Source organism: Psychrobacter sp. AOP22-C1-C5 (genome assembly GCF_052378885.1).
Classification (GTDB): Bacteria; Pseudomonadota; Gammaproteobacteria; order Pseudomonadales; family Moraxellaceae; genus Psychrobacter.
Genome location: NZ_JBQSYC010000001.1, coordinates 1 through 57,671, shown reverse-complemented (window position 1 = coordinate 57,671; position 57,671 = coordinate 1). Strand labels below are relative to the sequence as shown.

Genomic DNA, 57,671 nt, shown 5'->3' with positions numbered 1-57,671 from the left:
AGCGGATGACGCCTTGGCCTGACTTACCGAATGCTTCACCGCCATTAAGGGACTTGATGGTCAGTACGCCTTTGCCGCCTTGCTTTGATGCGTATACCACGCGCTTACCGTTTGGCGAAAAGCTTGGCGCTTCATCAATACCTGTGTTACCTAAGTTTGCCGTCACAGCGCCGTTGCTATTCATGATGGCAGCTGAGCGTCCGTTTAAAAAGGCAATTTGTGAACCATCGCTACTGTATCGCGGGCTAGTAGCATAACCACTATTGGATACCTTGGTTGTACGTCCTGAGCCAAACTCATAACGATAAATCTGCGGTTTGTTAAATCCTGCTCGATCACTGACGAAGACAAAGGACTTGCCATCAGGGGCATAGCTCGGTTGTACTTCGCTGCTCGGCCAGTTGGTGAGTCTTCTAGGCTGACCACCACTGGCGCTTATTTCATAAATATGCGCGCTACCTTCAAAGCTGCTCGAAAATAACACTTTGCTGCCATCAGGTGAAAACGAAGGACTCAAGTTACTGCCAGAAAAAGGCGTTAATGGCGTGGCACCACCACCGCTGACATTTTGTACATAAATAATAGGATAGGACTTATCGCGTTGTACCGAATAAGCAATACGGTTACCATCGGGTGACCATGTTGGCGCAAATATAGAGCCTGCGACTTCAGTAATGGTTTTGGCATTTTCACCGTCTGCATCCATGACTTTCAAGCGTGATACTTTTTCTTTTCCAGCGCCAATTTCTTCAATATAAGCGATACGCCCTGAAAAATCGCCTGGAATACCCGTAATAAGCTCATACACTTTATCAGAGATAACGTGACCGGCGTAACGCATGCTGTCTTTATTATTGTCAGCCGTTAAGCTTTGTTTGCCTTGAATCACCCGGCCAGATTTGACATCGATAACCTCATAGTCAGTCACAACTTTACCACGATTGGTACGGGTACTGCCAACCACAAGGTAAGGAATCCCCATACTTTGCCAAACGGGTAGTGTACCTGCCAGCTCGCTACTACTATGCGGCTGCTGAGGCAGGTTTTGGCTGGTGACTTTGAGCTCTGATTTACTCAAGTTGTTTAAGATGATAGGCGATAAAACAGAATCACCTGCAAACGGTACAAATGCAACTTGGTTTTGTTGAACAGGAATTTCATAATCCAGCTCTAAAACAACAGGTGCGGCAAGCACGCTTGGAGAAATAAGGAAAGTGGAAACGCTGGCGAGCAAAGAGGCTAATAGTTTCTTATGAGTACGCATGAGTCAGTTGAGCTCCTAAAATAGTATGGTTATCTTTTTTATAAGTAATAGACCTGTCATCATGATAAGGCCGTAGATTCTGCGGTAGTAGCCGATTAACGTCACGTTATCAATAATTTACGTTATCAATAATATAAAACATGAGCAACTGATTAATTACTGCCTTTAAATTGTATGGTAAAAGTAGGGTATTTTGGGTCGTCGGCATCAATCGGTAATGTACCTGTTGCTAATACCGCTTGCTTGGCAGCTTCATTGACGGCGCTATCAGGTCCTGAAGCAGAGACATTGACGATGCTTCCGCTGGCATTGACAGTGATAGTCAAAGTAGCGCTTTGAGTTGAGCCTCTCGCTGCGGTAGGCGGATTATAATTACGTTTGATTAAGCCAACAATTTCGCTGTTGCTTGCGCCGCCGCGACTACCGCTTGAAGCGGATCGACTACTGCCCTTGGAGAGGCTAGACGTGGCCGTATCGCCAGAAATGCTAGATTGACCATCTGACAGACTAAATGTTTTCCCTGAGCTGCCAGCACTGATGTCTATATTGCGGTCACTGGCAGTGGGGCGGGTAATCTTTGGAGGATTGTTTTGTTTACTACGTAGGTCTCCAAGTCGCTCTCGTTCTTCTATACGCTGTTCTCTTTTATTCTGGTCAATTTGATCGTGCTCTTCGGTCACCGATTCATCTAGTTGCGCGGCCCACTCAGCCATACGTCGCTCATAGTCTTGATTCTGATCAAGTATGCGCTGACGCTGATCTTCACTCATTAGCATTGGCTGGCTGGCATCATCGGAGCGTGTAAAAACAGGGACAGACTGAGAGTTTGGTTGGTCGAAGCTTTGCGTGCCAGCGCTACTATCAAAACTTTCGGTTTGCATTGTACCCGTTGCACCGCTTTCAGCCTGCATGGCACTGGTTGCTGCTGCACGATTGGCCAAGATTTGTCCTTGCATCTCAGCCAACTGTTCAGGTGAAACCATGACCGTCTCAATACTGCTAGCAGTTTCTACTTCAGTGTGTTGATAGGTATAAATGAGAACGCCAATCACAAGACCATGTGCTAGCAAACTGAGTAGCGTCGGCAAGGTTAGACCGTTGCCTTCAGGTTGGGTCGGCACATAAACGATCGGAGCATTATGCATGATTGGGATACTCAAGGGCGAGGTTCATCAAATTATCTGCTTAAAATTATCTTTTTTATTATAACAAGTTAGGCTAAAAATAGGCGTCATTGTAATGAGGGCGTCGGTAAGGGCGCGCCCGTCAATAGACCAACTTTTTGAATGCCTGCTTGTTGTAAAGTTGCCATCAATGTCATGATGGCACCATATTGATTGTTTTGGTCAGCATTAATCATGACTTGTAAGGGTTGAGCGCCAGCTTCACTGCTTTGACTTTGTAAGGTGGATAAGGTATCAATCAGTTCTGGTTCACTCATGGGCAAATCGATGTTGTTTTCGTAACTGATAAAAATCTCACCGCTATCCGTTAAAGACACAATGACGGGTAGCTGGCTTTGGCTCATAGTATTGGTTTGCTCTTTTGGCAAATCAACATCGACGCCAGTAATCAGCATTGGTGCTGTGACCATAAATATCACTAGTAGTACCAACATCACGTCGATATAAGGAACAACGTTCATCTCCGCATTTAGCGCTTTTTTTTCACGGCGATAGGGACTTTGTTTCATAACCCTGTCACCTGATGGTTATCAGCTGCGGTGTCTCTACCTGTGATAATTTCTGCGCTGGTCTCACGCTGAAGCATGCCCGTCATCTCATCGCAGAATAACGCACGTGAGTCATATAGACGACTCGACTTGGCTGTAAAGTGATTGTAGGCGAGAACCGCAGGGATAGCAGCAAATAAGCCCATGGCAGTGGCGATTAACGCTTCTGCAATACCAGGTGCGACAGAAGCTAGCGTCGCTTGCTCAGTTTGAGACAATCCTAAAAACGCATTCATGATGCCCCAAACAGTACCAAATAGACCAATATAAGGGGCTACCGAGCCAATACTTGCAAGCGTCGTCAATCCTGACTCTAGCAATTGCTGCTGACGACCTAAGCCAACGCGCAGTTTACGTTCAACCCCGTCAATGATGTCGTCTTTGGGTTGGCGCTTCTTATGCATTCTTAAATATTCAGAAAATCCCACATAAAATATTTGCTCAAGTCCTTGGCGTTCAGGCGAGCCTTGCACGCCTTGATACAGTTTGGCCAAATCTTCACCTGACCAAAACCAAGTTTCAAACTGTTGATCGAAGCTTTTGGCTGTACCGAGTCGCGCACTCATGCGAAAGATAATCACCCAACTTAGTAAGGAAGCCAACAATAGTAATGCCATCACAATCTGCACCAAAAGACTGGCTTGGGTAATAAGGTCGATAATATTTAATGATTCAGGCATGTATGGGACTCATGGATAATGGATAATAATTGGCATGGTGCGACACGCAGACCAAATAGGACCTACTAATTAAAAAATGTTATGACCAGCAGTATATGTACTGATTGTGGATACTGCTATTAGCCGCCTAGTGTACTGCTAAATGCAGAAAAGGTCATTTATTAAAGTGTTAAACACCCAATAATACCATTTATATTTCTACTATTATATTTACAGAATATGTATATCATACATAGATCATCCAAAATCAAAAAAACCATCCTAATAGCACTGCATATTTTTCAAAACAGGCCCACTATTATAGGTATATCTAAAACCTTGTTTGGCCGCAGCAAGCGATGAGCCAGAAAAACAGATTTATACCCATTAGGCATTGGTAATGATTGAATTTGTAGCGTAATTTCTCTAAAATGTTGCACTTTGTTACCGCTGTCTTTTTATCATGACGTCGCAATTTTTGCTGACGTCATATTTATTTTAGGCACCAATAAATTTGTTCTTTCACTAGCAAGCTGGGCGCGACACTATGAATGCAATTGAACGCTATTTTGGGATTAACGGTGAAAACACCACAGTCAAAACGGAAATCCTTGCCGGTATAACCACTTTTTTGACCATGGCTTACATCATTTTTGTGAACCCCAACGTATTGGCTGAGGCTGGTATGGACAAAGGGGCAGTGTTTGTTGCCACCTGTTTAGCAGCCGCAGTCGGCTGTTTTATTATGGGTATCTATGCTCGATTGCCTGTGGCGCTAGCACCAGGTATGGGTCTCAATGCTTTTTTTACCTATGGTGTCGTACTGGGTATGGGCTATGCATGGCAAACGGCGTTAGGCGCAGTTTTCCTATCGGGTTGTTTGTTTATTATTTTAAGTTTATTCAAGATTCGCGAGTGGATCATTAATGCTATTCCAACAAGCCTTAAGCAAGGTATTGTGGCAGGTATTGGTGCTTTCTTAGCGTTCATCGCGCTCCAAAGCTCAGGTATCATTGTTGGCCGCGAATCAACCTTGTTGATGCTCGGTGACATGAGCTCATTTGCGCCTATGATGGCAGCGTTAGGCTTCTTTATCATTATTGGTTTGGTCTACAAAAAAGTGCCAGGCGCTGTCACGATTGGTATTTTAGTCATTACATTGATTAGCTTGTTGACAGGGCATACGCATTTTACTGGCATTATGTCAGCGCCACCATCCATCGCACCAACGCTTATGCAGCTTGATATTGCGGGTGCATTCGACGTTGGTATGATCAGCGTTATCTTCGCCTTTTTATTCGTCGATTTATTTGATACAACGGGTAGCTTAGTTGGTATCGCCAGTAAAGCAGGCCTCATTGATAAAGACGGCAATATTCCTAATATGGACAAAGCCTTATTGGCCGATTCAACGGCGACTGTGACAGGTGCTATGCTTGGTACGTCATCGACGACCAGTTATATTGAAAGTGCGTCTGGCGTGGCGTCTGGTGGACGTACAGGTCTGATGGCAGTGACCGTCGGCGTCTTATTTGTCCTGAGTATTTTCTTTGCGCCATTGGCTGGTATGATTCCCGCGTATGCCACAGCGGGTGCGATTTTTTATGTGTCGGTCTTGATGTTATTTACACTAAAAGATATCAACTGGGAAGACTTAACGGAAGCCGCGCCAGTCGCTGTGGTATTGCTGTTGACACCGCTTACGTACTCCATTGCTGATGGTATTGCGCTTGGTTTTATTACTTTTACAGCGGTAAAACTCATGACAGGTAAATTTTCTGAAATTACAATTCCAGTTTGGGTATTGACGATTATTTTGTTGGCTAAGTTGGTACTACTTTAAGCGTTTATTAGCGCGTTTCTCGCTATTATATTTGTAATTAAGCCCTTTTTACTCTAAAAAAGTGAAAAGGGCTTTTTTTGGTGTAAGGAGTAGTCGAGTTATCTTTGATTTTGCAAGTATTTGATTTAAAAATAATTAATTTAAAATAGTAAATAGGAAAATATAACTAAAGCGTCATGTTGGGTAAACTGCTGATAATTGGTCATTTTTTAGTATGATACAAATTTATAAAAATGATAAATAGTGTTAGTTTGAAAATTTTTTTCATGCTAACATGCCCAAGTTAAGCGCATCACCTCAATCAACGCCGTAGAGGTTTTTCTTACAGTGAATTAGCGTCAAATAAGATGACAGATTTAGACCTAGTCAAAACGATACTTAGTCTTCGTTGTTTTGATCAAGCGCTCGACATATCTGACCATCACACTCCTTTCACTACTAACAAGAAGAAGGCACTAATGCCGCTTAACTGTTTGTTGCCTTTGTATTGTTAACGTAGCCCGTTTAACACGCGAACGACCTACTTAACCACTTCCAGCCTATGCTGGATTTTCCCGTTTTGTGATGGCGCCGTTTGGTCTTTTGATTATTGCTATGAGTATCAGTCAATGACCACTATTCTATTTAATAGCGGACACAGGCATTTATGCATCATGGTCAGACTTCCTAAAGCACCATTTATAATGGTTTTTAAACGATAGTTATGGAGTTGTTATGAACCCAGTAGATCAGTTTACCCCGCAAAAGCCAATTTTATTTAACCCTGTCAATTTGCTGTCGCCAGAGTATATCGCTCAATCATCACAAGAGCTGCATGCGCGTATTTCGCCATTATATAGCGTCGATGAAACCAGCTGGCTGTCTAAATTATTGCCATTAGCCAAACCTAGCGATGAAGAACGCAATGCGGCAGCTGAGCAAACGCGCCAGTTGGTTGAGCATGTGCGTAATGATGGCAAGGCTGTCAAAATGGTTGATTCGTTGTTGCTTGAATACAGTCTTGATACTCAAGAAGGTATCTTGCTGATGAGCTTGGCAGAAGCCTTGATTCGAGTGCCAGACAACTACACAGCTGACGCCCTTATTCATGACAAAATGAGTGTGGCCGACTGGAAAAAACACATAAAAGACGACAATGGTTTTATGGTCAATGCCTCATCGTGGGGCATGATGATGACGGGCCGTGTGGTGAGTATTGATAGTAACACCACAGCGTCAGGGTTCTTGGACCGTATGACCAAAAAAATGGGTGAACCAGTGATTCGCAGTGCAATGCAAAAAGCCATGCGTATCATGGGGCATCAGTTTGTGTTGGGTGAGACCATTGAAAACGCAAACAAAAACAGTCAGCCGTATCGCAATAAAGGGTATACCTATTCGTTTGATATGCTTGGCGAAGCGGCCATCACGCATAGAGATGCCGAAAAATACTTCAACGACTATCTGCATGCGATTAGAGCTACTGCTAACATCAAAGTTAAAGAAGGCATGCCAAAGCCATCAGTCTCTATCAAACTATCTGCATTGCATCCTCGCTATGAAGCCACTCAAGAAGCCCAAGTACTAGGATTGTTGCGTCAACGCTGTTTGCTGCTTATTGAAGCGGCACGCGAAGTCAATGTGGACATCAGTATCGATGCAGAAGAAGCCGACCGTCTTGAGATTTCTCTAAAACTGTTTGAATCTTTGTACCGTGACAACTTAACTGCCAATTGGGACGGTCTAGGTTTGGTTGTGCAAGGGTATTCTAAGCGCGCTATCGCTGTTCTTGCTTGGCTTGCTCGCTTGTCAACTGAGGTCGGGGACCGTATTCCAGTACGTTTGGTCAAAGGTGCATATTGGGATACTGAGATCAAACTTGCCCAGCAAAAAGGGCTATCTGGTTATCCTGTTTGGACGCGTAAAGAAGGAACGGATACCGCTTATCTTGCGTGCGCGCGCTTCTTATTATCAGACCATCTACGTGGACTGATTTGGCCGCAGTTTGCCACTCATAACGCGCATACACTCGCGTCAATTATGACCATGAGTCAGCACAAAGAGTTTGAGTTCCAGCGTCTACATGGTATGGGTGATGCGCTCTATGATCATATCCTACAAGCTTATAAAATCCCTGTTCGTATTTATGCGCCCGTTGGTGCCCATAAAGATTTGCTACCTTATTTGGTACGTCGTTTGCTAGAAAATGGTGCCAACAGCTCGTTTGTTCACCAGTTATTAGACAAATCTTATCCAATTAATAAGCTAACAGTACACCCTTACGATAAGCTGCTTACCAATGCCACATTGCACAATCCAGATATCCCATTACCAGCACAAATTTATGGTGCAAGGCGCGCAAGCTTTGGTCCTAATATATTTGTAGAGTCGCAGTGGCTTCCGTTTAAATCAGCTATCGACAGTCATTTGCACAAAACCTGGTCAGCGACTTCTATCGTTAACGGTGAAGCAATTGATGAATATGAAGTGGATGGCGCTATCCAAAAACTGGATGTTCAGCAAGTGCGAGCCCCATGGAATCATGAAGTAATCGCAGGTGAAGTCACATACGCTAATGCAGCACTTGCACGTCATGCTATTGATGTGGCGGTCGCTGGACAAAGCGTATGGCAAACCGTGCCAGCTGCTAAGCGTGCTGCTATATTACGCAAGACAGCTGACCTGTTTGAAGAAAACTACGCTGAATTGATGGCATTGTGTCAAGTTGAAGCTGGCAAGACCATGCAAGACAGTATTGATGAGATTAAAGAAGCCGTTGATTTCTGCCGCTTCTATGCTGATGAAGCGGAGCGTCTGAACGCCAAGGTGCATGAGTTTACAGACCTGAGTGGTAAGCTGTCGCGTCAAGTTTATAAAGCGCGTGGTACTTTTGTTTGTATCAGTCCTTGGAACTTCCCGTTGGCCATTTATACTGGTCAAATCGTGGCAGCTCTAGCAGCGGGTAATACGGTAGTAGCAAAACCTGCCGAACAAACCAGCTTGATTGCTCATTTTGGTGCACAGTTGATGTATCAAGCGGGCGTACCAGCAGAAGCGTTGCAATTGGTGATTGGTGCAGGGGACGTTGGTGGTGCATTGACAGGAGCTGATAATATTTCAGGTGTTATTTTTACTGGTTCAACACAAACGGCACAACGCATTAATCAAAGCTTAAATAACCATGCTCAATCTAGTGGTGAGTTGCCTGTATTTATCGCTGAGACTGGTGGTCAGAATGCCATGATTGTCGATTCAACCGCGTTGCCAGAGCAAGTGGTTAGAGATGCTGTACTATCAGCCTTTGGTTCAGCAGGTCAACGTTGTTCAGCGTGCCGCATATTGTGTGTGCAAGAAGAGATGGCGGACGATTTGATCGAGCTATTGCAAGGAAATATGGCGGAGCTGGTCGTGGGGAACCCGCTATATGCGGCCACAGACGTAGGTCCAGTGATTGATAATGATGCTAAGCAAGGTCTTGAAGATCATATTGAGCGCATGAAGGCTGAACCAACTGCCAGTATCATAGCTCAGACACCAGTGAGTGCCAGCTCAGTCGTCAGCCAAGAACGCTCTACCTTTGTCTTGCCAACAGCGATTGAAGTAAAAAGTATCGATGTGATTGGTGGCGAACACTTCGGCCCAATCTTGCACGTACTGCGTTATCAAGCGCGTGACTTAAACAAACTGATCGATGCCATTAATAGTACAGGATTTGGTTTGACCTTAGGTATCCATAGCCGTATTGAAAACACGGCTGAACATATCGAGCGTCGTGCTTTTGTAGGAAACACCTATATCAATCGTAACCAAATTGGGGCAGTGGTAAACGTGCAACCATTTGGTGGCTGTGGTCTGTCTGGTACTGGTCCAAAAGCTGGCGGCCCGCACTATGTCGCACGTCTGATGCAGCTAAGTACTGAATCATCAGCAACTGAGCAAGCAGTGATTGAAAGCAATACAACCTCAACCATTCAAACAGAACTCGCATAAGGAGTAGCAACATGGCGACTGAATTCAAAAAAAATCATGCCCAGGTTTGTGAATCTTGGCGTTTGCTTGGCGCAGTGAATCGCGCAGCTTATCTACAAGCGGCCGTGCCAAAGCTGGCTTTGCTGACAGGTGATGCCAATAAAGCAAAGCGTCTGTTCAATCACTTGTTGAGCGCAGCACCCAGCTTGGATGAGATGCATCGTATGACTGGTGCAACTGGCGAATCCAATGATCTGTACGTTACCGCTCGTGGCAAGACCATGGTGATAGGTGGTGAATCTGCTAAAGCTATGGCAGTGCTCGGGCAACTCGTCGCAGCACTATTGACAGGCAATGAAGTGATTCTACATTGTCCAAGCCAAGATGAGATGTGTCATGAAGCGGCAAAAATACTTTATGAGACAGGTATCAGCGATGACGTGTTGAGTGTGGCTAACGATTCGCAAACAATCACGCTCTTATATATCGATCGTCTTGCACAAGTTGCTGTCTCTGGCAATCGAAGTGAAGTGCAAGCCATCAGTCAAGAACTTGCTAAAACAGATGGTATCTTGACTCAGGTCATCAGTGTCACTGATATGGAAGGCTTATCAGAGATGCTAACACCAGACTATCTTCACCGCTTCGTCACGGAGCGCGTCAAAACAATCAATACCACTGCTATCGGTGGTAATGCTAGCCTGCTTGAGCTTGGTACCGAGTAAGTATTTTAGTCGTAGTTTCGCTTAGTTTTAATAAAGGCTAAGCGTTACTACTATCATATAGTTGATGCATTCTAAAAAGGATATAAAGGGCTACTGGGATAAATTTTACGAAGCCTCTGGAAAGTGAAGCTCACAGCAAGCGAGCAAAGTTTATACCAGCAGAACGCTATTTTAAACACAATTCTTTTATAGTAAATTGACTGTATGAAAACTTAGAAAACAAAAAACCGATATCTGAGTAGTATTCAGACATCGGTTTTTTTATGTTGATATAAAATCGGTTGGTTTAAACGAATATAAACTTACTCAGCAAAATCAACCCATACCCAGCCGTTTTCTAACCACTCGCTTAGATCGTCTGGATCAATGCCTGTCACATCACTGTGTGTCAAATGTTCGCCGTTAGCCAAACGGATAAGAACAGACATAGTAGCGTCGTCAAGACCATCAACGCGCTGACCATTTGCGTAGAGCGTCATACCATCGTTAGTCTGGCTATAAATCAGACGATTGCTATAGTCCGCTTGCAGTATTGCGCCTTCAGTCAAAGCTTGCATTAGCTCATCAGTATCTAACGTCTCCTCTGGCATAAGCGCATCATATTGACGTTTGCTTACCACTTCAGACACCGCTTGACGAATAATATGATCACCACGCTCAGATTGCAGGAGCTGTAATAATTGGCTCTTAATCGCTTCAATACTATTGGCTTGCAACTCACCTGATGATTGCATGGCTTGCGGTAGCAGCATTGGAACAAACAAATCGCTATCATTGGTGGCGATATCAGCCATACTATCAATGATTTGCATTAAGTTCGGGCGGCGACAACCAAAGGAGAAGGTTAGGCAATCATCTTGCGCAACGCCAAAGTGAGACAATTTTGGCGGTACATAAAGCACGTCACCCGCTTCTAATATCTCATCAAAAACAATCTCGCCCATATCATCAAACAGTCGAATCGGCTCATCAGCGACGAACTCTGTGTCTTTATCGCAGAACTTGCCCAACTGCCAACGGCGCTGTCCATAACCTTGAGCCAAAAATACATCATAGTCATCATAATGTTTGCCAACTGAGCCACCTTTAGGCGCATAAGAGACCATAATGTCATCACGTTGCCACTGTGGAATGAAATCAAACGCTTGCCACAGTTGCCCAAGCTCAGGCGACCATTGTTCAAGGTTTTGTACCAGTACCGTCCACTGTTCTGGTAGATTGTCAAAATCTATTTCAGTCAATGGGCTTTTTTTAAGTTGCCATTGTGGTTGACCGTTTTGCTTGGTTGCGGCTTGAGTCAACAGACGTGCCGAAGCATCTTCTTCAATAGCCAGACCCAGTATGTCTTCTGGCTCAAACATATCAGCGAGTTGCGGTAAACCTCGTTTGATCAAAAGAGGTTTCTTTTGCCAATATTCTGATAAAAATTGCTCAGGCGTGATGGATTCTGGTAAACAAAGGAATATAGAGCTCATGGATAAATCCGTATTTTTGAATGAAGATGAGATGAGTAATGAATGCTTTATAGGAGAGTTTTAATAGTTTATGATGATCCTCTATCTGATGACTCTTAGCTGAGCATCTAATCAACCATAGGTAATTTATGAAAAATTTACATTTTATCGTAATCATCGCTAGCATGTTTTTATTACAAGCCTGTGTGCACAAGATAGTGACAGTGCCTGCTAAAGTCGCTTATAAAACCACCAAAGGCGTGGTCAAAGGCACAGTTGCGGTGGGCAAAGCCATTATCCCTGGCGACAGTAGCGATAAAGATTAGAGTAGAAAGGATAAAAACTCTACTATCTAGCTATTATTTGGTTCTACTCGCTTGAAACAGCACAAAACTCGCCGCAATCAGCCCACCAAGCAATGCTATAGCCATATCTTTGTGGGCGTCCCAAACATCACCTTGCTGACCATTATAAGCTTCTGCCGCTTCTGGTGACAAAGTCATCGCAATGCTCCATTCGATTAGCTCGTAGAGTAGGCTCGATGACATATTCATCATAAGGGCTAAAACGATTAACCGTTTTGTTGAGTGAATGGCAAAACTAGATTTTGCGCTTTCAAACATCGCACTAAACAGCAGAAGTCCGTAGCTAAAATGTACAAGGCGATCATACATATTGCGCTGCCAACCAAATAGCTCACCTAAACGTACACCAACTAGCTGCTCTATCCAATCATCATAAGGCACATACGAATATAAATAACGTGCACCTATGATATGAATGATTAAAAACAATGAAGCGAACGTATAAGAGCGCGAACTAATATAACGATAGTGGTAAGCAAGCAGCATCAATGCTAAAAACAGCAAGGTACCGAGCTGATGTAGCAGGTAGCTTGACCACTCCAGCGGCTCAATGCTTGCCAACATCATAACGATGAATACCGCTATAGTGCTGACAATTATTGGTTTATATTGACTATACATGGTCATGCATATCATAGTAATGCATTGTGAGCGCCTACTTATTTCTTATTAAAGCTTGGTTATCCATTCTTTAATAGTGCGTGCTTGTTCAGCCGCATTGCCTGTATAGGTGGCAGGTGTCAATGCGCGCAGGCGTGCTTTATCGGTATCGCTAACGGCAGACAACTCGTCACTTTCAACAAAGGTTAGCATGGCTTCACGAGTCATGGCATTACCACGGGTCAAAGCTTTTAGTTTTTCGTACGGATTTTCCACGCGATAGCGACGCATGACGGTTTGAATCGGTTCTGCCAATACTTCTTGTGCTTGATCCAAATCATCATTTAAACGCTGGGCATTTAATTCAAGCTTACCAACGCCTTTTAGACACGCATCAAAAGCAATCATGCTCTGTGCCAAACCAACACCGATATTACGCAAAACGGTTGAATCTGACAGATCACGCTGCATACGTGAAATTGGCAGCTTTTCACCCAAATGTGCGAGCATGGCATTAGCAACACCTAGATTGCCTTCTGAGTTTTCAAAATCAATCGGGTTGACTTTATGTGGCATGGTAGAAGAACCCACTTCACCGTCTTTCAGGCGCTGTTTAAAATAGCCTAAGCTAATATACTGCCAAATATCACGGTTAAAATCGATCAAAATAGTATTGAAGCGCTTGACTGCATCAAACAATTCAGCGATATAGTCGTGTGGCTCAATTTGCGTGGTGTAAGGGTTAAAGGTCAATTCTAAACGCTCATCAATAAACTGCGCTGCGTGCGTCTGCCAATCCACATCAGGATACGCTGAAAAATGAGCGTTGTAGTTACCAACCGCGCCATTGATTTTACCCAGCAGCTCTACTTGACCGATTTGCTTAATTTGACGGGCTAAGCGATAAGCCACGTTTGCCATCTCTTTACCAAGGGTCGTTGGACTCGCCGTTTGACCATGCGTACGTGACAACATAGGTTGGTCAGCGTGCGCAATGGCCAAATCTACAATACTATCAGTCACTTGCTGCATTTTAGCCACTACGATATCACGGCTGTCTTTGAGCATTAGCGCGTATGACAGATTGTTAATGTCTTCGCTGGTACAAGCAAAATGGATAAATTCTAAAGAATCAATCAGTGCATCCTGACCACGGAATTTGTCTTTGATGAAGTATTCGACCGCTTTAACATCGTGATTGGTCGTCGCTTCGATGTCCTTAATCGCTTGAGCATCCGCTTCGCTAAAATCATCAACAATGCTATTTAAAAACGCATTGGTGTCTGCATCAAACGCTGCCAACTCACCGATCGCCTCATTATCCGCTAATGACTGTAACCAGCGAATTTCAACTGTAACACGGGCTTTAATCAGACCGAATTCAGATAGATAAGGGCGCAAGCTGTCAGCTTTGGACGCATAGCGACCGTCGATGGGGGATAGCGCGGTAAGTGGAGTCATAGCAATACCTCAAACGTTATAGGAAAGGAACATTATCAAAAAAATATTAAAATACAAATAAAAAAGTGGGACTAAAACCCACAAGGCGCATCTATAGAGGCGATCACTCCGCCGCCTAAACACACCTCATCTATATAGAAAACTGCTGATTGGCCGGGTGTCACGGCGCGTTGTGGCGCGTCGAATACTACGCGAACTTCACTGCCATCGGCATTTGTCGCTAAAACTTGACAGGCTTGGTCTGGCTGACGATAGCGAGATTTTGCCATACAGCGTAAACCTTTGTCACTAAAGATATCAGTAGGCGGCAGATCTTCAATCCAGTCAAGTTTATAGGCGCGCAGCTCATTGCTCATCAGCATAGGATGTTCGTGCCCTTGACCGACGATCAAACGGTTTTTATCTAAGTCTTTTGCCAATACAAACCATGGCTCCTCAGGACGATCTTTGACACCGCCAATACCAATGCCGCCGCGTTGACCCAGCGTATAGTACATAAGTCCATCATGAGTACCGATGACTTTGTTGTCATCCGTCATGATGTCGCCTTTTTGCGCAGGCAAGTATTGTTGCAAGAAGTCTTTAAAACGGCGCTCACCAATGAAGCAAATACCCGTAGAATCTTTCTTTTTTGCGGTAATCAAATCGTGTTCTTCGGCAATTTGACGCACAAAAGGTTTTTCAAGCTCGCCAACGGGAAATAGCGTTTTGGCAATTTTGTCACCGCCCACAGCATGTAAGAAGTAGCTTTGGTCTTTGTTATTATCAAGGCCACGTAACAGCTGGGCGACTGTTTCGTCATTAGCATTAATATAATTCACACTACGACGAGTATAGTGACCCGTCGCAATATAATCAGCACCAAGTGTCAGTGCGTAGTCTAAAAACGCTTTAAATTTGATTTCTTTATTGCATAAAATGTCAGGATTGGGCGTGCGACCCGCTTTATATTCTGCCAAGAAGTGCTCAAAGACGCGATCCCAATATTCCATAGCAAAATTGGCAGTATGTAATTTGATACCAATCTTGTCACACACTGCTTGCGCGTCTGCTAAGTCATCCATTGCTGTACAATATTCAGTACCGTCATCTTCTTCCCAGTTCTTCATAAACAAACCTTCCACCTTAAAGCCTGCTTGCTGAAGCAAGACGGCTGATACAGAAGAATCGACACCACCTGACATACCAACGATGACATGTTTGGTATTAGGTGCATCAATATCTGCAAGGGTTAATGGGCGATGGGCATGAAAACTGTCTGAGTTTGGGGCAATGGCTGACATAGAGCGGCTCAACTATTTATACTTTGTCCAAAATCTATAGTGGTTCTGAAAATCAATACATGGGCTATGATCGATAGCCTTAGCATTTTGACAGTTCCGGTTAGTCTTTTGAATTTGGTATTATGATAAAATAAGCGTCATATTATACCAGTTAATTGAAACTGGTGGCGACCTATGGCATTTTAGTGTGAGCAAAACCGCTTCGAAAATTCAGATAGCGGTTTTGAATTATTTTAATCACATACAATCAATTTGGAATAATAATGATAAAAATCGGTCAAGGCATTGACGTTCACGCTTTTCACAATAATGGACAGCAGCAGCAATATGTCATCTTAGCAGGCGTGCCTATCGAACACACCCATAGTTTGCTGGCACATTCTGATGGTGATGTGGTGCTCCATGCGCTGGCAGATGCGTTGCTAGGAGCTCTGGCGTTTGGTGATATCGGTCAGCATTTTCCAGATACCGATGCGGCGCACGCTGGTTTGGATTCTCGGGTACTGCTACGTTATGTCTATAGCAAAGTACAAGAGGCAGGATATAAACTGGGCAATGCAGACATTACCGTCATGTGTGAACGCCCAAAGTTGGCACCTCACAATCAAGCAATGCGTGATAATATCGCAAGTGACTTGCAAACGGCGGTTAGTAATATCAGCGTTAAAGCCACCACTACTGAAAAACTCGGTTTTACGGGACGCCAAGAAGGCATCATGGCCAACGCCGTGGTATTATTGGTTCCTAACGTAACCGATGTTTAATGGCTGTTCATTAAGCCAATATGTCAATCATGCTTGTAATACTGGAGCTATTGCCCCATGTATCAGCCATATTGTTACCCAATTATTTAATGTACTGACTTATCAATAGGAGTTTTTATGAGTGAGCAAACCCCAAATACTGCTACAAACGATGTCGAGCAGTTGATCCGCGATCAAATCAAAGACAATAAAGTCATTCTTTATATGAAAGGCACGCCGCAATTTCCACAATGTGGTTTTTCTGCTCGTTCTATTGAAGTATTGACTCAAATCGGTCGTCCATTTGCGTTTGTAAACATCCTAGAAAACCCAGAAATCCGTGCGACGTTGCCAAAGATTGCCAATTGGCCAACTTTCCCGCAATTGTGGATCGATGGTGAATTGATGGGCGGATCAGATATTATTTTGCAGATGTATCAATCAGGTGAGCTAAAGCCGTTGGTTGAAGCCAACAGTCCTGCTGCTTAATGTTTAAGACTGTTTATGCGACTACTGCTTATATGATTATTTTAAATTTTCTCTAAATAAGTAGTACCTAAACCAGTTATATTATTGAAGTAAATTACAACGAACCCAAATGGTCTTATCACGGCTGTTTGGGTTTTTTGTGGGTTTACATTTTATTGCTTTTGCAAAAAATGGCCCTATATAGTATTCAATACAAACAGAATGATAAGTACAATTATCAAAAAGAGAGACTTATGAATACTCAAGTATCTGAACAACAAGACGCGCAAAGAGAAGCGGCCGAGCAAGCGGCTATTGAAAAACGTCGCGAGCGTTTGAAAAGCGAATCTTTACGAATCATTGAGATTGCAAATAACGAATCAAACTCTGCCCTTAAATGTATCCATCAACTGAGTGTAGCAGGAGGTGCGACAGAAGCGACTTATATTGCTATTGAGCAGCGTATAGTTGCAGATCAAGATCCGGCGGGCGCTTATCATTTGGCACTATTGGCACAAAGCACGCCTGATTTACCAGTTGATGCACGTCAGCTTATCGAACTGGTAGTCAATAAAGGCGACAACCAGCAACGTTTGGCATTGCTCAAAAACTTACCGCTACCACCAGTAGATATCATTAAAGATCAGATTTTGGTCAGTGATGATAGTGAGGCTATTGGTCAGATGAATGCGTATCTGCAAATCAATCCAGAAGGCTATGGTAGTCATCATATGCTGACTAGTGGTCAATCAGATCAGGTCGTCCCTCTGAGTCGAGGTAATGGTAATAATTTGAATTAATCAAAACTATTCAATCTTAGCCAAACCATTCTTATAGTTTGGCTTTTTTTAGCAGTTAATTTCAACAGTTTTTGTTCTAACGTTTTTTAAGCGACAAAAAATTGTTATAATTGCCGGTTATCTATTTAAGTTTTAACAACTTATATCATCCGTTTTTAAAATACGATTGGCGCTCATCGTTTATGCGACAAGTTTATTCTAAACAATAACTTGTTGCCGAAAGTATCGTCATTCAAGTGAGGCATGCATGCAATATCCAAAAAATTACGACGTGGTAGTGATCGGTGGTGGTCATGCTGGCACAGAAGCTGCTTTGGCAGCCGCACGGATGGGCGCGCAGACCTTGCTATTAACACATAATATTGAAACGCTTGGACAGATGAGCTGTAATCCGGCAATTGGTGGTATCGGTAAATCACACCTAGTGCGTGAAATTGACGCGTTGGGTGGAGCAATGGCGCTCGCGACAGACAAAGCAGGTATTCAATTTCGAGTATTGAACAGTCGCAAGGGGGCGGCAGTGCGAGCGACTCGTGCCCAAGCGGATCGTATTCTTTACAAAGCGGCGATTCGTCATACGCTTGAAAACCAGTCAAATCTTGATATATTTCAGCAAGCCGCTGATGACATCTTGGTAGAGAATGGTCGAGCTACCGCAGTTGTGACCTCGACTGGGATTATCTTTAAGACCGAAACGGTTGTACTGACCTCAGGAACTTTCTTAGGTGGCGTAATTCATATCGGTCTTGAGAATTCAAATGGCGGACGCGCAGGAGATCAGCCTTCTATTAAGCTTGCTGACCGTTTGCGTGAGCTAAAGCTGCCAGTTGGGCGCCTAAAGACAGGTACACCAGCTCGTATCGATGCACGAAGCGTTGACTTTAGCGTCATGACGGTACAGCCAGGTGACACGCCGCTACCAGTGATGAGCTATATGGGAGATGTTTCTATGCATCCTGAGCAGGTCAACTGCTATATCACTCATACCAATGCACGCACGCATGATATTATTCGTGAAAACCTTGATCGTTCACCGATGTTCTCGGGCAAGATAGAAGGGATTGGCCCACGTTATTGCCCGTCTATCGAAGATAAGATCCACCGTTTTGCTGATAAAGACAGCCATCAGATATTTATCGAGCCAGAAGGCTTAACCACGCATGAGCTGTATCCAAATGGTATTTCAACCAGTTTGCCGTTTGATGTGCAGTTGGAGTTCATCCATAGTATGAAAGGGTTGGAGAATGCACATATTACTCGTCCAGGGTATGCGATTGAGTATGATTATTTTGATCCACAGAACCTAAAGCCTACGCTTGAGACCAAATCTATCGATCGCTTATACTTTGCTGGTCAAATTAATGGTACGACAGGCTATGAAGAAGCTGGCGTACAAGGATTGCTAGCAGGTACAAATGCGGCACTAGTCACACGTGAGAATAGTGAGTTTGAAACATGGACACCGCGCCGCGATGAGGCTTATCTTGGCGTTCTTGTTGATGACCTGATTACTCACGGTACCAATGAGCCGTATCGTATGTTTACCAGTCGCGCAGAATATCGTCTATTGCTACGCGAAGACAATGCGGATCAACGCTTAACTGAGACTGGCCGTAAGCTTGGTTTGGTGGATGATGTGCGCTGGCAAGCCTATCAAGAAAAAATGGAAGCCATCGCCACAGAATCTTCACGTCTAAAAGACCTATGGGCAACGCCGACCAATGCATTGGGTCAGCAAGTAGCTGAACAAACAGGTGAGGTGCTGTCAAAAGAATCGACTGCTTATGATTTGTTAAAACGTCCGCAAATTCACTTTGCCGACATCGCTGCTATCACTGAATCAAAAGTTGATACATTGGTAGGTGAACAGATAGAAATCTCTGTTAAGTACGCAGGTTATATCGATCGTCAGCAAGAAGAGATCGATCAGATGAAACGTTTAGAAAATACGGCGTTGCCAATAGACTTTGATTATAGTGCAGTATCTGGATTATCAAATGAGATTGTGCAAAAGCTGACACAAGTACGTCCTGCGACTCTTGCTCAAGCTGGACGCGTGAGTGGCGTGACGCCTGCCGCTATACAGTTGCTAGCGATGACTGTTAAAAAACAGAAAAAAGTAGCAGCGGCATTGAATTTGTCATAAGAATGGTTAGAAAATATATTATAAGAGCTCGTAGCGATGTTTCGTTATGAGCTTTTTTTATGTCTGGGTTCTTAACAATTTAGAGACAACTTAAGTAGGCTTCATTCTGTTTTGCTGGAAGATAGTAGGTAGAATAAGGAAGCTAGAGATAATAATGCCAACTTATTACAGATGAGGAGCACTTTTATGCCTTATGAAAAGTTATCAGATCTACCCGACGCTGTAAAAGATAATTTGCCAAAACACGCACAAGAGATATTTCAAGCAGCTTTTAACAGTGCCAGTAAGCAGTATGAGGAGGAGTCGCGCTGGTTTGCAACCGCTTGGACAGCCGTTGAAAACGTTTATGAGAAAAATTCTGACGATAAATGGGTAAAAAAGCCAGATCATAAGTAGTGAGGTGTTATCATCCTTGTTCTGAGCTAAAAACGATCCGTCCTAATTATTAAAATTGACCTAAAACAAGCAGGTTGTCACGGCTTAAAGCATGAGGCTGTGAGAACACTGCTGATCCGAGTTTATCTATGATTGAAGCCATTATTTTTGCCATTACGATTGTACTACCCAACCTTGCTTTGATGGGGTTGGGTTTTTTTATGCAACGACGCGGTCAAGCCAGTCAGAGTTTTATTGACCAGTCATCAAATTTTGTCTTCAATTATTGCTTGCCTTGTTTGCTATTTTTCAGTGTGGCCGACAGTAACGTTGATTATGCTAAGCAAATCACGCTGATAGGTGTTGGTATCCTTGTCACCTTTACTCTATTTATTGGTGCAGAAATTTACGCTAAATACTTTATTAGCAAACCTGCTGATCAAGGAGTGTTCGTACAAGGTATTTTTCGTAGCAACATGGCTATTATAGGTTTGGCCACTGTTTATAATGCTTACGGAGATGCAGGTTTAAGTATTGGCGCGGTTTATATGGGTGTAGTCACCATATTGTTTAATATTTTGGCCGTGATTACTCTGAGCCGTGTGTCTAAAAAAGTAGGCGATACGTGGAGCAGTCGCATCATCATGGTATTCAAAAAACTGAGTACCAATCCTCTCATCTTGGCATTGTTGGCGGCATTTGCCTACAAGGCGCTTGGATTACCACCAATCACAGGCGTTATTCACGTCACAGGTGATTTGCTGGCAGCAGTCGCCCTACCATTAGCACTGATTTGTGCAGGCGCTAGTATTGATTTGAAATCCATGCTGCGTCTGTCAGGGTTGTCCATGCAAGCCAGTATCGGGCGTATCATTGTTGCGCCATTGGTGGCCATTGCTATTGGATTGGCGTTTGGTTTATCAGGTGTACACATGGGTGTGCTATTTTTGATGGTAGCCTCGCCAGCCGCCGCCGCCAGTTATGTAATGGCAAAAGCCATGGGTGGCAACGATGTGCTTGCGGCAAATATCTTAGCTTTTACCACGGTAGTAGGTATGTTCGGAATGGCATTTGGCGCTGCGATACTACGAGCTTTAGGGCTTATGTAGTACCCTATACGCTCTAATAAAAAGTAGGACAAATAAAAAGCCCTTTTCCAATTGGATAAAAGGGCTTTTTATTGTTTAAATTGACTACTTCAGATTGTCTTGATTGCGTCTGTTTTCTCGGCGTTGTTTGCGTTTAGGGCTAGTACGATACGTGAGGTATGCAAAAACAGCCATGACAATAATAAACGCGACAATGTACAAAAATATTGATGAACCAATGAAGCTTGAGGTTTCCATGACCTTTTTCTCGTTATAGTTTATCAATAATTATGCAATTGCTAGTCATGCTTGTAAAGTAAACAAGTTTAGCTCAGATGTAAGTTCAAGTGAACGCAAACGTGCGGCCTGATCGTATATATTTGCCGTAACAATTAACTCGTCAGGCTCATATGTTGCCATAAATGCTTCAAGTTTGGGTTTAACCGTTTCAACAGAACCGATAAATGATACTGACAATGCATTATCTACCATCATTTTTTCTGCTTGACTCCAGATACTGTCCATATCATGAGTAGGCTTTGGCATTTGGCCTGTTTCACCACGGCGCAAGCGTACAAAGCTTTGCTGAGCTGAGGTAAAGTGATAATGGGCAGTGGCATCGTCATCAGCAAGTAATAGGTTAGCAGCCAGCATCACATAAGGCTTGTCTAAATAGGCTGACGGTCTGAACTGCTCACGATAAGCGGTAATTGCTTGAGCAAGCATTTGCGGAGCAAAGTGAGAGGCAAACACATACGGCAATCCTAAGTGTGCCGCTAAAGTAGCGCCAAACAGCGAAGAGCCTAAGATCCAAACAGGAATGTTTGATTTTGCTCCAGGAAATGCCTGTACAGGGCTATTGTCTGTAGTATTACCTAAAAAGTACATCAACTCTTGTACATCTTGAGGGAAACGCTCCGCATCTTTCATTTGTCGACGGAGTGCCTGAAACGTGGCACCGTCTGTACCAGGAGCGCGGCCCAAACCCAAATCTACACGGTCGCCATACAGCGCATGTAACGTACCGAATTGCTCAGCAATAACGAGTGGCGCGTGGTTTGGCAGCATAACGCCACCTGCACCGATACGTATGCGCTTGGTTTGGCTACCAATATGCGATAAAAGCACTGAGGTTGCTGCACTGGCAATACCTGGCATATTATGATGCTCCGCCATCCAATATCGGTTTAAACCGACTTTTTCTGCTTGTTGTGCTGTCTCAACGGTTTGAGCAATGCCTTCAGAGATTGTTTTGCCTTCAGGAACGGGGGCTAAATCTAGAAAAGATAATGGGATTGTGTGATTCATAAAATATCCAATAAAGTCATTAATTATTTTCTCTTGATATGCTTATAGTCGGCATCGATTTCAAGCCGCGTTACTGAGTGGTAATAAATCATAACAAACAAGCGTGAGTTACTTTTGGATACTCTAATAGATAGATAAGACCGATACTAATTGTTGCCATTATAAAAAAAGCAGGTGACATTGGTCACCTGCTTTTTTTATAAAAATATTTTGTTTTATAAAGCACCCCGTCTTAGAAAAATAATATATTTAAGACGGGGTAAGGTTAATAAAACAAAAGATCAGTCTATAAGTTGCTTTTATTTACTTAGCAAGTTTATAAGCCACGACATAATCACCGATCTTCGTACCTACTGAACCATGTCCACCAGCTACTAACACTACCATTTGCTCGCCTTTAGAGTTTAGGTATGTCATAGGAGTGGCTTGACCACCTGCTGGGATACGAACATTCCATAACACATCGCCATTTTTCAAATCATAAGCGCGGAAGTTGTTCTCAGTAGCGGCAGACAAGAACGCTAAGCCGCCTTTGGTGATGATAGGTCCGCCGATGCCAGGAACACCCAGCTCAAATTTAACTGGAATAGGAGATAGATCTTGAACCGTACCATTTTTACGTTGATAGGCAATCTCACCTGTCGCTAGGTCGGCACCTGCTATCGTGCCCCATGGTGGCTGCTGACACGGTATGCCTAAAGGTGATAAAAAGGGTCCAAGTTCTACAGCGTAATCTGCGCCTTCATTAGCGTTCACACCCTGTTCACCTTTATTGGTTTCGGCCTCACCAAGATTGTCCCTAGGAATAAGTTTTGATTTAAATGCCAAATAAGTAGGCATACCAAACATCACGCCATTCTCAGGATCGACGGCAATGCCTCCCCAGTTAAAGGTACCAAAGTTGCCAGGATAGACCAAACTGCCGTTAGTTGATGGTGGTGTGTAACGGCCATCATAGTTAAGTTTGTTAAAATCAATACGGCACATCATTTGATCAATAAGGCTTCCACCCCACATGTCTTTTTCAGTCAAAGGTGCAGGCTCAAAGCTTAAACCAGAGTAAGGCTGAGTGGGTGCTGCATGTTCGCCCTCTATCAAATAACCTTGCGGTGCTGGGCGTTCTTTAATTGGGACAATAGGTTCGCCTGTTGCCCGATTTAACACATACACATCGCCCTGCTTAGTAGGAACAACAAGGGCAGGCTGGACGCCACTAGCGGTATTTAAATCAATCAAACTTGGTTGGGCTGGTGTGTCCATGTCCCAAAGGTCATGGTGAACAAACTGTTGAACCCAGCGCGCTTCACCTGTATTAATGTCTAAAGCAACAACGGACGTCGCATATTTTTCTTCAGCTGCGTTTCGATAGCTACCTAGCTGATCGGGCGTACGATTGCCCATAGGGAAGTACACCAAACCAAGTTCTTCATCAGCACTGGCGATCGCCCATGAATTTGGAGAGCTGGTTTTGTAGGTTTGAGTTGGATCATTGACATCAAAAGGCGCTGTGTTATCAGGATCGCCTGAATCCCAGTTCCACAAGAGCTCACCAGTATTAACGTTATAAGCACGGATGACGCCTGATGGAGAGTTGACATCGTAGTTGTCATTGACGGCACCAGCCACAACAATAGTGTCACCTACTACAATAGGTGGCGACGTCGAGTAATAGTAGCCATCTTGTTTGAATGGCATATTGTGCATCAAATCTAATGCACCATCTTCACCAAAATTCTGACAGCGTTGTCCTGTGTTTGGATCGAGTGCATACAGTTTGGCATCAGAAGTCGGAATGAATATCTTGGCATCACACTGAGTCGACGCATTTTCAAATGTATTTCCAGCGATTTTCTGGACAATTGATGTATTGCTTGGTGCAGTGCTAGCTACTGTTGTTTCACTAGAGGTATTATTGCTAGTCGTCGCTTGACCAGCGTAGTAAGACACGCCTCGGCAAGTTTGATGCTGACGTTGTAGATTTTTTCCTACTTTAGGATCAAATTTCCACAAAGTCTCACCAGAGTCTGCATCCAATGCCAACGCCCAGTTGTGCGGCGTACACATATATAACGCATTGCCAATCTTTAAAGGAGTGGCCTGATAAGTGGTTTCACCAACATCATTAGGGCCTTTCATATCGCCCGTTTGAATTTGCCATGCCAATTCTAAGTCTTTGACATTACTGGTGTTAATTTGACTAAGAGGAGAATAGCGTTGGCCATAATCTGTACGACCATACGCGCTCCACTCACCTTCAGGTGTTGATGATCCATTTGATAGTGGGTCACCAAGATTGGCAGAGGTGCCAGCTGATGTTGCATCTTGATCAGCATCATCTTTGGCAGCTAAATTGAGTTCGCCTAGCTTATCGGTGGCATTATTGGCCAAGCTGCCAAAAGAAAGCAGAGCACCAACACCAACGGTTGCAAGCAAACCCCAATAGTAAATTGGGTTTCTTGTATTTTTTTCAGAGGTTTCGATAGTAGTAGTCTGAGAGGTAGCACCTGTCAGTACTCGGGTTTTTTGGCCTAGCATCTTATTAGATACCCACGGCAATAGCATCAACAGACCAAATATGAGAGGGAAGCCAACACGAGGTGCTAGAGCCCACCAATAAAATCCAGATTCCCAAAGCGCCCAAATGACAGTAATAACGATAAAAATCGCGTAAAGCCCATAAGCGCTCCAATGCCTTTTAAAAAGCAAAAATGCAGTGGCAAGCATCGCAATGCCAGCAAAGAGATAATAAGGACTACCGCCTAGAGAGAGCAGATAAGCGCCGCCGAGAAGCAAAGGGGCGGCAAAAATAGCCATAATGATCGCTACGAATTTTTCCATGAGCGGTACCGCCTGTTCATATAAAAACAAATGGACATGCAGTGATCGACACCCAGCAAAAATGAGGCGCCCATCAATACATGCATAAATAACAAATAAATCAAACGTCGAATGATGTTTGAGACTTTATTTTATCATTTATACATAAGCTCGGTAAAGGTAGCGAAAGTTAGAATCAGTATCAATGGCTCAGTAATTAGAGTCTAATTAGCAAATTGCTTTTGGCAAAGTTCCATAAAGGCGCGACCGTACTGACGGATTTCTGCATCATCACGTACTGCCATCCAACTGGTAAAGCGCCCAAAATGATCGACAGGAATGGCTGTTAAGTTTTGATAATGGCTCGGCTCAAAAGCCATTTCGGCAATGATACCGATGCCCAAGCCAAGACCAACGTAGGTACTAATCACGTCAGCATCGAGTGCTGCTAATACGATGTCAGGCTCTAAACCTGCGTCTTCAAACGTTTTGTCAATCGCGCCGCGTCCCGTAAAACCACCATGATAGGTCACGATGGGATAGCTGGCAAGTGTAGGTAAGTCAACAGACTCTTGATTGGCAAGTTCATGGTCGCTTGGCACAATAACGCGATGCGTCCAGTCATAATAACGGTAGCATCTGAGATAGTTATTGTGGAGTAAGGACTCAGTTGCAATGCCAATGTCCGCTTGTCCACGAATCACCATCTGCGCGATAGTCTCAGGATCTGCCTGTTGTAGGATCAAATTGACCTTGGGAAAACGTGCCTTAAACTCTTTTACGACTTGTGGCAACACATAGCGTGCCTGCGTGTGAGTGGTGGCAATGGTGAGCGTACCGATGTTTGGATTGTTAAAATCAAGGCTCAAGTTTTCAATGGTACGAATCTCTGCAAAGATAGATTCGATGTGCGGCATGAGCGCTGTGCCCATGGTCGTAAGGCCAGTCAGTCTTTTGCCCTGACGAATGAATACTTCTGTTTTGAGTTGATTTTCGAGCGCAGCAATGTGCTTCGATAGGCTTGATTGACTGGTATGCAATACCGTCGCTGCCTGACTTAAGTTATAGCCATTAATCACCGTATGCCATACCGTCTCCAACTGCTTAAGTTGAATCTGTAAATGCCGCTGATTGACCACTACGTCGATTGCCATAACTTAATCCTATTGGGTAAATATACAAACCCTGTCTGTATACATAAAACAAAAACGTACAAAAATGCCGTGATAGCGTAGTGTAAAACAAAGCTATTATTCTTGTATATAATAAATAGCTATCAATTTATGATTATTAGGAATATAGGTATTTTAATCTAGGAAAAAATTCATTCTAAGCTAAAGTAAACTTTTAGCATTAAACAAAAAAACAGCTATCTTTTAAAAGACAGCTGTTTGTTAAATCGTTGATTCAAACACTATTGGTTAGCTTAACCACAAAGGCTATTAAATAGCATCGAAACGATCGGCATTCATTACCTTGTTCCAAGCACGGACGAAATCATGAACGAATTTTTCTAGATTATCATCCTGTGCGTATAGCTCAGCATAAGCACGTAAAATAGAGTTAGAACCAAACACCAAGTCCACACGGCTTGCTTGCCACTTCGTTTTGCCTGTACCGCGTTCGCGTACTTCATAAGTGGTAGCGGTATTACGTGCGTCATCGCTGGTCTTTAGCGGATGCCAAGTATAGCTCATGTCCGTTAAATTCACGAAAAAGTCATTGGTAAGCACGCCTGCGCGTTCAGTAAAGACACCATGTTGGCTTTGACCATAGTTGGTATCTAAAACACGCATACCACCGATGAGTACGACCATCTCAGGTGCCGTCAGTCCCATTAACTGGCTACGATCAAGAAGCATTTCTTCAGGAGATACCGCGTAATCGTGTTTAACCCAATTACGGTAACCATCATGTAAAGGCTCCAAATCTGAGAATGAGACATCATCCGTCATGTCCTCAGCAGCATCACCGCGTCCTGCTTTGAATGGTACGGTGACCTCTACGCCTGCATCGATGGCTGCTTGCTCAATAGCGGCATTACCAGCCAATACAATAAGATCAGCTAAACTAACGTCTTTATCAAACTCAGCCTGAATACGTGTCAAGGTTTCAAGCACGCGTTGTAGCTGTTCTGGTTCGTTGGCAACCCAGTCTTTTTGCGGTGACAAACGAATGCGAGCGCCGTTGGCACCGCCGCGATAGTCAGAGGCGCGGAACGTACGAGCGCTGTCCCATGCAGTAATGATCAATTCACGGCGGCTAAGTTCACTGTTCAGTATCTGTGATTTTAGCGTTGAAATATCGTCAGCCGTCAAGTCAGCGTTGCCTGTTGGAATAGGGTCTTGCCATACAAAGTCCTCGCTTGGTACGTCTGCACCCAAATAGCGAGACTTAGGCCCTAAATCACGGTGCGTCAATTTGAACCAAGCTTTGGCAAATACTTCATCGAAGTACTCTGGCTCACGATGGAATCGCTCTGAAATCTTACGATAAATAGGGTCTTTGATCAATGCCATATCGGCATCCGTCATAATTGGGTTACGGCGGACACTTGGGTCGTGTGCGTCCAACGGGCGATCTTCTTCTTTAATATCAGTCGGCTCCCACTGCCAAGCACCGGCTGGACTTTTGGTTAATGCCCAGTTATGACCTAAAAGTAGCTCAAAGTAACCATGATCCCACTGAGTTGGGTTGGTGGTCCATGCGCCTTCAATACCACTGGTGACAGTATCACCTGCGTTGCCGTTGCCCTTTGGATTGCGCCAGCCTAAGCCTTGCTCTTTTACGTCAGCGGCTTCTGGCTCATCTTCTAATATCGTGGCATCACCATTACCATGACATTTACCCACCGTATGACCGCCTGCCGTCAATGCCACGGTTTCTTCATCATTCATAGACATACGGCCAAAAGTAGTACGCATATCTTGAGCAGTTCTTACAGGATCAGGATTACCATCGACACCTTCAGGATTGACATAGATCAAGCCCATCTGTACCGCTGCTAGTGGGTTTTCGAGTGACGCGCGGTCTTCATCGCTTTCATAACGGTTTTCGGTAGGAGCAAGCCATTCGCGCTCAGAACCCCAGTAGATGTCTTTTTCTGGATGCCAGATATCTGCACGGCCACCTGCGAATCCCAAGGTTTTAAAGCCCATCGACTCGTAAGCCATGTTACCTGCCAAAATCATCAAATCTGCCCAAGAGAGCTTATTACCATATTTTTTCTTAATAGGCCAAAGTAGACGGCGAGCCTTGTCTAAGTTGACGTTATCAGGCCAGCTATTAAGCGGAGCAAAGCGTTGGTTGCCAGTGTTAGAGCCGCCGCGACCATCAGCGTTACGGTAAGTACCTGCTGAGTGCCACGCCATACGAATCATGAGACCACCGTAATGACCCCAATCTGCTGGCCACCACTCTTGAGATTCGGTCATTAGGTTTTTTAGATCTTGTTTTACGGCTTCTAAATCTAACTGCTTGAACGCTTCAGCATAGTCAAAATCTTCACCCATTGGGTTTGTTTTTTGATCGTGCTGATGCAAGATATCTAGGTTTAGGCTGTTTGGCCACCAGTCGGTTGCCGCTGAAGCATGAGTGGTATGTGCTTGGTGCACAACAGGGCAGCCGCCCATACTAGGACGCTTTGGTGCGTGTGTGTTATCGATGTTTTCACTATGAATCGTTGGACCTTGATCGTCACCTTGGTCATAGGTGGTGTTGGTTGGCGCGTCAGGTTTATTGCCTGCGTGATTCACAGGACAGCCAGCATTTTGCGCTGCATTCTTATCAGTTGATGTATTGTTTGAGTCGGACATGGTATGGCTCCTAGGCTACGTAGTTTAAAGGTCACTGATTATTTATAGACAAAGCATAACCAAACTCTATGCATTTATAAAACCAATTTATAAAAACAATAAGTTTTAAATAACAAATCATAGGCAGGCTTCATTCATGAAAATCTGCATGTATTACTCCGGTTGCTACAAACGATAAGTTAATGCAAAAATATCTAGTCAAGGTAGAGGTTCTCAAGTACCATAACTGAATTTTGTGTTAATGCGCATGTTGGTGCAACGTTGAGCAATTTTTATCGATCCTTGTGAACGATAAATACTTATAATGATTGATAAAAATTGTGCACAGTTGTGTTCTCCGTTTCAAGTGTTGGTGAGTTACTATGTCTGCTGTTAAATCTGCGCCGCCTAATGAGCCAGTTGTCAAAAAATCGTGGGGAGAGGCTGCGAAGGCTTACTTAGATCCACGTGTGATCGTCATGTTGTTTTTGGGCTTTGCAGCGGGTATTCCCATACTGCTCATTTTTTCAAGCTTATCATTGTGGCTGCGTGAAGCTGGGATTGATCGTAGTGTCGTAACCACGTTCAGCTGGGCAGCTCTTGGTTATTCATTCAAATTTATTTGGGCGCCATTGATTGACGCGTTGCCTGTGCCTTTTTTGACCAAATGGTTGGGGCGCCGTCGCAGTTGGATGGTAGTGTCGCAGTTGCTTATTGTGCTGGCTATTTTTTTGATGGCGAGTGTCAATCCGGTGCGTGAAGATGTATTAGTCTACATGGCAGGCGCCGCAGTGCTGCTTGGCTTTTCATCAGCCACACAAGATATTGTAATCGATGCCTACCGCATTGAGCTTGCACCACCTTCTATGCAGTCGATATTGTCTTCTATTTATGTGTCAGGCTATCGCATCGGTATGATTGTTGCGGGGGCAGGGGCATTATATTTAGCAGATTTCTTTGGCTCAAATGAGACGTTTTATAGCTATGAAGCATGGCGAAACACTTATTACATCATGGCAGGTGTCATGACGCTGGGCGTGTTAACCACATTTGCAAGCTATGAGCCCACAGCTGAGACGTTACAAAACACGAAGCAAGAGCGAAATCTAAAAGTATTTCTTATTTATTCGGCTTTATTGCTAATACCAGGGTTGCTCTTGAGTGCCATTTATTTAATCAATATTTTGGTGAACAAGGTATTTGATAGCACGTTAGCATTCATACCCCTAATGGCTATGCCAAGTATCAAGTTTTACTTTTTAGCATTGGTGGCTTGTGCGCCTTTGCTGCTCATTTATTTCATGATCAATCAACCTAAGATTATCAACAAAGCGCCATTGGTTGCTGAAACGCGCGAAGACTATGTCAGATTGGTATTGCTATTTGTGTTTTCAGTCTTCGCTTTTATCGCTGCTTATATAATTATGGGGCAGTTTTTACCAGTGGTTGAAGGTGCTTTTACCGCCTTCTTTATAGAAGCTTTCCATTTACTCAGCTGCCTAGGGGTTGCGCTGTTAACAGGATATGCGTTGGTGCAAGTAGGATTGGTCAAAAAAGAGGTGGCCATGGCAACGTGGATCGAGCCTATTTTGGACTTTTTTAGACGCTATGGTAAAAAAGCATTGCTATTACTGGCACTAATCGGCTTGTACCGTATTTCAGACATCGTGGCAGGCGTGATTTCCAATGTCTTTTATCAAGACATGGGTTTTAGTAAAACAGACATTGCCAATGCTGTGAAGCTCGTAGGTGTGATCATGGCGATTGCAGGCGGGTTTTTAGGTGGACTGTTGGCCCAGCGCTTCCGCATTATGCATGCCATGATGATCGGCGCAATTCTTGCTTGTGCGACCAATTTATTGTTTGTGATTTTGACCTACAATCCAGGTAGTTTGCCAATTATGTACATGGCAGTTATCTTTGATAACCTAGCGGCAGGACTCGCTAGTGCTGTATTTATTGCCTTTTTATCTGCTTTGACCTCCATTCGCTTTACCGCTGTACAGTACGCTATTTTTTCTTCATTAATGACGTTAATTCCTAAAGTAATGGGTGGATATTCTGGTGCCGTCGTAGATAATATGGGTTATCCATTCTTCTTTATTTTTACTTTTGCAATCGGTCTTCCAATTTTGGTACTCATCTATTATGTTGATAAATACATCGTCATTGGCGATAACGATGATATTTATGGCGACGATGATGGTGATATTGGTAATAAGTTGACCAAAGCCAATCCAAATTTGGGCGATACCAAAGAGCCACCACGTGCATCAGAGTAGCGTGCATTAATTATGTGACATTTTTTATTCCATATCGTATTTTAAGAGTTATCTATGACAGCATTGACCATTCGTCAAATTAAGACTCAGATTCAGCAAATGACGAATGAGGAGGCAATCAGTCCGCTGCCATCGTTTTGGATAACGGATTGGTTGCTACATGTCATCAATAAGTCGGCACTATTTTTAATTACCGATGAAAGCTATGAACTGACAGAAGATGAGCAAAAGCAGTTCAATGCTGGTGTGGTTAAGATGAAGCAAGGTACGCCATTAGCCTATTTAACAGGTCAGCAAGCCTTTTGGTCGCTGAACTTTATGGTCAATGAGCATACTTTGATTCCCAGACCGGACACTGAGATTTTAATTGAGCAAGTGTTGAACTGGATAAGTGATCAGCCAACGCAGACACATGGTAAGCGTCTGCTTGATTTGGGCACAGGCTCTGGCTGTATTGCCATCAGTCTTGCGTATGAACTCAAAAAAGACAATTGGCAAGTGGTTGCCGTTGATTTGTCGTCAGAGGCGCTGAACGTAGCGCAGCATAATGCAGTGCTCAATGAAGTGACCAATATCGAGTTTGTACAAAGCAGTTGGTATGACAAGCTCTCCACTCAAGACACACCCTTATTTGATATCATCGTATCCAACCCCCCTTATATAGATGAAGCCGACGAACATTTGACGCGCTTGGTAGCAGAACCAATCAGTGCATTAAGTGCGCCCAATCATGGTTTGGCCGATATCGAACACATTGTCCAGCAAGCAACGCACTATTTATGCAAAGGTGGGCTTTTGGCTATTGAACACGGTTACGATCAAGGTCGCGCTGTCCGCCAACTGTTTTTGGATAATGGCTTTGGGTCAGTAAGTACGGTACAGGATTATGGCGGCAATGATCGCGTGACGCTTGGTCAAGGTTGCTAGTCAGATTGCTTTTATAATCGATACTCAAGTTGTTTACAATCGAATTGTTTAATAACGAGCTTCTTTAATCATAGGTTTTGAATGAATATGGCGCACTCATCGGAGACAGAGCAACTATTAGACACTGAGCTGCTGCGTTACGCACGGCAAATATTGCTTGATGGTTGGGATATCGATGCTCAGCTACGACTAAAGTCGTCTCGCGTGGTCATGATAGGGGCAGGTGGTCTTGGTTGCCCAGCTTCTGAGACATTGGTACGTGCAGGGCTTGGTCATATTCATCTGATTGATGATGATGTGATTGAAGCCAGCAATCTACAGCGACAAACGCTGTTTTTGCCTGAAGATATCGATAAAGCCAAGGCGCTGACAGCGGCGAAAATGTTAGAGCGAATCAATCCCTTGGTAACGGCGTGCGGTACAGTGGCTCGACTAAGTGAAGACAATGCTTACGAATTGCTGGACATGGCGGCTGGGAAGCCAGATCTTCTCTTAGATTGTACCGATAATTTTGCTACGCGCGATATTATCAATCGCATTAGTGTGCGCTACCAGATTCCGTTATTGTCCGCCTCCGCGATTGCGATGCAAGGTCAATTGGCATTGTTTGAACCGCATTTAAATACGGGTTGCTATCATTGCTTATTTGGTTCAGTAGTCGCTGACGCAGCAGCAGATGAACGCACTTGTGCCAATTCAGGTGTGCTTGCCAGTACCACAGCCATCATGGGTAATCTGCAAGCCAATGCTGCTTTACAGTATTTGGGATTAACCAAAAATCCACTGACAAACAAGCTATTACTATGGGATGGTAGCCGAATGGAGCAACGGCTAATGGGCTATCGCAAAGATCCAGAATGTCCTGTCTGTAGTAGTTACTAATGAATGGTTAACGACTGTTTCGCGTATTTCTATTTATTGTTTTTATCATTGTTATAATATCCGTTCTCACACATTCTTTTTATCACCATAGTTGTTTTTTATGAAAATTCATCGCCCGCATTTATTAAAGCATACGTTTAATGTTGTCAATCGTGTTCGCCAAACGGCGAGCGTTGCTGGTCTTTCTGCGCTTAGAGTCGTGAAAGGTGAAAAGCCTGACGCTATGCTATTAAAAGAGACCTTTGAGCAATTGGGAACGACTTATATCAAGATTGGTCAGTTTATTGCCAGTACGCCGTCGCTGTTTCCTCGCGATTATGTCACAGCGTTTCAAAGCTGCTTGGATCAAACCACGCCTTTATCTTATGCTTATATTGAACAAGTATTAAAAGAAGAGTTGGCAATTGAGGGTATGACGCTTGATGATAAGTTTGCTCATATCGATGTCGAGCCATTGGCGTCAGCGTCTATCGCTCAAGTTCATGCAGCACGTTTGCATAACGGCGATGAAGTCGTGCTAAAGGTACAAAAACCTGGCGTCGAAACTATCATGCAGACGGATTTGGGTGTTTTGCATGGTGTCACCAAATTGCTTGAATTACTGATGCCGTCAATGAGATTTGCAAGTATTGCACCGATTATTGATGAGATTCGTCTGCGTATGCTTGCTGAGACGGACTTTATTGCTGAAGCACAAAACATTCGTGATTTTCAGCAGTTTTTGGCTGTATCAGGCAATACTCGTGTGGTGGCGCCAGAAGTATATGAGACCCTAACCACCAAGCGCGTCCTGACAATGAGTCGCTTATATGGCGTCTCAATGGTAGATGAATCGCTGATGCGTCAGTACTGTACCGATCCTGCGCAAGTGATGGCTGATACGTTAAACACGTGGTTTGCAAGCCTCATGCTATGCAATAGCTTCCATGCCGATTTGCATGCTGGTAATCTAATGCTATTGACCGATGGACGTATTGGGTTTTTAGATTTTGGTATCGTTGGTAAGTTAAAAGCGGAGAGCTGGCGTGCGTGTATGGGTATGATGCAAGCGATGCAGGATAGCGATTATCAAGCGATGGCGCGTCATATGATTGATATGGAGATGACTCATGGTGGCAATCAGGTAGACGTGGTGGCATTGGGCAATGATCTACAGCGTATGATGAAAACCATCATGGCAGAAGACAAAGCTTTTACCAGCGGAGTGCCTTTTAATAGTAAAGAGCAGGCCGATGAGCTAAATACCATGATGCTTGAGATTGTCGAAGTTGGTAAGCGCCATGGCATTCACTTTCCTCGTGACTTTGCGTTGTTGACGAAGCAGATGCTATATTTTGATCGGTTCATGCGTACGCTTGCCCCTGACATGGATATGTTTAGCGATCAGCGGGTGCAAATGCTAGGACAAACAGAGACTGAATCGGCGCAAACTTTGGATGTTTCTTAACCAATAGTAATATCTCAAACGATCTAGGCGTCATGGTTTTTGATTGTTTTTAACACAATGAATTGTGTGCTAATTGCCACAAAATGGCTCTGTCATGACTACTGCTTTCAAAGGCCGTGCTTTTCCTACCATAACGAATGAGACTGCCATTGCTTGTATAGGTCTTTACTGCATGGCAGTAGTCATGGGTTATGGACGCTTTTTGTTTACCGCTACCTTGCCTGACATTATGGTGCAGTTATCATTATCGACGACAATTGCAGGCTGGCTGGCGTCGATCAACTATATCGGTTATTTTATTGGCGCACTCATTGCTATGTTTGTGCCCCAGCGTTCTACATGGCAAGCAATGATGACTTGGACCATTGTAAGTGTCATCACAACAATGCTGCTGGTCATACCCGATATGTCATTGAATATATGGTATGTCATTCGGCTAGTAGCAGGGATCGCAAGTGGGGTGGCTATGATTTTAAGCTCCTCTTTTGTCATTCAAAGCTTAAGTCCCGCACGCCGATCTGTGCTTTCGGCATTACACTATTCGGGCATTGGAGTTGGCATCAGTGCCTCTGCCATACTGACTTGGTGGCTATTGACGCTAGGCTATCATTTCGATGTGATCTGGCTGGTAGCAGGGCTGAGTAGTTTACCGCTCTTATGGTTACTTTGGGCGATAAAGCCCATACACTCTGACCTGAGCCATTCTAGGCCGCCCTTATCTCTACATCAGACCTATTTGAGCTTTAAGCAAGCATTATATGAGGCAATTTCAGGTCATCATAAAGCCATTGCTGTATTGTCAGCAAGCTATGTGCTGGCGGGTTTCGGGTACATTACTTCTGCAACTTTTTTGCCCGTTATGGCCACACAGCGGCTAACGACGCAGACGTATGCTGGGTTATTGATTTGGTTGGTCGTTGGTATCTTTGCAATGTTATCTAATCCCTTATGGGGCGCACTCGCCAAACGCATTGGTGAAATAAAAACCCTAATTGGCTTGACCGTATTGCAGGCATTTGGCATGTGCTTGCCCATATGGTTTGATGGGGCTATGGGTTTGTACGGTAATGCTGCCATCTTAGGTTTGACCTTCGTTGGTATGGTATCAATGACGCTGACGTTGATTAAAAACATCAATCCTGCTTACTCAAATTTGCTGATAGGACTGGCAACATTGGCCTATGCGTTAGGGCAGTTCTTAGGTCCATTGGTCACGGTAGCGTTGGCAGGGCAAGACGGCAACTTTAATGCAGGCTTACTTGTTGCCGCTATCGGTCTGGGAATTGGGTTGATACTACTTTTATTGTTTCGTCGTCAGTCACCGTCTGCTGCCTAATCTAATATGCCTCAAATCACACTGCGACTAAACACTTCTCGTAATTCAAAACTGGTATGTACTTGAGCGACGCCCTCGATACGATTCAGTCTATGTAATAAAAACTCTTCATAATGCGCCATATCGCGCACCCGTACTTTAATAAGATAATCTTCGCTACGACCAGTGACAATGCTACAGCTCACGACCTCATCAAAGCTTTGAATTTTAGCTTCAAATTGTTCAAAACGCTCGGCAGTATGACGATCCATACTAATAGCAATAAAGACTGCTAGTGGATAGCCTATTTTTTGTGCGTCCGTTTTGGTGTGATAACCCGTAATAATGCCTGCATCTTCTAAACGTTTAATACGGCGCGCGCAAGGGGTAGCAGAAAGATTGACGCGTTCGGCAAGCTCGGTAATACTCATACGTGCTTGCATTTGTAATAAGCGTAATAACTGTTTGTCGATCTCATCGACATCCGCTATCGGTGTGTTATCAAAACGAGAGTTTGACATGATATTTAGTTTCATTAGTTAATTTGACTAATTATAGACATAAATATGATGATTTTCACTAAAATGGTGTCAAATAGAATGAAAAAAAGCGGATTTATATTCTATGAACTTTGATATTATAATGCTGTACATATGAGTTATCTTATATGGCAAACTATGATTTAATAATAAACCATCCATCCCACTACTTAAATTCCCATATCATCTAAGGATTGATTATGTCTGACCAAGCCACAAGCCCTGGCGTCGCAACCCCTAATAAGATGACGCCGAAAAGTACCACCTTTGATTTTCGTAAATATCGTCCATTTGCTTTCGCACCATCGCTGCCAGATCGTACTTGGCCGAGCAAAACGATTGAGAAATCACCGATATGGGCAAGTGTGGACCTGCGTGATGGTAATCAGGCTCTGATTGATCCCATGACAATCGAACAAAAAATGCGTTTTTTCAAAACCTTAGTAGAAGTGGGTTTTAAAGAGATTGAGATTGGTTTTCCCTCAGCGGCGCAGGTTGAATTTGACTTTGCTCGTAAACTCATTGAAGAAAACCATGTGCCTGACGATGTCACGCTTCAGGTATTGGTACAGGCTCGTGAGCATTTGATCGCTCGTACCTTTGAATCTTTAAAAGGCGCAAAGCGTGCTGTTGTCCATGTTTATAACTCCACCAGCCGTGTACAACGCGAAAAGGTATACGGTAAAGACAAAGATGAAATCAAAGAGATTGCCATCACTGGTGCCAAGTTATTGCAGCAGTATGCCGCAAAATATCCTGAAACCGATTGGGTATTTCAGTATTCACCTGAAAGCTTTAGCCAAACAGAGACTGACTATGCAGTAGAAGTCTGTGATGCGGTTTGTGAAGTGTGGCAGCCACAGCAAGGACAAGAGGTTATTCTTAATTTACCAGCGACCGTTGAGGCTTCTATGCCCAATGTGTTTGCTGATCAGGTTGAATATTTTTGCCGAAACCTTGCTCATCGTGAGCATGTAATTATCAGTTTGCATACGCATAACGATCGTGGCTGTGCCGTTGCTGCTGCTGAACTGGGTGTACTTGCTGGTGCTGATCGTATCGAAGGTACGTTATTAGGTAATGGCGAGCGAACAGGCAACATGGATATTATGGTCATGGCCATGAACTTATTTAGCCAAGGTATCGATCCTGAGCTTGATTTTAGTAATATGAGTGAAATTGTACAGGTCGTCAGTGAGTGCAATAATTTACCTCTGCATCCGCGTCATCCTTACGTGGGCGAGCTGGTCTTCACTGCCTTTAGCGGCTCGCATCAAGATGCTATCAAAAAGTCGCTCGACTATAATGAGAAGCACCAAGATGAGACCGACAATGTTTGGGATGTGGCTTACTTACCGATTGATCCCGCTCACATTGGTCGTAGCTACCAAGATGTGGTACGTATCAATAGCCAATCGGGTAAAGGCGGCGTTGCTTATATTTTACAGCGCAATTATGGTTTTAACTTGCCACGCTGGATGCAGATTGACTTTAGCGGTGTGGTACAAAAGCAAGCGGAGACGGCGGCACGTGAATTACAGAACGATGAAATCTTGCAGACTTTTGAGGACACGTATTTACAACAAGGCAAGTTTGAGCTATTAGACTATAGTGTCAATAACAAAGGCGGGGACGTTTACTTTAAAGGTCAGGTGCAAATGAATAGCGATGTCATTGATATCGATGGCACAGGTAATGGGCCGTTATCATCGTTTATTGACGGCCTTGCACAACATACAGGTAAGTCTCTACATATCATTAACTATGCTGAGCATGCTATCAATCCTCATCACAATAGTAGTAATGGCATTGATGATGACACTAATAAGGATAATAAAACCAACGCCAATGCAGCAGCTTATATTCAGCTAAATGTCGACGGAGAGGTTTATTCGGGTATCGGTACCTGTAGCAGTACAGTATCGGCCATGCTAAAAGGAGCGTTATCTGCTTTTGCTCAAGCAGCAGACACAACAGCCGCTTAAATTTAAGATGGTTTATAAGTTTTAATAATCTTAATAGCTTCTATTTATAACGCCATCACCTGTTGCTTCTCATGAGCAAAACGATGGCGTTATTTTTTTGACTAAAGGAATCTGGCTCATTGTAGAATGCGAGTTTAGGCATCACTGTCTATCTTGCAGTAGTAAGGCAGCAGGACTGATAGCATAATGTTACTTGTGTTTTTGGTGTCTAAGACTTACGCTAATGTATATAACGCATATTATTACAATCAAAAGGTTAATTATGGAACCTATATCATTTGCTTCATTTTCATTGGCAGCGCTTCTGGCCTCATTGCCAGCGAATGGTGAAGTTATTAGTAAGCCGACCATTACTACCCATATTAGTCCGGCCATTGCTGGACAGTGGGAGATAGATTTAGATAGCGGCATTACGATGACAAAAGAAGCCGAAGCTAGGCAAGCTGCATCACAAGATGGACAAGAGATAGAAAGTAATGAGCCAGAAGTAGTTGCTGGTACTGAGGGCGGTGTTCTCACTCAAAATGAAAATCGGGCTATTAACATCCAGCCGAATACCAATAAAAACTTGGTTGCTTCTGCCAAAAAATCAAATCAATGTCGTGAGTTGTACAATTTCGCTGCTGATAACGAAGTGTGGACGGTAAGTGGTAAAGAGTTGACGTACGGTCGCTATTTAATTACCCACCGTGAAGAAGGGCTGCCCATTATTGCTATCAAAACAGTTTATGATAACAATGAGGTAGATTGCTCAGGTAATCAGATTGACCAAACAGATGAAGCAATGATTGCATTTGTAAACCATGACGGCAACCAAATGCAGTGGTGTGCTGATCCTGATGGCAATGAATGCTTTATGAATTTTAATAGAATATTACCCTAGTAAGGTCATAATAGTTCTTCAGATGTTATTTACTTGCACAAAAAAACCGCTATCTAATAGCGGTTTTTTTATGGGACTTATTTATTTTAGTATTAAGAGTTTGAATAGGTCATGCCTAGTTTTTTAAAGAGTTACGACTTTTTAGCTTTATTCGCGTTCAAAAGCTCTCTTTCTAGATAATGAATATTTTGCGCTTCTTGAACAAAATCATCATCCGCTAAAATAACATCACGGTGTAAAGGTATATTGGTTTTAATACCTTCAATGACTAATTCATCAAGGGCATGTAGCGTTTTAGATATCGCTTGCTGGCGCGTTTGGCCGTGGCAGATAAGCTTGCCTATCAACGAATCATAGTAGGTCGGTATTTCATAGCCGGGATATAAGTGTGAATCAAAGCGTACGCCTGCACCACTTGGGGCAAACAGCTGGCTGACCGTACCTGGGCAGGGAACGAAGGTCGCTGCATCTTCAGCATTGATACGGCATTCAATTGCATGACCTTGAATCTCAATCTCGCTTTGACGATAAGACAAGCCGTAACCTGCAGCAATTTTAAGCTGCTCAACGACCACATCAATACCTGTGATCATCTCAGTAACTGGATGTTCAACCTGTACACGAGTATTCATTTCAATAAAGAAGAACTCGTTATTTTCAAATAAGAACTCAAACGTGCCGGCACCGCGATACTTCACTAGCTCACAGGCTTTAACACAAGCTCTCAATATGGGTTCGCGCACATCATCAGGGATGTCAGGAGCAGGGGCTTCTTCTAGTACCTTTTGGTGACGGCGTTGTAGCGAACAATCTCGATCGTATAGATGGATAGCATTACCATTGCCATCGCCCAGTACCTGTACTTCTACGTGACGCGGGTTTTGTAGATAACGCTCCATATAGACAGTATCGTCTCCAAACCATAGCTCTGCTTCTTGTTTAGCGGCTTGTACTTGACCGACAATATCTTCAAAGCGCTCGACTACTCGCATACCACGACCACCGCCGCCAGACGCTGCTTTTATCAATAGCGGAAACCCAATATTGCGCGCTTGTTCTTCTGCATTATGAAGCGTCACAGCACCAACAGAGCCGGGTACCGTCGGTACACCTGCTTTTTTCATGGCATTAATGGCTGAGACTTTGTTGCCCATCAAGCGGATATGGTCAGCATTCGGACCAACGAAAGTTAAACCTGCTTCTTCAACACGTTCGGCAAATTCAGCATTCTCTGATAAAAAACCGTAACCGGGATGAATGGCGTCAGCACCAGTAATTTCAGCCGCAGTTAAAATAGTATTGATATCAAGATAGCTTTGATTGGCATTGGGTTTGCCAATACAAATTGCCTCATCAACAAAGCGCAGATGCATCAAATTTGCATCAGCCGTAGAATAGACGCCTACGGTTTCTATACCAAGCGCTTTACAGGCTCGAACGATACGCAGGGCAATCTCACCTCTATTGGCGATGAGCAGTTTTTTTATCATGGGGTCATCCTCGTCGAAGCAGCAGTCATTGATAGAGTCGATATCTGTGGCATGGTGAAATCAACATGCACTTATTTTAAGATCACTTAAATTAAAGTGTCTTATAAATGATAACGATATCTCTATCAGCATGAGATAAAGTATGGCAAGTCTCGTCGTTAAGCTTTATAACGTACGACAGGTTGACCAAACTGTACCACTTCAGAGTTATTAACTAAGATCTCATCAATAACGCCACTTTGGGTCGCTTCAAGAGGGTTCATGATCTTCATGGCTTCAATAATACCTAAGGTGTCGCCAGCCTGTACCTTTTGTCCAACCTTTATAAATGGCGGGTCATTAGGGCTAGGGGCTGAATAATAAACACCGACCATTGGTGACGTCTCAACACTACCTGCTTTTACTGCTGCAGGCGCTGCTTCAGCAGCAATCGGTGCAGCACCAGCTGTAGGTGCTGCCATCATCGTTGGTGCAGGCGCATCATAGTGGCGAGTTAAACTGATATGCTCATCATCTGAGCTAACTTCTAGATTAACCAGTTCACTTTCTTCCATAAGAGCGATGAGGGTGCGTATTTTTTCAATATCCATAGTTTTAATTTTGCCTTGTACTAAATTCGAGAAATAGTGTAACTAAATATTGTGTAGATAATTGCTAATGATACCTATATTCAGTCAAATGAGCAATCGATGTACAGTTGTTAACTGAGTTTTTTTACATATTATGACGTAAGCTATCTTACGAGTAAGGAAATCTCAACGATTTATCATAATCTATGTGGCTCCATAGCGCCAGTGAATATAAACAGACGCTACGTATAGATACATCGAAAAAGTAATTAGCCCCACAGCGCTGTTAGACGTTTTTGTTGATAGAGTAGACGAAGTGTCAGTAGGATGGAGGATAAGAATAGGCCGGTGATTAGTGCTATCCAAAACCCTTGCGCTCCGATATCAGTAAAACGCACCAAATAAACACCAAGTGGCAAAGCGACCAACCAATAGCAAAAGAGCGTGACCCACATTGGCACAGCGGTATCTTGCATACCGCGCAATATGCCTGCAATGTTTACCTGCCAGCCGTCAAAGAGCTGATAACCGAGCGCAAAGATAAGTAGGTGCATAGATTGTGCAATAACTGCTGGGTTGTCGGTGAAAGCAGCTGCCAATTGCGGTCTAAACAGCCATATGCCAAGCATGCAAGTGAGTGCGATTATCACGGTCCATATCAGACCAGTCACTTGCACTTGACGCAGTGCCATTATATTTTTTTCACCAAAGCGATTGGACACCATAATGGTCAATGCCATAGCAACTGATATAGGTATCATAAACAGTTGTGAGGTTACTGACAGTGCCACTTGATGCGATGCTGTTGCCAGCTCACCCAATGGACTGATGACGAGCGCTCCCAAACTGAACAGGCTGGCTTCAAAAAAGATGGATATGCCAATAGGGATACCAAGTTTGAGTAGCTTCTTGATTTGTGTGCGATTGGGACTGGCAAAGGCATAGAAAAAACGCGTACTAGCAAATTGCTGTCGCTTAGTAAAACTGGTATAAGCGGCAAGCAATAGCACATTTATCCATAAGACCAAGGCAGTCGCGACTCCGCAACCTGCACCGCCCATCTCAGGCATACCAAATAAACCATGGATAAAGATATAGTTCAGAGGAATGTCTACAAGCAAACCAATGATACTAATAACTGTCACAGGCTCAGGTCGGCCAAGCGCTTCGCAATAACTGCGTAACACCGCATAGACAGCTATTGCAGGGAAGCCGAAGGATACACCATGCAAATACTGCGTAGCAATTGGCTGGATGTTTTCAGGCACACCCATGAGTCCCAATACATTGGGCGCTAAATTGACGACAATAAAGCCAATAATACCAAGGACACTTGCTGTCCATAAAGACTGCTGCGTGATATGCGGCACTTGGCTATGCTGGTCTTGACCGATAGCCTCACCAATGAGCGGGGTGGTTGCGATTAAAATACCAGTGGCTAATAAAAACAGAGGAAGCCAAATACCTGACCCTACCGCTACAGCGGCCAAATCAAGCGCAGAAACTTGACCTGCCATAATGGCATCGACCACCCCAAGTGCGGCTTGGCAAAACTGAGTAATTAAAATAGGAAGCGCGAGCACGCCTAAGCGTAAGCTGTAGCTTTTGAAATCTTTGAAAGATAATGGAAAAACCATAGTGAGCAACTTTTTGTTCTTTGTAGTCATTATTGTTGATGAGCAAATACTGCCATCAACAAATTAAGAGCGGACAATAAGGTAGAAGGGGTGCCGATGATGATATTCTGACAAATAATCTGAGCAAGCCTATAAAGGCCGAATACGAAATAAAATGAAAGGCACCAAAATAAAAATAACCCGTCAATTCAAAAGATGAATGGACAGGTCATAAGTAGAGAAGATGGTAAAGAAGCTGGGCTATGATGTCAACGTTTTAGACGCACTAGTTGCCCTTAAAACCCATTCTTTATAAGGATTCTGGTAAATCTTGTACCACTGCTTGATAGCCAATCAATACATTGTTTGCATCGAACGCTTGTACGACGATGGCGTAATTGGTTGACTCATTAGGAATAACAGGCGCAAACTGAGTTTCAAGATTAGTCAATACCAGATTTTGGACATAGCCGTTAGAGCCAGATTTTGCCTTATTAACATCAATTTGGCTGACCAATACATGTTTTGTATTAACAGGATTTTGCCAGATGACATTTTTTTGACTACCATTGCCGACGATATCAAGGTTTATATTACCAAGTTGATAATCAAGTGGGTAGGTTTTAAAGTTAGAGCGATCACTAATGGTATAAGTGACATTACAATCGTTCTCTCCACTTGATAGTTTTTTGCCGCCTAACCCATCTTGGTACTCAAAACTGCCTTTCCACGGCGAGCCTGCTTCGTTTTCTTCAAAGCTACCAGCGAACGTGGTCAGTAAGTTTGGCGTTTCTAACCCCAAGTCATTGATATATTTGACATCTAAAAACTTCAAGGTGTCGAGACTACCAGTCACTTTGCCCGCGATATAGTTATCAACCTTCAACGCCGAGTTCACGCCCAAAGTATTGTTTTCTTGACAGGCTTGCTGCTGATAGCTAATGCTACCATCGACGCTGCCCGCGCCATCTTTACTGATGTCAAAATATACGCCGCCGATGTCAATATCATCGTTGTCACCGTCTTCTACTTCGACGAAGTAGCCAACATAAAGACCACCACGTCCGCCTTCTGGCGTAAGCTTATCCAAGAATTTATCGAGCGATTCTTCTGGCAAAAAGACTGATTTTAGAATTTCAGCCATAGATTTTTCATCATCGCTCAGCTTATCTTCGACTTCTTTGTACTTTTCTTTGATTTTGTCTTCCACACGATCGTATTCGTCTTTTACTTGATCTTCTATGCGGTCATATTCTTCTTTGACCTTGTCACCATCACTGCCGCAAGCACTAAGTGTTAAGCTGAGTATACTGAGGGTTAGGGCAGACGATAGCAGTTTGGGTGCGCTCATAACGAGATCCTAATGATTAATACATGACTGTTAAAATAAATGGTTGTTACAAAAAAGACAGAACAATGAATCTGTGCTCGTTAATATAGCAAATTTATACAATAAGTAGGCGAATAACTATCGATTGAGTTGAACACACGCCCTAGAGTATAAAAGTTTTATACCACTATTCTAATCTAAGTAAGTCTCGACGTCGTCTGGTAGTAAATCAAGAACATCTGCCATATCCATGATAGCATGCCAATGTTTGGTCTCAAGGGGAATGATGGTGAGCTGCTCACAACCTTTTTTGAGCAACAGTGAGTCTTCAAGAGCTGGCAAAAATTTGAGCTCTGATAAGGGCAGAACATCTATAAAAGCTTGCTCAAAGGTCACTTCTACCATATACCAGCGCGGCGCCTCTTCCGTTGCGATAGGGTCGTAATGACGATGCTCAGGATGAAACTGGGTGGGATCGGGCAAGCCTGCGTTGCTGACAGTCATGATGCCAGCAACGCCAGATGGCTTGGCGCTAGAATGATAAAAAATAACTTTGTCACCAACACGCATATCATCGCGCATAAAATTGCGGGCACGGTAATTGCGAACACCGTCCCAACCTTCTGTTCCCAAACGCTCTAAGTCTTTAATACTAAAAAATTTTGGATTGGATTTCATTAACCAATAAGCCATCTACTTTATCCTTATATTATTAACTGTTTGTTATAAATTTCTTATTTAATATGGTCTCAATATCTTGCCTGTAAGCCACCAGTTTTAACATCCGTTTTTGTAAACGGTCTTATTGATAATTTTATCATTGCTATGCTTTTCTTTACGCCCTCTTGCCGTTATCCTAGCGCTACCTTTTGATAATGACAGCAGCTACCCATTTTTACACCTTTTTATAGATACCTTTGTTTATGTCAAATACTCAATCTGTTCATTTTCCAAGTCATAGTAAATCCTTCGAGGGCATTACTATGGGTGCGTTAGAGGTGAGCGATATTCCACTAGCGCTTTATATCCATGTCCCATGGTGCGTCAAAAAGTGCCCTTATTGCGATTTCAATTCGCACGAGCTGCCGCTTGATACTCAGCTATCCATGTATGACGAGTACGTAGATGCGCTGTTGCTGGATGCTGGTATGCAACAGTCATTGGCGCAAGGGCGAAGGATCACCTCAATATTTATAGGCGGTGGTACGCCGTCATTGCTACCTATTGCACAGTATCAACGACTGTTTTCTGAGTTACGTCGTATTTTTAGCTTTGCTGATGACATCGAAGTGACAATGGAGGCCAATCCCGGCACGCTTGAGCATGCGCCTTTTGCTCAGTATTTAGATGTGGGTATCAATCGTTTGTCGATTGGAGTACAAAGCTTTGCCGCAGATAAGTTACAAACTCTCGGTCGTATACATGATCCTGCTCAGGCACTAGCAGCGATTCAAGCAGCTCGCGCGGCAGGATTTGAGCGGGTCAACGTGGATTTGATGCATGGATTGCCGCAGCAAACCATGAGTGAAGCGCTGAGCGATATTCAAATGGCGCACGATGCTGGTGCGACCCACATCTCTTGGTATCAGCTGACGATTGAGCCTAATACGGTGTTTTACCGTAGTCAGCCCATTCTGCCAGATGAAGACAATTTGGCTGATATTGAGCAAGCAGGTCAGGCGTTATTACAGCAATTGGGCTATGATAATTATGAAGTCTCAGCTTGGGCAGGCGGGTCTGACAAGCCATGTCGTCACAATATCAACTACTGGCAGTTTGGAGATTATCTGGCGATTGGTGCTGGTGCGCATGGCAAAGTAACGATTGGGCATACGTCATCAAAATCAGATGAAGATATGTCAATATTGTTAGAGAGAAATAAAAAACTAGAGACCAAGTTATCGACAGAGGTAGGTATTTATCGTTTTAGTAAGTCACGTCTGCCAAAAGACTATATGTCCATAGAAAATACATTTATAGATTGCGCGCTTAAAAGTAATGCACCAAAAATGGTTGGGTGGCAGAAAATTGCAAATGATGAGCTAGTCAGTGAGTTTATGCTAAATGTACTGCGCTTACACGGCGGGGTGGAGTGGTCATTGTTTAAAATCAGAACAGGGCTTGCTTACAGCGACATTGCTACACAAGTGGACAAACTGGTAGCACAAGGATTGCTAGTAGAAAGTACGGAGCGCTTGCAACCAACGGCTTTAGGACAGCGTTATCTCAATCAAATATTGCGAGCATTCTTATAAAAAAAGCCTATCAAATAAATGATAGGCTTTTGAAAAAATCTAGTGTATTAAAACTTAGATTTTCTGTTTTACGTCTGTCGCTGTGTTACTTACAGCATTACCAGCGCTTGATACGTCTTGGCCTAAACCTTTAAAAGTATTGCAACCAGTTAGAACAAACATAGCAGTCAAAGATGCGATGATTACTTTTTTCATAATAGAATCCTCAAAAATAAATGGGTGGTTATAAACAATAACAGTGATGCTGAGCGTTACACTCCAGCCTCACTGGGGGTTATTGGATAAATAATAATGTATAAATATTATCTTGCTATCCGTTAGAGACATCATAGTGAAAGTTAAAAACCCTGCACAGTATCAAAATGTAATTATTGACAGTAAACTGTAACTTTTGATTACACATAGCATATAAGCATCAACCCGCTTTGACCACTTAAGGAGTAAGTATGACTATTCATATCGTATTGGTAGCCCCAAAGATGCCCAGTAACACAGGCAACATTATTCGTTTATGTGCAAATACGGGCGCGCAGCTACATTTGGTCAGGCCTTTAGGGTTTGAGCTGGATGATAAAAAGCTACGCCGTGCAGGTTTGGACTATCATGAATATGCACATCTGCAAGTACATGAGGATTGGGGAACAGCAAGACAGGCATTACAAGCGGCTAATTGCCAAAAGATTACCGCACTGACGACTAAGCTTAGTAAGCCTTTTTATGAGTATGATTTTAGTGGAAAGCAAGGAGCTGAAGAAGAAGCCTCGATGACTAGTGCAATACCTAGTATCGCACTGGTTTTTGGTTCTGAAACCGCAGGATTGGCTGATGATATTCGGGAAGATATCGGAGCGGATAATTGGTTAAGATTGCCCATGCTTGCTGATTCACGCAGCTTAAACTTGTCTAATAGTGTGGCAATCTGCCTTTATGAGATATGGCGTCAGCAAGGATTTATGGGCGATGAAGGACGTAGCATTGGTTATGAGACGTTAACTGTCTATGATCCAAAATAATGTCCCATTTCGTTACTGATTGAGCATTAGATATTACGTCCTCAACACTTAAATAAAAAGGTGATTAATAATCCTTTATAAACAGTTAGGTGGTTTTGGTAAGCCAGCCAAGCGATTGACATGGCGTGCAACTAGCCCTGTATTAAATAGTTGCTGTAGTTTTTGATTGCTCATATCGTGATCGGGCAAGGTTTTTTGTAGCCACTTAATGAGTGGTCGCGTCGCTGGCGCGTGATTGAATTTTTTAAAGAACGCTCGTACTTGTTGCAAAACCTGTAAATGCTCAATCTCTAATTTTACGTCTAAAGTGTCAGCCAACTGTTGAGCGATATTAGGTGTCCATATAGTGTGGTCACACAAATGACCGTCTTGATCCAACTCAATGTTCACAGCTGGCACAACATCAGTAGTCATATTGTCTTTAGTTATATTGTCATTACCTACACTGTCGTTACTCATAAGGCGATTGTCACTACTTTATCAAATTGGCTGTCTTGAGTCAGATTAACCCACTCTTCATCTGTTAATACACCTGTTAATTTATCGTTTATATTGAGTCTGTCGCAGGTTTCAGTCGTCAGTTGTACGACATCATCTATCAGGGCGTAGATACCAGCGATATCTTGTACATCACTTTCGCCTAAATAGGCATTGAACCAGTCAATGAAAGCGACTGTTGTGCCAAGTAAGACAATACTATCACCCGCGTGCCACGTGCGTGATATCTCTTCGGTACTGCGTCTGAGCATGTCCATCGTACTGTGTAATTGATATAAAGTTGCCATAACGGTGTCCGGTTGCTGTCATTGTTCTAGTGTAGTCAATCTATAATGAAAGTGGTACATACGGTCGTACTGGACCGTTTTAAAGTGAATCAACTAGATCTAGCGTTTGAGTGCATATTTATTTGGGCAAGATATGAGCCACTAAAATCTTAGTATTTGCTCGAAATCTTGTGAGTTCACAACCTCAGGTATCAGAGTCAGTTGTGATGCCAAATCAGCGGGTATCATACCCGTGACCCAGCCGCTAAACACATCATTAGGCAACCAAGCCGCTGGCATGTCGTATAGTTCAAGCGATTGAATCATACCGTGCAAACGTGACTCAGGCTGCATCAAAAAGCCAAAAACAGGCGCGTCTAAATACAGCTGAACGTCATGACCAAAGGTCGCTAATGTCAGCGCGAGCGCGCAGCCTTCATAACTGGCCGTTTCAGTTGGGGTATGCAGCTGAATTAATAATTTCATGATTGATTCCTAATCTGGTTGGTCACTGACTGGCAGTGATGTCGCATTTTATCCAAGATGATTGTTTAGGCGACATTTTATCAAAACTGCATCAAGTGACTATCATTCTGCATCATCATAGCAAGCTCGCTAAGTCCGACTAAGGTAAAGCCTGTGGCAAGATTGTCGCTATCAAGCTGATGGCGTGCGCTGTTGTCTGCATCGCTGATACCGCGACTAAGCGCGGTGCTAACACAGACGGGTAGCGATAATTCATACTGCTTAGCGAGATTTTGCCACTCTTTGGTTAAATCCAGTTGATCGGCAGACTGCCAGCGCAAACCATTGGCGATATGGGCGGCATCGCCATAAAAAAAGACATTTAATAGCGTTTTTTTAATTTTAAGGTCGTTATTATTTGTCTGGTTGTGTTCATCTTTTGGATCTACGGTTTCTTTATTGGCAGCGCTTTGAAGATAGGCATGGGCATAACGCAACGCTAGCTTAGCAAGCGGGTGGCTGGGATCAGCAGTGATTAAGAGTAGGGGCGTCGTTGTTGTCATAGGAGGTTTTGCCAATTATCTGTGCTAAAGTGGTTTATGCTAACATAAAGCCACTCAAAGCAACTAGGCGCACTGTGATGAAGTGTGGTTTTATACCTGAAACTTATTTAATTACTGTTGTTCAGTACAGTGACTGCCTCGTAAGAAAAAAACAATAAACTTATGCGTTAGGTTCACGTAGTCTTATCATTCTATGCAAGGAGTTTATGTCCCTATGTTACCTGCTATGCCTTCAAATAAGAACAATGCGACAGATTATCAGCCGACAGTGGCACAGCTGCAAGTATTGCAAACGGCAAGTGGATTTGCTTATCAGATTTGGGAGAGCCGGACGGTTTCGTGTCAAACGTTTTTGCGCAGCTATCCTCTTGATCAGACGTTAACGCGTCAACAAATCGATGATTTGATTCAAGATTATACGTTGGATGAAAACTACCAACTTGCTGATGAAGCAAAGGTGATGAGTGGCTTGCGCAATTTGCGTACATTACTAATGATGCGCTGGATTTGGCAAGATGCTTTACAGGTAATAGCGCTTGAGCAATTGACCGATGAGCTGTCTGAGTTTGCTGATGGTTGTATCTCATTTGCTAAAGATTACACGTACCAGCATTTGATTAAACAGTATGGTGAACCGACCTTTATCAATGCTAAAGGTAATGTGCAAATTGATGACATGGCGATTATGGCCATGGGTAAGCTTGGTGCTCACGAGCTGAATTTGTCGAGTGACATTGATCTTATTTTTGTTCATCAGGGACGCGGCGAAACCAATGGTGATAAAGCCAAAGGCACGCGCAGTATAGACAACAAACGTTTTATGACTCGGCTGGGTCAAGGCATCATTAAATTGTTGGATAATAAAACAGCCGATGGCTTTGTTTTTCGCGTCGATATGCGTTTGCGCCCATGGGGTGACGGCAGCGATTTGGCAATTCACCTGTCTGCGCTACAAAAGTACTTTTCGTTACATGGTCGCGCATGGGAGCGTTTTGCATGGTTGAAAGCGCGAGTGGTAGGCCAAATAGAGTCGCCGTTCTATGATGAGTTACAAGCACTCATTAAGCCCTTTGTTTTTCGCTATTATGTCGACTACAGTGCTTTTTCAGCACTCAGAGAGATGAAGTCTCTTATTCAAAACCAAGTGGCTCAGCGTGAAGACCTAGACAATATCAAGCTTGGCGCAGGGGGCATTAGAGATATTGAATTTATTGTACAGGCTTTCCAGTTAATCTACGGAGGTAGCCATCCACAGCTACAGGTAAAATCTTGTTTGCAGGCGATGCAAGTATTGTGTGAACTCAGATATCTAGAGTCATCAACTTATCAGCAACTACAAGCGGCTTATCGGTTTTTACGCCGGCTTGAGCATGGTATTCAGGCGATTAACGATCAGCAGACTCAGCGTTTACCTCATGATCCGTATTGGCAATATAATCTCGCTATCACACTTGGATTTGATAGCTGGGAGTCATTGCTCAGTGTACTCAATCAGCATCGACACAATGTAAATGTGCCCTTTGAACGCATGGTTACTGAACGCCATGTGCCCGATCAAGAAGAAAGTGACCTTGAGCCTGAGCGTTTGGATGAGCAGATTGCGCGGTTGTATAAAATATTAACGGAAGAAAATAGTAAATTGCTACAAGATTTTTGGCAGTCAAAAATGGTTGCCAATTTAAGCGAGGAGGCTCGCGAGCGTTTAGATGATGCATATCCTGTGATTGTGCATGCGTTACTCGCGCACCAAGAACAGCAGCAACTGGCTAACGCCGCTTTGCCACGTCTTATAGCCTTAATCGAAGCGATTTGTCGCCGCTCGATATACTTGGTCATGATTGCAGAAAATCCCAATGCGACGATTGAGTTGATCCCCATGCTCTCAGCCAGCCCTTGGATTGCAAAAGAGTTGGCACAGTATCCTGTGCTATTAGACAGCTTTTTGCAGCAACGTTATCGTCATTTGCCAGACAAGATCGAGTTGCGTGATATCTTACGTCAGCAATTATTGCGCGTCGAGCCGAATGACGAAGAAGAACTGCTTAGCGTTTTGCGTCTGTTTAAAAAGAACCAAGTGCTCGCGGTTGCGGCCAGTGATGTGTTGGCTGAGCGTCCAATTATGAAGGTGTCAGATTCATTAACGTATATTGCCGAGGTGGTATTAGAAGCGGCGCTGGAACGTGCTTTTGCAGAACTGGTTAAACGCTACGGCTATCCCATCGGTCAAGATGGCGATCCGGTAACCGAAGCAGATTGTGGTTTTGCTATTATCGGTTATGGCAAGCTTGGCGGGCTAGAATTGTCCTACTCTTCAGACCTAGATTTAGTGTTTTTACATAAAATAAAAGAGCAGGGCATGACCACAGGCGGGAAGTCAGTAAGCGGAATGAAATTCGCTGCGCGCTTGGTCCAAAAGCTTATGAATTATCTCAACACGCAAACTCGAGATGGGCGTGCTTATGAGATTGACATGCGTCTGCGCCCCTCTGGCAATGCTGGTATGATGGTGGTGTCTTGCCATGCTTTTGAGACGTACCAGTTTGAAAAAGCATGGTCTTGGGAACATCAAGCATTGGTTCGTGCGCGCGCGATTTGCGGGGACAGACGCGTGACAGCACAGTTTTGTGATATTCGTCGAGATGTGTTGGCGTTGCCGCGCACAATCGATCAAGTGCGTTCTGAAGTCACTAGTATGCGCATAAAAATGCAGAAGCATTTGGGGACGAGTCAATGGGAACAGCAAGCTGGCAAGTTTCATCTTAAGCAAGATGTAGGTGGAATAGTAGACATTGAGTTCTTAGCACAATTTGCTGTGTTGGCTTATTCGCATGAGTATCGCAGTTTGACCAAATGGAGTGACAATGTGCGTATCTTTGAAGAAGTCGCATCTCTTGGTATTTGGGAGGCGTCAGTCTGTCAGGATTTGACAGATGCTTATCTCAGAATCCGAGCGGCCACCCATCAGCTGGCATTATCAGAACAGTCGCTATTGGTTGACGAATCACTATGGAAAGAGACGCGAGCACTTCTGCAAGCTCAGTGGCAACATTTGATGGGCGTCGATATGGCAGATAAAGATATTCCTGCACCTTAAAAGAGAGTTTGATTATAAATAATAGCCTACCCGCCACAAACCAAAAGATTTCATTTGCCGCTACTGCCAGTGATATAATCGATCATACATCGCAATAACGCTGGCAGTCATGAGTAATAATGAAGTTATATTTTTAACCATAAAGTTTGCCGCTGCGGTGTTATTATATGATGTTGATATCTACTATTGAATAAAATCTATCTAAAAAGTTAGACGCTAGCGCTAACATAAGGACTATAAAATGAATATGGCAACACAGGATGGTAAGCTTTGGATGAATGGCACAATGGTTGAACAACCAGATGCTAAAGTCCACGTACTGACTCACAGTTTGCACTACGGCATGGCTGTGTTTGAAGGCGTTCGCGCTTACCAAACGGCTGATAATCGTACCGCGATTTTTCGCTTAAAAGAACATACTGAGCGTCTATTGGGTTCTGCCAAAATCTTTCAAATGGATATATCTTTTGACGCCGCGACCCTCGAGCAGGCCCAAAAAGATGTGGTCAAACAGAACAACTTGGCAGAAGCCTATATTCGTCCTCTTATTTGGGTAGGGGCAGAAAAACTGGGTATCTCGTCGCGTGAAAACAGTATCAATGCGATGGTTGCGGCGTGGCATTGGGGCGCTTATCTGGGTGATGAAGGTATCAAAAACGGTATCCGTGTAAAAACCTCGTCTTACACACATCACATGCCTAATGTCACGATGTGTAAGGCAAAAGCCTCTAGTAATTATCCTGTGTCTATCATGGCAAACCAAGAAGTCACTCGCAATGGTTATGACGAAGCAATCCTTATGGACCCACAAGGCTTTGTATGCCAAGGTGCTGGAGAAAACTTATTTTTGGTCAAAGATGGTGTGCTACATACGCCGGATCTATCAGGCGGGGCACTTGACGGTATTACTCGTCGCACCATTTTACAGTTCGCAGCTGATTTGGGTATTAAAGTGATAGAGCGCCGTATTACGCGTGATGAATTTTACTTAGCAGATGAGATCTTCATGACGGGTACCGCTGCTGAAGTCACGCCAATACGTGAATATGATGATCGTACCATTGGTAATGGTGGTCGTGGTGAGTTGACTGAACAGCTACAAACGCTTTACTTTGATGTGGTACATGGCCGCAATGAGAAGTACATGGATTGGTTAAGTTTTATTGACTAAGCTTTATTGATTAAGTTAGATCGATTGGTTTTTATAGACAGATACTTCATTGTCTATAAAACGATTAAGATATCCATTCAAAATTCTTCTATGAAAAAGCCCAGATTCTTTATAATCTGGGCTTTTTTGCGGCATGCTATAAACTGATTAATCATTTATACTGATGCAGTGATATCTGACCAACGTACTAGTTTGACATTATGCTGTTGCAGCAATTGTTCAAACTGATTGCTCATTAGCCAACTGTATTCACGTTCGCGTGCCTGTTTGATATCGTCCTGCCAGCTATTATCAGGTACAGCTGGATGACACATAATGAGCGTAGCAGATAAATATGTAGGCAATGGACGTGGAACAGAATCCATGGCGTTGTCATGCTGATTAAGGGTACTAAGTGGTTCAGTAGCAAATGGCTGTGTATGAAGTGCAGGGGATAAGCCAGAGGTACGCGGAGCCTTTTGTAGCCAAGTCTCCCAAAGCGCGCCTAATTCTTGGCTAGTAGCGTCAAATCCATACACCCCACCAAATCGATCATTGGTAGCAATGTGATGGTCTTCGCATAGCCTACGCCACGCATTGCCACCAAGTGCGTAAATAATCCAAGATTTTATGTCGTGAACTAAAGGCGTCGTAACTCTCGCACTGATAGGTTTTTGGGTATCTTTACCATAACGGGTGCTGATCTCATTGATTAAATGTTGACGGATAACTGGAAACTGATGGATATGTTGGTGTCCATCAACAAAGACAGGCGCACGTCCAAAACAGTCTTCAAAGGCATCAAGTTGCTGGCTGATAACGTCGTTTACTTGCGCAGAATTCAGTTGACGTAAGTAGCTCGCTACAACAATCGATTTGAGAGAACCGCGTAATGGAGATGGAAAAACACCGGTTAAGTCCAAATGTAAGCCTATATCGACATTCAACTGAGTCAATGCTTTTATCTCACTATCCGTAATCGTTCCGCCTACCATATAGCTACTGGCACCGATGCGCCCGCACTCTGCGAGCTGCAATACTGCGTCATTTACCGCACTTGATAGACCTAGATCATCGACATTGATAATAACAGCACGCGCGTTGTCCAAGGTTTTAGACGAATGCTGCTGAGAGGTAGTTGTTGTCATGATTTAAACGCCCAAAGTTTACCCAATGAGAAGGTCATTACGGTGATGATGCCAGTAACTACTATCCATATAAGTATGTAGTAACGCTCACCAAACCAGTTTAAACCCAATACAAACAAGCTTTGATTGGCTGCAAAACCGACCGCTGAACTAGTAAACCATTTTATCAATGTTGGTAGTGAGTTGCGCCAAGAAGGCACGTGAAAATTTTGCTCATTACTATTATCACTATGTCCATAAGGGGATGGCGATTGACGAAAAGTTAGGTAAAAGTGACCGAAAAAACTCACAACGAATGCAAGCAAAAAGGCTATAACATTTGCCCAAGTCGGTGTGGTAGTAGTCAAACTCACGATACTGACTAAAACTAAGAAATGTACTAATGCAGCGCTTGCACCAACGATTAAAAACCATAATGCTTGCTGGGAAGTGGATGCTGTTAATTTTGCTGTCGTTGATTTTGTTGTAGTCATTTTATTCATCAACCTGTTTTTCGCTACTGATGGTTTCATCAATTAGATATAGCGGTCGCTGCTTCACTTCTTCGTATAGCCTGCCCACATACTCGCCAATCACACCGATACAGACCAGCTGTATACCAGTAGAGAACATAATACCCGCCGCAACGGTTGCCCAGCCTGCGACATCACTTCCAAACAACAGCGTATCAATAACAATGTACAAACCGTATAAAAATGCCAAAGCAGAGACTAAAAACCCCATTCGCGATATCCAACGTAGAGGTTTTTGCGAGAAAGAAGTAATGCCAACTAAAGCCAATTCAAATAGACCGCCGTAGTTAAATTTGCTTTCACCGGTATCGCGGTTGTCTGCGGTGAAGGGTAGATAAACAGTATTAAATCCCACCCATGCATACAACCCTTTCATAAAACGTTGGCGTTCGGGAAGCTGACGCAACGCTTGAACAACCTTGCGGTTCATGACACGAAAATCGCCAGCATTGGGGCGAATTTCATAACGCTGCCTGTCCTGAATAAAAAGATAGAAGCTGCCTTTTAATGTTTTTGCAAGCTTGCTCTCATGGGGACGATTTGCCTGAATCCCTGCCACCATGTCGATATCGGGCTGCGCAATCATATTAAGCATTTGCGTTAGGACCGGTAAAGGGTGTTGACCGTCAGCATCAATCATAGCAACGACATTGCCTTGCGCTTTGGCAAGTCCAGCACTAAGCGCAGGCTCTTTACCAAAATTACGGGACAAGCGTATCAGATGAAGCGCTGTATTGTTTGGTCGAGTTGACATTAAAGTAGCCACTACTTGAGTCAAATCATCCTGACTGCCATCATCAACGATAATAATCTCGCAACTGGCCACGACTGTTTTATCTGTAACGGTGTCGTCATTTATGGGCGCATAGAACGACTTGGTGAACGCAAATACTTTTGGTAAAAATGCCTGTACTGCCTCGGCATCATTGTACGCTGGCATGATGATGGACAAGTAAGGCAAGTTAGAATGGTTTTGAGACATAAGCACACTTATCAAAATGGGTTGAGCGGTATAATCAATAAACTGTAATCTACTGAGGCGACTTAAGACAACTACTAGGGACATAAGCCGTCCATTTTACTATTAAAGGCTCAGTCGCCTTGGTATCGCGCCAATCAATTTGCCATTGACCTTGTCGCTTTACCAAAGCCTTCGGGCTATTCTTAACCTTATCATTGGCGTTATTGGTTATGGGAGTATTGGTTGCTGTTATCTCATCTAGCAAAGGTAGCACGATATCGTCACCGTCTTGCCATATGACTAGTGTCCCGTTTTTCTGAATACGTTCAGTACTCATCCATGGTGAATGACTGGCAGGTCCTGAAATCATCTGTGATGGGAAGCCGATATTCATGGCTACCAATGAACCAAGCCAGCGATCACCTGACACACTATCAAGCGGACAACTACTCAGCATTTGCCATGTATCGTTGGCTTGTGCCGCCAACGCTTGCTCAGGCCAATTCATCCGCGAAGGTTTATGACGTATTCTATCGCCAAAACCGACATACACAACCATCAGTACTGTGGCAAGTGTGAGCCAGATCGTTAATGCTTGACGCAATTTAGTAGTGGTGAATACTTGAGCGGCTGGTGCGATAAAAGAAGCGGCAAGAAGCCCTGACAATGCCCACATCGGCATGCCCCACATGTCACGCAATCCAATACCAAACACCAAACTTAGTATCACTAGCAATATGATTGGCGCCAGCCAAAGATACCACAATAGCGACGCACCAACAGGTAGGCTTTGCTTGTAGTCTTTAATACCAAGCAAACGCTTACGATTAAATCCAAGCATTATTAACAGGGGGACGTGAGCGACGATCTGTGCAGCGAGAAAGCCCAGCCAACTAAAATGACGCTTAATACCATTGGCAGTCTCAATCACCTCATGCGAGCGTCCATTGGCATAAGTTAATGGCAACCAATCATGCATCATAAGCCAATATAAATGCGGCGCAAATATCGCTAGCATGACAAACGCTGCTATCCACGGCTGTGGCTGCTTAAGTAAAGGCCACTGTTTTGGCAACACTAGATATATCGCCATCGGCAATAGCAAAAAGATAACGCTGTATTTGGTCAGCATACCAAGACCGCCAAATATACCGAGTAGCAGCCAATCGGTCAGACGATTGCGTGTCAGCGCCTGATAGAACACCAAATATAACCCGGCCCAAATTGGGAATTGAGCAACGTTATGATTAAATTCAAGGCTTGGATAAGCATAATAAAAAACAGCAAGTGTCAATAGGGCGCCAAGTAAGGCTGTTGCTTTCGACCAAATCTTTTTGCCCAATTGATAAACCAAAAACAGCGTCAGCAATACGCACAGCTGGCTCAATAAGTAAGGGCCTACATGCCCAAATATTTGATAAAAGCTGTACAGTATCCACGAGGACAATGGGGGATGTTTATAATATCCCCATTGCCATTCACTTCCCCAATTAATACCTTCACTGACATCAAATGGCACACTACTCGCTATAAGAGCCGGCAAGATGCTCCATAGTAGAAAATATATGCTCAGTAGTACAAAAAAAGAACGCCACGGCTTAGAGTGGC

At 43.6% G+C, this 57,671-nt stretch carries 48 protein-coding genes (1 of these 48 running past the window's edge); 21 read left to right on the top strand and 27 right to left on the bottom strand.

The window, feature by feature from the left end; translation table 11 throughout:
* From ACT3TH_RS00240 to tolQ, 4 genes are all read right to left on the bottom strand, one after another.
* Positions 1–1,264, bottom strand: the 5' portion of a protein-coding gene (locus ACT3TH_RS00240; RefSeq protein WP_444753854.1) for a translocation protein TolB. Its footprint begins 29 nt before the window's first position; only the first 1,264 of its 1,293 coding nucleotides appear in the window; its start codon is at positions 1,262–1,264; its stop codon lies beyond the left edge, outside the window.
* 152 nt (positions 1,265–1,416) lie between these two features.
* Positions 1,417–2,409, bottom strand: a complete 993-nt coding sequence (locus ACT3TH_RS00235; protein WP_444753853.1) for a cell envelope integrity protein TolA — start codon at positions 2,407–2,409, stop codon at positions 1,417–1,419.
* 86 nt (positions 2,410–2,495) lie between these two features.
* Positions 2,496–2,957 (bottom strand): protein TolR, encoded by a 462-nt coding sequence (gene tolR / locus ACT3TH_RS00230; RefSeq protein ID WP_444753852.1) that lies wholly within the window; start codon positions 2,955–2,957, stop codon positions 2,496–2,498.
* Positions 2,954–3,676, bottom strand: a complete 723-nt coding sequence (gene tolQ, locus ACT3TH_RS00225; RefSeq protein ID WP_444753851.1) for a protein TolQ — start codon at positions 3,674–3,676, stop codon at positions 2,954–2,956. Before tolQ ends, tolR begins: the two co-directional genes overlap by 4 nt.
* Positions 3,677–4,202: 526 nt before the next feature.
* Between tolQ and ACT3TH_RS00220 the strand changes: the two genes are divergently transcribed.
* The 3 genes from ACT3TH_RS00220 to ACT3TH_RS00210 all read left to right on the top strand — a co-directional run bounded on the left by ACT3TH_RS00220 (position 4,203) and on the right by ACT3TH_RS00210 (position 10,171).
* Positions 4,203–5,498, top strand: coding sequence for an NCS2 family permease (locus ACT3TH_RS00220; RefSeq protein ID WP_444753850.1), 1,296 nt, complete (start codon positions 4,203–4,205; stop codon positions 5,496–5,498).
* A 714-nt stretch (positions 5,499–6,212) separates the two neighbouring features.
* Positions 6,213–9,467 carry a bifunctional proline dehydrogenase/L-glutamate gamma-semialdehyde dehydrogenase PutA gene (gene putA, locus ACT3TH_RS00215; RefSeq protein ID WP_444753849.1) on the top strand — a complete coding sequence of 1,085 codons (3,255 nt, stop codon included), beginning with the start codon at positions 6,213–6,215 and terminating at the stop codon, positions 9,465–9,467.
* Positions 9,468–9,478: 11 nt separating this feature from the next.
* A complete protein-coding gene (locus ACT3TH_RS00210) occupies positions 9,479–10,171 on the top strand; it encodes a 1-pyrroline-5-carboxylate dehydrogenase (protein WP_444753848.1) in 693 nt (230 codons plus the stop codon).
* A gap of 302 nt (positions 10,172–10,473) precedes the next feature.
* On the opposite strand, the gene ACT3TH_RS00205 is transcribed toward ACT3TH_RS00210, so the two are convergent.
* Positions 10,474–11,646, bottom strand: coding sequence for a JmjC domain-containing protein (locus ACT3TH_RS00205; RefSeq protein ID WP_444753847.1), 1,173 nt, complete (start codon positions 11,644–11,646; stop codon positions 10,474–10,476).
* A 128-nt stretch (positions 11,647–11,774) separates the two neighbouring features.
* Here ACT3TH_RS00205 and ACT3TH_RS00200 point away from each other — a divergent pair, with 128 nt between their 5' ends.
* The gene (locus ACT3TH_RS00200) at positions 11,775–11,951 is read left to right on the top strand and encodes an NF038104 family lipoprotein (protein WP_444753846.1); all 177 of its coding nucleotides are present in this window, start codon (positions 11,775–11,777) and stop codon (positions 11,949–11,951) included.
* A 33-nt stretch (positions 11,952–11,984) separates the two neighbouring features.
* Here the strand turns inward: ACT3TH_RS00200 and ACT3TH_RS00195 are convergent, their stop codons facing one another.
* The 3 genes from ACT3TH_RS00195 to mnmA form a co-directional block, all read right to left on the bottom strand.
* Positions 11,985–12,617 (bottom strand): DUF2238 domain-containing protein, encoded by a 633-nt coding sequence (locus ACT3TH_RS00195; protein WP_444753845.1) that lies wholly within the window; start codon positions 12,615–12,617, stop codon positions 11,985–11,987.
* Positions 12,618–12,659: 42 nt separating this feature from the next.
* Positions 12,660–14,051 (bottom strand): adenylosuccinate lyase, encoded by a 1,392-nt coding sequence (gene purB, locus ACT3TH_RS00190; RefSeq protein ID WP_444753844.1) that lies wholly within the window; start codon positions 14,049–14,051, stop codon positions 12,660–12,662.
* A 71-nt stretch (positions 14,052–14,122) separates the two neighbouring features.
* Positions 14,123–15,235, bottom strand: a complete 1,113-nt coding sequence (gene mnmA / locus ACT3TH_RS00185) for a tRNA 2-thiouridine(34) synthase MnmA (protein WP_444754258.1) — start codon at positions 15,233–15,235, stop codon at positions 14,123–14,125.
* A gap of 362 nt (positions 15,236–15,597) precedes the next feature.
* Between mnmA and ispF the strand changes: the two genes are divergently transcribed.
* From ispF to ACT3TH_RS00155, 6 genes are all read left to right on the top strand, one after another.
* Positions 15,598–16,098 carry a 2-C-methyl-D-erythritol 2,4-cyclodiphosphate synthase gene (gene ispF, locus ACT3TH_RS00180; RefSeq protein WP_444753843.1) on the top strand — a complete coding sequence of 167 codons (501 nt, stop codon included), beginning with the start codon at positions 15,598–15,600 and terminating at the stop codon, positions 16,096–16,098.
* A 117-nt stretch (positions 16,099–16,215) separates the two neighbouring features.
* Positions 16,216–16,566, top strand: a complete 351-nt coding sequence (gene grxD / locus ACT3TH_RS00175; protein WP_444753842.1) for a Grx4 family monothiol glutaredoxin — start codon at positions 16,216–16,218, stop codon at positions 16,564–16,566.
* A gap of 233 nt (positions 16,567–16,799) precedes the next feature.
* The gene (locus ACT3TH_RS00170) at positions 16,800–17,345 is read left to right on the top strand and encodes a hypothetical protein (protein ID WP_444753841.1); all 546 of its coding nucleotides are present in this window, start codon (positions 16,800–16,802) and stop codon (positions 17,343–17,345) included.
* A gap of 247 nt (positions 17,346–17,592) precedes the next feature.
* A complete protein-coding gene (mnmG, locus tag ACT3TH_RS00165; RefSeq protein WP_444753840.1) occupies positions 17,593–19,491 on the top strand; it encodes a tRNA uridine-5-carboxymethylaminomethyl(34) synthesis enzyme MnmG in 1,899 nt (632 codons plus the stop codon).
* Between the two features lie 186 nt (positions 19,492–19,677).
* Positions 19,678–19,887, top strand: a complete 210-nt coding sequence (locus ACT3TH_RS00160; protein ID WP_444753839.1) for a ChaB family protein — start codon at positions 19,678–19,680, stop codon at positions 19,885–19,887.
* A 128-nt stretch (positions 19,888–20,015) separates the two neighbouring features.
* A complete protein-coding gene (locus ACT3TH_RS00155; RefSeq protein WP_062844380.1) occupies positions 20,016–20,975 on the top strand; it encodes an AEC family transporter in 960 nt (319 codons plus the stop codon).
* Between the two features lie 282 nt (positions 20,976–21,257).
* Here ACT3TH_RS00155 and ACT3TH_RS00150 read toward each other — a convergent pair whose 3' ends face one another.
* The 4 genes from ACT3TH_RS00150 to katG form a co-directional block, all read right to left on the bottom strand.
* Positions 21,258–22,262 (bottom strand): LLM class flavin-dependent oxidoreductase, encoded by a 1,005-nt coding sequence (locus ACT3TH_RS00150; RefSeq protein WP_444753838.1) that lies wholly within the window; start codon positions 22,260–22,262, stop codon positions 21,258–21,260.
* A gap of 303 nt (positions 22,263–22,565) precedes the next feature.
* Positions 22,566–25,100, bottom strand: coding sequence for a glucose/quinate/shikimate family membrane-bound PQQ-dependent dehydrogenase (locus ACT3TH_RS00145; RefSeq protein WP_444753837.1), 2,535 nt, complete (start codon positions 25,098–25,100; stop codon positions 22,566–22,568).
* 203 nt (positions 25,101–25,303) lie between these two features.
* Positions 25,304–26,233: a LysR substrate-binding domain-containing protein gene (locus tag ACT3TH_RS00140; protein WP_444753836.1), complete on the bottom strand. Its 930-nt coding sequence runs from the start codon at positions 26,231–26,233 to the stop codon at positions 25,304–25,306.
* Between the two features lie 288 nt (positions 26,234–26,521).
* Positions 26,522–28,711 (bottom strand): catalase/peroxidase HPI, encoded by a 2,190-nt coding sequence (gene katG / locus ACT3TH_RS00135; RefSeq protein WP_444754257.1) that lies wholly within the window; start codon positions 28,709–28,711, stop codon positions 26,522–26,524.
* A 545-nt stretch (positions 28,712–29,256) separates the two neighbouring features.
* Here katG and ACT3TH_RS00130 point away from each other — a divergent pair.
* The 5 genes from ACT3TH_RS00130 to ACT3TH_RS00110 all read left to right on the top strand — a co-directional run bounded on the left by ACT3TH_RS00130 (position 29,257) and on the right by ACT3TH_RS00110 (position 35,747).
* Complete coding sequence (locus ACT3TH_RS00130) at positions 29,257–31,155, top strand: AmpG family muropeptide MFS transporter (RefSeq protein ID WP_444753835.1); 1,899 nt, start codon at positions 29,257–29,259, stop codon at positions 31,153–31,155.
* 54 nt (positions 31,156–31,209) lie between these two features.
* Positions 31,210–32,082, top strand: coding sequence for a peptide chain release factor N(5)-glutamine methyltransferase (gene prmC, locus ACT3TH_RS00125; protein WP_444753834.1), 873 nt, complete (start codon positions 31,210–31,212; stop codon positions 32,080–32,082).
* Positions 32,083–32,169: 87 nt separating this feature from the next.
* Positions 32,170–32,964, top strand: a complete 795-nt coding sequence (locus tag ACT3TH_RS00120; protein WP_444753833.1) for a HesA/MoeB/ThiF family protein — start codon at positions 32,170–32,172, stop codon at positions 32,962–32,964.
* A gap of 100 nt (positions 32,965–33,064) precedes the next feature.
* The gene (locus tag ACT3TH_RS00115; RefSeq protein ID WP_444753832.1) at positions 33,065–34,411 is read left to right on the top strand and encodes an ABC1 kinase family protein; all 1,347 of its coding nucleotides are present in this window, start codon (positions 33,065–33,067) and stop codon (positions 34,409–34,411) included.
* A gap of 94 nt (positions 34,412–34,505) precedes the next feature.
* A complete protein-coding gene (locus tag ACT3TH_RS00110; RefSeq protein ID WP_444753831.1) occupies positions 34,506–35,747 on the top strand; it encodes a YbfB/YjiJ family MFS transporter in 1,242 nt (413 codons plus the stop codon).
* A gap of 11 nt (positions 35,748–35,758) precedes the next feature.
* On the opposite strand, the gene ACT3TH_RS00105 is transcribed toward ACT3TH_RS00110, so the two are convergent.
* Positions 35,759–36,247 carry an Lrp/AsnC family transcriptional regulator gene (locus ACT3TH_RS00105; protein ID WP_444753830.1) on the bottom strand — a complete coding sequence of 163 codons (489 nt, stop codon included), beginning with the start codon at positions 36,245–36,247 and terminating at the stop codon, positions 35,759–35,761.
* Between the two features lie 218 nt (positions 36,248–36,465).
* Between ACT3TH_RS00105 and leuA the strand changes: the two genes are divergently transcribed.
* Complete coding sequence (leuA, locus tag ACT3TH_RS00100) at positions 36,466–38,250, top strand: 2-isopropylmalate synthase (RefSeq protein WP_444753829.1); 1,785 nt, start codon at positions 36,466–36,468, stop codon at positions 38,248–38,250.
* Positions 38,251–38,512: 262 nt separating this feature from the next.
* Complete coding sequence (locus ACT3TH_RS00095) at positions 38,513–39,133, top strand: hypothetical protein (RefSeq protein WP_444753828.1); 621 nt, start codon at positions 38,513–38,515, stop codon at positions 39,131–39,133.
* Between the two features lie 131 nt (positions 39,134–39,264).
* Here the strand turns inward: ACT3TH_RS00095 and accC are convergent, their stop codons facing one another.
* The 5 genes from accC to ACT3TH_RS00070 all read right to left on the bottom strand — a co-directional run bounded on the left by accC (position 39,265) and on the right by ACT3TH_RS00070 (position 44,831).
* Positions 39,265–40,623 carry an acetyl-CoA carboxylase biotin carboxylase subunit gene (gene accC / locus ACT3TH_RS00090; protein WP_444753827.1) on the bottom strand — a complete coding sequence of 453 codons (1,359 nt, stop codon included), beginning with the start codon at positions 40,621–40,623 and terminating at the stop codon, positions 39,265–39,267.
* Positions 40,624–40,781: 158 nt separating this feature from the next.
* The gene (gene accB / locus ACT3TH_RS00085; protein WP_444753826.1) at positions 40,782–41,213 is read right to left on the bottom strand and encodes an acetyl-CoA carboxylase biotin carboxyl carrier protein; all 432 of its coding nucleotides are present in this window, start codon (positions 41,211–41,213) and stop codon (positions 40,782–40,784) included.
* 248 nt (positions 41,214–41,461) lie between these two features.
* A complete protein-coding gene (locus tag ACT3TH_RS00080; RefSeq protein WP_444753825.1) occupies positions 41,462–42,829 on the bottom strand; it encodes an MATE family efflux transporter in 1,368 nt (455 codons plus the stop codon).
* Positions 42,830–43,118: 289 nt separating this feature from the next.
* The gene (locus tag ACT3TH_RS00075) at positions 43,119–44,159 is read right to left on the bottom strand and encodes a hypothetical protein (protein ID WP_444753824.1); all 1,041 of its coding nucleotides are present in this window, start codon (positions 44,157–44,159) and stop codon (positions 43,119–43,121) included.
* Between the two features lie 171 nt (positions 44,160–44,330).
* Complete coding sequence (locus tag ACT3TH_RS00070; protein ID WP_444753823.1) at positions 44,331–44,831, bottom strand: EVE domain-containing protein; 501 nt, start codon at positions 44,829–44,831, stop codon at positions 44,331–44,333.
* A gap of 290 nt (positions 44,832–45,121) precedes the next feature.
* On the opposite strand from ACT3TH_RS00070, the gene hemW reads away from it, so the two are divergent.
* On the top strand, positions 45,122–46,393 hold the full coding sequence (gene hemW / locus ACT3TH_RS00065) for a radical SAM family heme chaperone HemW (RefSeq protein WP_444754256.1): 1,272 nt from the start codon (positions 45,122–45,124) through the stop codon (positions 46,391–46,393).
* Positions 46,394–46,447: 54 nt separating this feature from the next.
* Here hemW and ACT3TH_RS00060 read toward each other — a convergent pair whose 3' ends face one another.
* On the bottom strand, positions 46,448–46,588 hold the full coding sequence (locus tag ACT3TH_RS00060; protein WP_444753822.1) for an entericidin A/B family lipoprotein: 141 nt from the start codon (positions 46,586–46,588) through the stop codon (positions 46,448–46,450).
* Between the two features lie 251 nt (positions 46,589–46,839).
* Here ACT3TH_RS00060 and ACT3TH_RS00055 point away from each other — a divergent pair, with 251 nt between their 5' ends.
* A complete protein-coding gene (locus ACT3TH_RS00055) occupies positions 46,840–47,406 on the top strand; it encodes a tRNA (cytidine(34)-2'-O)-methyltransferase (protein ID WP_444753821.1) in 567 nt (188 codons plus the stop codon).
* 75 nt (positions 47,407–47,481) lie between these two features.
* Here the strand turns inward: ACT3TH_RS00055 and ACT3TH_RS00050 are convergent, their stop codons facing one another.
* The 4 genes from ACT3TH_RS00050 to tusD form a co-directional block, all read right to left on the bottom strand.
* On the bottom strand, positions 47,482–47,820 hold the full coding sequence (locus ACT3TH_RS00050; RefSeq protein WP_444754255.1) for a TusE/DsrC/DsvC family sulfur relay protein: 339 nt from the start codon (positions 47,818–47,820) through the stop codon (positions 47,482–47,484).
* A 41-nt stretch (positions 47,821–47,861) separates the two neighbouring features.
* Entirely contained in the window at positions 47,862–48,191 is a 330-nt protein-coding gene (locus tag ACT3TH_RS00045) for a hypothetical protein (RefSeq protein WP_444753820.1), read from the bottom strand.
* A 141-nt stretch (positions 48,192–48,332) separates the two neighbouring features.
* Positions 48,333–48,656 (bottom strand): hypothetical protein, encoded by a 324-nt coding sequence (locus tag ACT3TH_RS00040; protein ID WP_444753819.1) that lies wholly within the window; start codon positions 48,654–48,656, stop codon positions 48,333–48,335.
* 80 nt (positions 48,657–48,736) lie between these two features.
* Positions 48,737–49,198, bottom strand: coding sequence for a sulfurtransferase complex subunit TusD (gene tusD, locus ACT3TH_RS00035; protein ID WP_444753818.1), 462 nt, complete (start codon positions 49,196–49,198; stop codon positions 48,737–48,739).
* Between the two features lie 214 nt (positions 49,199–49,412).
* Here tusD and glnE point away from each other — a divergent pair, with 214 nt between their 5' ends.
* Both glnE and ACT3TH_RS00025 read left to right on the top strand, forming a co-directional pair.
* Complete coding sequence (gene glnE, locus ACT3TH_RS00030; protein ID WP_444753817.1) at positions 49,413–52,292, top strand: bifunctional [glutamate--ammonia ligase]-adenylyl-L-tyrosine phosphorylase/[glutamate--ammonia-ligase] adenylyltransferase; 2,880 nt, start codon at positions 49,413–49,415, stop codon at positions 52,290–52,292.
* Positions 52,293–52,533: 241 nt separating this feature from the next.
* The gene (locus tag ACT3TH_RS00025; RefSeq protein WP_444753816.1) at positions 52,534–53,463 is read left to right on the top strand and encodes a branched-chain amino acid transaminase; all 930 of its coding nucleotides are present in this window, start codon (positions 52,534–52,536) and stop codon (positions 53,461–53,463) included.
* Positions 53,464–53,618: 155 nt separating this feature from the next.
* On the opposite strand, the gene ACT3TH_RS00020 is transcribed toward ACT3TH_RS00025, so the two are convergent.
* Genes ACT3TH_RS00020 through ACT3TH_RS00005 form a run of 4 tightly spaced genes read right to left on the bottom strand, consistent with a single transcriptional unit; the run spans position 53,619 to position 57,606 of the window.
* Complete coding sequence (locus ACT3TH_RS00020; RefSeq protein ID WP_444753815.1) at positions 53,619–54,590, bottom strand: ChbG/HpnK family deacetylase; 972 nt, start codon at positions 54,588–54,590, stop codon at positions 53,619–53,621.
* Positions 54,587–55,063, bottom strand: a complete 477-nt coding sequence (locus ACT3TH_RS00015; RefSeq protein WP_444753814.1) for a GtrA family protein — start codon at positions 55,061–55,063, stop codon at positions 54,587–54,589. Before ACT3TH_RS00015 ends, ACT3TH_RS00020 begins: the two co-directional genes overlap by 4 nt.
* A 1-nt stretch (position 55,064) precedes the next feature.
* The gene (locus ACT3TH_RS00010; RefSeq protein ID WP_444753813.1) at positions 55,065–56,084 is read right to left on the bottom strand and encodes a glycosyltransferase family 2 protein; all 1,020 of its coding nucleotides are present in this window, start codon (positions 56,082–56,084) and stop codon (positions 55,065–55,067) included.
* Between the two features lie 49 nt (positions 56,085–56,133).
* On the bottom strand, positions 56,134–57,606 hold the full coding sequence (locus ACT3TH_RS00005) for a glycosyltransferase family 39 protein (RefSeq protein WP_444753812.1): 1,473 nt from the start codon (positions 57,604–57,606) through the stop codon (positions 56,134–56,136).
* Positions 57,607–57,671: the final 65 nt, after the last annotated feature.

Bases quoted from the DNA above. Each gene is read 5' to 3' on its own strand.
- ACT3TH_RS00235 (WP_444753853.1), bottom strand. From the start codon at position 2,409: ATGCATAATGCTCCGATCGTTTATGTGCCGACCCAACCTGAAGGCAAC.
- tolR (WP_444753852.1), bottom strand. From the start codon at position 2,957: ATGAAACAAAGTCCCTATCGCCGTGAAAAAAAAGCGCTAAATGCGGAG.
- tolQ (WP_444753851.1), bottom strand. From the start codon at position 3,676: ATGCCTGAATCATTAAATATTATCGACCTTATTACCCAAGCCAGTCTT.
- ACT3TH_RS00220 (WP_444753850.1), top strand. From the start codon at position 4,203: ATGAATGCAATTGAACGCTATTTTGGGATTAACGGTGAAAACACCACA.
- putA (WP_444753849.1), top strand. From the start codon at position 6,213: ATGAACCCAGTAGATCAGTTTACCCCGCAAAAGCCAATTTTATTTAAC.
- ACT3TH_RS00210 (WP_444753848.1), top strand. From the start codon at position 9,479: ATGGCGACTGAATTCAAAAAAAATCATGCCCAGGTTTGTGAATCTTGG.
- ACT3TH_RS00205 (WP_444753847.1), bottom strand. From the start codon at position 11,646: ATGAGCTCTATATTCCTTTGTTTACCAGAATCCATCACGCCTGAGCAA.
- ACT3TH_RS00200 (WP_444753846.1), top strand. From the start codon at position 11,775: ATGAAAAATTTACATTTTATCGTAATCATCGCTAGCATGTTTTTATTA.
- ACT3TH_RS00195 (WP_444753845.1), bottom strand. From the start codon at position 12,617: ATGACCATGTATAGTCAATATAAACCAATAATTGTCAGCACTATAGCG.
- purB (WP_444753844.1), bottom strand. From the start codon at position 14,051: ATGACTCCACTTACCGCGCTATCCCCCATCGACGGTCGCTATGCGTCC.
- mnmA (WP_444754258.1), bottom strand. From the start codon at position 15,235: ATGTCAGGTGGTGTCGATTCTTCTGTATCAGCCGTCTTGCTTCAGCAA.
- ispF (WP_444753843.1), top strand. From the start codon at position 15,598: ATGATAAAAATCGGTCAAGGCATTGACGTTCACGCTTTTCACAATAAT.
- grxD (WP_444753842.1), top strand. From the start codon at position 16,216: ATGAGTGAGCAAACCCCAAATACTGCTACAAACGATGTCGAGCAGTTG.
- ACT3TH_RS00170 (WP_444753841.1), top strand. From the start codon at position 16,800: ATGAATACTCAAGTATCTGAACAACAAGACGCGCAAAGAGAAGCGGCC.
- mnmG (WP_444753840.1), top strand. From the start codon at position 17,593: ATGCAATATCCAAAAAATTACGACGTGGTAGTGATCGGTGGTGGTCAT.
- ACT3TH_RS00160 (WP_444753839.1), top strand. From the start codon at position 19,678: ATGCCTTATGAAAAGTTATCAGATCTACCCGACGCTGTAAAAGATAAT.
- ACT3TH_RS00155 (WP_062844380.1), top strand. From the start codon at position 20,016: ATGATTGAAGCCATTATTTTTGCCATTACGATTGTACTACCCAACCTT.
- ACT3TH_RS00150 (WP_444753838.1), bottom strand. From the start codon at position 22,262: ATGAATCACACAATCCCATTATCTTTTCTAGATTTAGCCCCCGTTCCT.
- ACT3TH_RS00145 (WP_444753837.1), bottom strand. From the start codon at position 25,100: ATGGAAAAATTCGTAGCGATCATTATGGCTATTTTTGCCGCCCCTTTG.
- ACT3TH_RS00140 (WP_444753836.1), bottom strand. From the start codon at position 26,233: ATGGCAATCGACGTAGTGGTCAATCAGCGGCATTTACAGATTCAACTT.
- katG (WP_444754257.1), bottom strand. From the start codon at position 28,711: ATGGGCGGCTGCCCTGTTGTGCACCAAGCACATACCACTCATGCTTCA.
- ACT3TH_RS00130 (WP_444753835.1), top strand. From the start codon at position 29,257: ATGTCTGCTGTTAAATCTGCGCCGCCTAATGAGCCAGTTGTCAAAAAA.
- prmC (WP_444753834.1), top strand. From the start codon at position 31,210: ATGACAGCATTGACCATTCGTCAAATTAAGACTCAGATTCAGCAAATG.
- ACT3TH_RS00120 (WP_444753833.1), top strand. From the start codon at position 32,170: ATGGCGCACTCATCGGAGACAGAGCAACTATTAGACACTGAGCTGCTG.
- ACT3TH_RS00115 (WP_444753832.1), top strand. From the start codon at position 33,065: ATGAAAATTCATCGCCCGCATTTATTAAAGCATACGTTTAATGTTGTC.
- ACT3TH_RS00110 (WP_444753831.1), top strand. From the start codon at position 34,506: ATGACTACTGCTTTCAAAGGCCGTGCTTTTCCTACCATAACGAATGAG.
- ACT3TH_RS00105 (WP_444753830.1), bottom strand. From the start codon at position 36,247: ATGTCAAACTCTCGTTTTGATAACACACCGATAGCGGATGTCGATGAG.
- leuA (WP_444753829.1), top strand. From the start codon at position 36,466: ATGTCTGACCAAGCCACAAGCCCTGGCGTCGCAACCCCTAATAAGATG.
- ACT3TH_RS00095 (WP_444753828.1), top strand. From the start codon at position 38,513: ATGGAACCTATATCATTTGCTTCATTTTCATTGGCAGCGCTTCTGGCC.
- accC (WP_444753827.1), bottom strand. From the start codon at position 40,623: ATGATAAAAAAACTGCTCATCGCCAATAGAGGTGAGATTGCCCTGCGT.
- accB (WP_444753826.1), bottom strand. From the start codon at position 41,213: ATGGATATTGAAAAAATACGCACCCTCATCGCTCTTATGGAAGAAAGT.
- ACT3TH_RS00080 (WP_444753825.1), bottom strand. From the start codon at position 42,829: ATGGTTTTTCCATTATCTTTCAAAGATTTCAAAAGCTACAGCTTACGC.
- ACT3TH_RS00075 (WP_444753824.1), bottom strand. From the start codon at position 44,159: ATGAGCGCACCCAAACTGCTATCGTCTGCCCTAACCCTCAGTATACTC.
- ACT3TH_RS00070 (WP_444753823.1), bottom strand. From the start codon at position 44,831: ATGGCTTATTGGTTAATGAAATCCAATCCAAAATTTTTTAGTATTAAA.
- hemW (WP_444754256.1), top strand. From the start codon at position 45,122: ATGGGTGCGTTAGAGGTGAGCGATATTCCACTAGCGCTTTATATCCAT.
- ACT3TH_RS00060 (WP_444753822.1), bottom strand. From the start codon at position 46,588: ATGAAAAAAGTAATCATCGCATCTTTGACTGCTATGTTTGTTCTAACT.
- ACT3TH_RS00055 (WP_444753821.1), top strand. From the start codon at position 46,840: ATGACTATTCATATCGTATTGGTAGCCCCAAAGATGCCCAGTAACACA.
- ACT3TH_RS00050 (WP_444754255.1), bottom strand. From the start codon at position 47,820: ATGACTACTGATGTTGTGCCAGCTGTGAACATTGAGTTGGATCAAGAC.
- ACT3TH_RS00045 (WP_444753820.1), bottom strand. From the start codon at position 48,191: ATGGCAACTTTATATCAATTACACAGTACGATGGACATGCTCAGACGC.
- ACT3TH_RS00040 (WP_444753819.1), bottom strand. From the start codon at position 48,656: ATGAAATTATTAATTCAGCTGCATACCCCAACTGAAACGGCCAGTTAT.
- tusD (WP_444753818.1), bottom strand. From the start codon at position 49,198: ATGACAACAACGACGCCCCTACTCTTAATCACTGCTGATCCCAGCCAC.
- glnE (WP_444753817.1), top strand. From the start codon at position 49,413: ATGTTACCTGCTATGCCTTCAAATAAGAACAATGCGACAGATTATCAG.
- ACT3TH_RS00025 (WP_444753816.1), top strand. From the start codon at position 52,534: ATGAATATGGCAACACAGGATGGTAAGCTTTGGATGAATGGCACAATG.
- ACT3TH_RS00020 (WP_444753815.1), bottom strand. From the start codon at position 54,590: ATGACAACAACTACCTCTCAGCAGCATTCGTCTAAAACCTTGGACAAC.
- ACT3TH_RS00015 (WP_444753814.1), bottom strand. From the start codon at position 55,063: ATGACTACAACAAAATCAACGACAGCAAAATTAACAGCATCCACTTCC.
- ACT3TH_RS00010 (WP_444753813.1), bottom strand. From the start codon at position 56,084: ATGTCTCAAAACCATTCTAACTTGCCTTACTTGTCCATCATCATGCCA.